Origin of the sequence: Streptococcus sp. 449_SSPC (assembly GCF_001073005.1) — a bacterium.
GTDB lineage: Bacteria > Bacillota > Bacilli > Lactobacillales > Streptococcaceae > Streptococcus > Streptococcus salivarius_F.
Genome location: NZ_JVGR01000002.1, coordinates 1 through 57,671 on the forward strand (window position 1 = coordinate 1; position 57,671 = coordinate 57,671).

A 57,671-nucleotide genomic window follows, 5' to 3' on the forward strand; every position below is an offset into this window, starting at 1 on the left:
TCGAACCAACGCATGAGGGAGTCAAAGTCCCTTGCCTTACCGCTTGGCTATACCCCAAAAGACTCTTATTATTCTACATAAAAACTAGTAGGCTGTCAACACTTTTTTAAACTTTTTTCAAAAAAAGCAACCGGAAGTACCGATTGCTAGGAGTTAGGAGATTTCATCATCTAAGCGAACTTAGATAGATGATATGAGGTCGCTTCAACCTCATATGAAAAAAGAAAAGTTTTAGGATGGTTTAATTATATGTTTTGCTAGAAATAAAGTCAAAAAATTTGACTCACAAAATCCGACTTAGGGTTAAGAGTTATGAAAACCCTCTCTAGCCCCTAGATAACAAGATTAGTTGATAACTTTATTCATCATCCTGCGAAACCAAATGATGTCTGAAGGCATAAACGACAGCCTGAGTACGGTCATCTACATTTAGTTTTCCAAGGATATTAGACACGTGAGTTTTAACGGTTTTCAATGAGATGAACAGTTCGTTAGCAATAGTTTGATTGTCATAGCCCTTAGCCAAAAGCGCCAAGATATCACGTTCACGCGCTGTCAAGTCATCATGGAGGTCGGGATGACTATCGTGGTATTTAATCTTATTGTCCACCTCAGTTTCGATGGCTTCTTCCCCACGGTAGACCTTACGAATACTATTAAGAATCTCTGCCGCACTGCTGGTTTTAAGCATATAGCCTTTCGCACCAGCTTCAATGACTGGATAGATTTTTTCATTGTCCAAATAGCTAGTCAAAACCAAAATCTTGGCTTCAGGCCATTCTTTGAGCAATTCCAAAGTCGCTTGAACCCCATCCAACTCAGGCATAACAAGGTCCATAACAACCACATCAGGACGCAGTTCCAAGGCAAGATCGACACCCTCTCGACCATTGCCTGCCTCTCCAACGACCTCTACATCTCCTTGGAGATTCAAGAAACTCTTAAGGCCCAAACGGACCATCTCATGGTCATCGACCAAAATCACATTAATCTTATTCGACATTGTCTTCTCCTCTTAATATCGGTACACGAACATCGATTGACGTTCCCTTACCTTTAGCAGATAGGAACTGTACAGTTCCTGCCATTTCATCGACACGCTCTTGGATATTTTTCAGGCCATAACTCATCTCGTCAGTCGAAGCATTTAAGTCATAACCAACACCATTATCCAACATTTTCAATTGAATTTCCTGACTATTTTGATAGAGGTAAACCTCTATCTGGCTAGCCTTGGCGTGTTTAAGGGTATTAGAGATAAACTCTTGGGCAATCCTAAAGAGATTATTTTCAATACGCTTGGGCACTTTCTTAACCATATCCTTGTAGACGACATGGATATTGGATTTATCGGTTAATTCCTTAAGAATCATCTGCAAACCTTCTTGCAAGGTCTTGTTCTCAAGCTCTGTCGGACGAAGATGCAAAAGCAAAACACGCATATCATTTTGAGCGTCCGTCAGCATGGCCTCAACCGCCTGGATCTGATTATGCAAATCTTCCTTACTTAGCTGGTCCGCCATCTGAGATACACCAGATAGGATCATACTAGCCGCAAAAAGCTCCTGACTAACGGTATCGTGAAGGTCACGAGCAATACGACCTCTCTCCTTCTTGATAATATCACGACTTTGTAGAGCTTGGGCATTCTCAGTTTTCTGCAAGTCCTTAGTCAATTTACGCATCTTATGAGACAGGCGCATCATATTCTTGTCTAACTCAATATCTCCCTGACGTTTGACTGGTTGATTATTGATAATGCGGCGCAAATCCTGATTGACTGAACGCATACTGTTATCATTGGCAATTGCCCAGAGAATATAAAGCAAAATGAGCAAACTCAGAACCACAAAAACCATGTTAAAAAGGAAGTGGAAGGCCTGAGACAGATTGCCGAAAACCAGTGAAAAGTTGAGGTTAAAGCTATCCATCACTACAAGGGTAACACCAACCAAAACTACAACCGAATAAATCAGGATTAAAAATAGGTACTGTTTCTTCATTTGCGACGTACCTCCACTGGTCCAGCTCCCACATTGAGAATCAATTTAACCGTCCGATGGGCATGCTCATACTCTGCCCCCTGCAAGGTCAAGCTTTCATAACGGAGATCGTATTCATCTTCATTAAAGAAGGTGACAGAGCTATAGATTGCCGATATGTTGAGTTTAACGGAAACATCAATTGGTACCAAGATAGTCGTCGGTCCATAGAGTTTCTGCAAAATCACGACATTATCTCGCCCCGAGATGATAACCTGGGTCAAATCAATCACATCTGTCCCAAAGAAACGGATGATATTGATATCATCAAAGTCATAACGATCACTGACAGGTTCCATTCGAGTCCCAATCCACTGGTTTCGCACAGCCCTAGGCTCCAAATTATCTTCTTTGAATTGGATGAGGGCGTAGCGATTCTTTTTCTTAACCTGTGAAAAATGGTTTATCATAACATAAGCCACACCCACTAGAATAGCAAGCACCACATAGATATTCCACATGGAAACCAGAAAGAGTGAAATCAAACAGATGGTCAAGACAAAGTCACTCTTGGACTCCTTGTTAAAGAAGCGAACAGCCAACAAGGTCAAGACCAGTATGAAAATGAAACTGGTAATATCATTATTAAAGATGGTGATCAGGCCCAAAGTCAAAAGCAGGGCTTCCACCACTAAGAAAAAATTAAATTTGGTCATAAGGACCTCTCAAATAAAAGTATACAGGGTTCATTCTATCAAATTTTAAGGCAATTGACAAAAAGACCCAGTTTGAGCACCGACTAAGCAAGATAGAAAAGGGGCAGCAGAATTCAAAAAAAGTGCCTCCATTATAGGAAACACTGTCTTTCATTCAAAAATCTTAATCGTCAGTTTTATCCATTTTGCTATTCATGAGTTGGACCGTCGTTCTGATTTCCTCCAGAATGACACGTTGCTCAGCCAGTTCCTTCTCAATCTCAGCTAATTTCCGTTCAGTCTGACGACCTGACCGCACAAAAATATTATTGAGAGAGCTAGTTAACAACCCCAGAGTGGCAATCCCACTAAACATAAGAACAACCGCAACGGCCTTACCTACCAATGTTCGAGGAACGATATCGCCATAACCTACCGTAGTAACTGTTGCTACAGACCACCAAATAGCATCTATAAAATTATGGTGCTCTACTCTAGCAATAATAGCACTACTGATAAGGATGATAATGCTATTAACCGAAAGCAGAAAATAAAAGCCATTTCTGCGATTAATGCGATTGGAAATGTGCTTGAGCTTACTACTCAAACCAATTAAGCGAGAGAGTTTGGCCAAACGAGCAAAGCGTCCCACCCTTGAAAAACGGAGGAAGGTAAAGACTTCATTGTAGGGAATAATAGCCAACAAGTCTAATACATGCGTTTTAACAAAAATTCGCTTACGAGGTGCCAGGGAGAAACGAATCGCATAATCAATGGCAAAGATGAGCGTTATAGACTGATCTATCACTCTGAAAGGTCGCCTTCCAATTGAAATTAATCCAACCAAATCAAAGATAACCAAGCCAATGGAAATCAGGGCCAGGACCGTCATGACGATATCGTAGGTAATGATATACCTTCTCAGTTTTCTACGGTTTCTCATAGCGTCTCTCCTATATGTGATGTCTTCATTATAAAAAAATCTCTGACCCCTGGCAAGCAGGCTTTTTAAGCTATCGACAAGAAGTCTAGATAACAAAAAAGAGAGGTGAAATAACCTCTCTTTTTTTGTTATCTTAGTTATTTAAAACTACTGTAGCTCTGTGTGAGTAGCCTCTGTCGAGGTTTCAGTGCTTGAAGTTGTACTGTCAGTACTTGAGCTCGTCGATGACGAATGTGTCGTACTGCTTGAGCTTGACTGTAGACTTGAACTTGCTGTTGCAACCGAAACATAGAGAATCACTGTACCATCAACGCTTGTACCAGCTTGTGGATCTTGATAAAGGACCTCTGTACTGCTAGGAACCTTATCCTTATCTAACTTGGCACCGGTATTATAGTCGTGGTACTCGATGTTGCTACTTGAGATACTCTTACGATTCAAGGTTTGAACCGCTGTTGAAACCGTCAAACCAGTCACATCAGGCATGGTAACTGTCTTAGGAGTTGCCACACGGAACTTAATCTTGGCCTTACTATCCTTAGGATTGAAAGACTTGTTTTTCCCTGGACTTTGAGATAGGATTTCTCCCTCTTCAGCACTGTCGTCTTCGACATGCTGAATATCAATTTGGTCCTCAGAAACGCCATAATTCGAAGTTAAGTCCTCAATGGCATCCTTATAGTTTTTACCTTTGTAGTCTTTCAAAGCGAAACCTTTACTACCAGAAGAAACATAGACATCAATACTTGATCCTTCTTTTCGTGTAGTTCCAGCTGTAGGATCAGTCTTGATGACCTTGCCTGTATCGACAGAGTCATCTTCCACTTCCTTAACGTCTCCTACCTTAAATCCAGCACCCTCAATGTTAGTCTGAGCTGTGGACAACTCTTGGCCGACCACATTAGGCACCTGGACATTATCAGGATTGGTAAATACCAAATAGGCAAAGATGATAATACCAATAAAGACAAGTCCTAGGAAAACCTTGAGTAAGGTTGAGAAGAAATTCTTCTTCTTTTTCTTCTTAGCTGGTGTCGTTTTCTTCCTCGGTTGTTTACTTGGAGCAGGTGTAGGCTCTGATGGCTCAGCAGCAACGGCCTTTTTCTCAAGGCTTGCTGATGGAACTGGATCAACCTTCGGTAAGGTCTTGGTATCCGTCATATCATCAAAGACTACCTTGGCATCGTGTCGATGACTAGGATGCAAACTCGTTACCAAGTCACGGCTCATTTCCAAAGTACTATTATAACGATTCTCTAGTTTTTTGGCTGTTGCTCGAATTACCACGTTTTCCAAGGCTTGGGGAACGTTACGGTTCTCTGCCAAAATCGATGGGAGTGGCTTTTGGAAATGTTGGAGTGCAATGGTTACCGCACTATCGCCATCGTAAGGAATATGACCTGTTAACATTTCAAAAAGCATAATACCCATAGCATAGATGTCGCTTTGGATAGTTGCTTTCGATCCACGAGCCTGCTCTGGTGAGAGGTAGTGGACAGACCCCAACATAGAGTTAGTTTGAGTTAGACTAGTCTCTGCAAAGGCAACCGCAATTCCGAAGTCTGTAACCTTGGCTGTACCGTCCTTAGTTAAAAGAACGTTTTGTGGCTTAAGGTCACGGTGGATAATGCCCTTTTGATGGGCAAGAGTCATGGCGGAAAGAACCTCCCCCATGATACGCACAACATCTTGGTTAGAAAGTGGCGCATGGTCTTGAATATATTTCTTCAAGTCCGAACCATCTACATACTCCATCACCAAAAACTGCTGGCCGTCTTCTTCGCCAATATCTCGGATAGCAACGATATTAGGATGACTGAGTTCTGCCATGGCACGCGCTTCACGCTGGAAACGCGCCACAGCCACCTGATCCGTTTGGTAATTGGTACGTAGCACCTTAATAGCTACTCTTTCATTATCCAGAATCAGGTCGTTAGCCAGATAAACATCCGCCATACCACCACGCCCGATAGACTTAAGGATTCGATAACGTCCAGCAAACAATTTGCCAACTTGGATCATTATCCTTCCTCACTTTCTATTTTGATGAGAGCAACGGTAATATTATCATGACCACCAGCCTCATTGGCTGCAGCTACCAAACGACTCGTTTTTTCTTCGACGAAACCAGGGCTGTTGACAATATGAACAATCTGTTCAACTGAAATCATATTGGTCAAACCATCTGAATTAGCCAAAATATAGTCTCCTGGTTCCAATTGTTGGACACCAAGGTCAGCCTCAATCGGAGCAGCTTGCCCAATAGATTGCGTAATGATATTACGTTGTGGGTGAACCGCTGCTTCTTCTTCAGTCAACTGACCAGCCTTGATAAGAGCATTGACCAAAGAGTGGTCGTTCGTCAATTGCTTATACTCACCATTACGGATAAGGGCAATACGTGAATCCCCGACATGGGCGAAAATCACAGCATTATCAACAAAGGCAAGAACCTCGATAGTTGTTCCCATTCCCTTATATTCTTCGTTTTGGCCAAGTTCATAGATTTTACGATTTTCTGCATCAATGGCAGCAATCATCCAATCACGAATTTGACTCAACTCACGAAAATCAGTGTTAATCCAATCACGACCAAGGTCAGTCACTGACATCTCACTGGCAATATTTCCAGCACGGTGTCCACCCATTCCATCTGCAACAACGACAAGGGTAACACCAGCTTGGTTGACAAATTTATTAACAAAATCTTGGTTGTTTGACCGTTTTTGGCCAATGTCCGTTAATAATGATATTTCCATAGTTTTCTTTCTGACTTGCGTCAGCATTTCCTCCTCTGTAACCCTAAGCTTTTTTACGCAACTGTGCGATGAAAAAACCATCAGTTAGATACTGTTCGGGGGTAATTGCCAAACAGCCATTGACCACGATGTCTTTACATGGATGGTCTAAGGCAACTTGCTCAAAATCAGGATGGCTCTCAAGAAAGGCTTGAATCACCTCTTGATTTTCTTCTGCTATGATGGTGCAAGTACTATATGTTATTATACCACCTTTTCGTAGGGTTTGACAAACGCTGGATAGGATATCCAACTGCACAGCCTTAAGAGACTCAAAGTCTTGGAGGTCCTTGTTATATTTGATATCAGGTTTCCGACGAATGAGGCCAATCCCTGAACAAGGAGCATCCACTAAAATCTTGTCAAAACTATCAGCCGGAAAGACTTGATGTACCTGACTAGCATCCAGTTTCTGTGTCTTAACCTTATCAGCTAGGCCAAGACGTTGGGCATTTTCTTCGATGAGGGCAAGCTTATGATCATAGAGGTCAAGCGCCGTCACATGTCCACTCGTCAAATAAGAGGCCATATGTACCGTCTTACCACCAGGTGCCGCACAGGCATCCAGGATTTCTTCCTCGCCTTGAATCCCTAAAGTTGGCGCAACCAGTTGACTGGTCTCATCCTGAATGGTCAACAAGCCCTCTTTAAAATAATCTGTTCCAGCAAAGTAACCGGAAGACTTAACAAGCCCGACTGGTGATAGGACTGAACGCTCAGCCCCAGTGGCCTCCTCTATCTCTTCCAAACGTGACGCATCCGTTACACGCACACTAGCCTTATTTCTCACAAAGAGGCTTTGGAAAATAGCAAGGGCACGGTCTTCCCCGTACTGGTCGATAAGTTTTTTAACCAACCATACAGGTAGAGAATACTGAACGGAATAGCGTTTATTGACACGTTTAATCTGGCTTGGATCTGGCAAAGGCTGGCTAGATAGTTTACGAAGAACCGCATTTACCAGCTTCTCAGCACCCTTTTTATTGCCACGATTTTTAGCAATAGAAACGGCATCATTAACCACCGCATGGGCTGGAATCTTATCTAAATAGGCCAACTGATAGAGGCTCAAAAGCAATAAGTCATAGACCCAAGGTTCAAGCTTGTCACGGTCCTCGATGACATGGGCTAGGACCCACTCCAACGTAATCTTACGAGCTACGGTCCCATAGACAATTTCCGTCACCAAGGCCTTGTCCTTATCTGTCAGATGCGACTTGCTCAGATGGGCATTGAGAGCAATATTTGAGTAAGCTCCTTCCTGGAAGACTTCTTCTAAGACTTCAAGTGCCTGTCCACGGGATGTTTTTTTCCAATCATTGGCCAAATGCATCACCTACTTCAAGATTGCGTCCGACCCCATTAAGGAAATCAGCAATAGCCATACGGGGTTTTCCTGCAGGCTGAACTGTCTTAAGTGAAATGGCTCCTTGACCAGTCGCAACTACCAAACTCTTCTTGGTCTTTTCAATGATATGACCAGCCTGTCCTTGACCTTCTACCAAGTCCGCTTCATAAATTTTGAAACGTTTGCTGTCAAGCAAGGTATGTGCCACAGGCCATGGGTACATACCACGGATTTGATTGAAGATGTCACGAGCCGATTTATTCCAATCAAGACGCTCCTCTTCTGGACTAATATTTGGCGAAAACGTTACCTGACTGGCATCTTGAGGAACAGGTTTGATTTCGCCAGCAAAATAGGCAGGCAAGGTCTCAAGCAAAAGGTCACGACCCAAGACGGCCAATTTTTCAAACATGGTACCAACATTATCCTCGTCAAGAATTGGCAAGGCCTTTTGGCTAACCATGTCACCAGCGTCCATCTCCTTGACCATTTCCATAATTGTCACACCTGCTTCTGCATCCCCATTGATAATGGCATAATGAATAGGTGCCCCACCACGGTATTTTGGCAAGAGAGAAGCGTGGACATTCACCGCAAAATCCATGCTATTAAGCAACTTGCTTGGTAAAAATTGTCCATAAGCTGCAGTAACAATCCCATCAGCACCAAGCGCCATCAATTGCGTCATTTCTTCTGACCCTGCCAATTTTTCCGGTTGATAAATTGGCAAGTCATGCGCCAAGGCTACTTCCTTGACCGGTGTCATGCGGATTTCTTTTTTACGGCCGACAGCACGGTCTGGTTGCGTCACCACAGCGACAATATCATAATGCTCATCGGTCAAAAGTCCTTCCAGCACTGTCGCTGAAAAGGCAGGCGTTCCCATAAATACTAATTTTGTCATATTCTTCCTTTTCTAGATTAGGTAAAATTCTGAGGTTCGTGATCAATAATCAAACGCAGGTCCTTGTTCTCAGGCTCCTGAGTCATGTCAAGGACCCTATTAAGCGTTTCTTCCAAGTTATCCTCAAAACGGTATTTGATAATAATCTGATAGTGATAAAGGTTATGTGTTCGGGCAATTGGCTTAGGTGTAGGCCCTAGGAAGGTCACCTTGTCTGACAGGTGCTCTCTTAAATAAGCCATAACCTCATAGCTCTTCCGAACCACAAACTCTTCATCCTTGTGAGAAAGCGTAATCCCTACCGTATAGAAATAAGGGGGATAGGCCAACTGACGTCGAATCCCCATTTCATAGGCGTAGAAACCTTCATAATCCTGTTGCTGTGCAAACCGAATGGCATAATGACTAGGATTATAGGTTTGAATAATAACTTCCCCTTCCTTGTCAGCACGACCAGCACGACCAGCCACCTGAGTCAAGAGTTGGAAGGTACGCTCAGCTGAACGAAAATCTGGTAAATTTAGCGACGTATCTGCATTCAAGACCCCTACCAAGGTAACATTTGGAAAATCCAAGCCCTTGGCAATCATCTGAGTTCCAAGCAAAATGTCGGCCTTACCACTTCCAAAGGCCTCCAAGAGTTTCTCGTGAGCCCCTTTCTTACGTGTCGTATCAACATCCATACGAATCACTTTGGCTTCTGGCAAAAGTTCCGTCAATTGGTCATAAGCCTTCTGTGTCCCAGTCCCATAATAGCGAATCTGACGACTCTGACAGTTAGGGCAGACATGTGGTATTGCTTTTTGAAAATCACAATAGTGGCAATTCATGGTCTTAGTATCCATGTGCAAGGTCAATGAAATATCACAGTTGGGACAATCATCCACATAGCCACAGTCACGACACATGACAAAAGAGGAATAGCCACGACGGTTCAACATTAGCACAACTTGTTCCTTACGTGCCAAACGTTCTCGGATTTTCTCTAAGAGAGGTGGCGTAAAATCACTCGCCTCTTGACGGCCCACAAAGTCCTTAAAGTCCACCACTTCCACCTGAGGAATTTTGGCATTAGGATTAGCCCTCTGAGTCAACTCAAGAAAATGGTAAACCCCTTTCTGAGCTCTCGCCCGTGTCTCAATAGAGGGTGTTGCTGAACCAAGAACAAGCACGGCTCCATGACTCTTAGCCCTAAGCAAGGCCACATCTCTAGCATGGTAGCGAGGATTAGACTCCTGCTTATAAGTAGCCTCATGTTCCTCATCGATAATGATAGCTCCGATATTGTCCAAGGGAGCAAAGATAGCCGAACGTGCTCCTACCACAACCTTGGCCTGGCCAGATCTAACCTTACGCCACTCGTCAAATTTCTCACCGTCTGACAAGCCTGAATGCATAATCGCCACCAAGTCCCCAAAACGCGAAATGAAACGATTGGTCATTTGGGGTGTCAAGGAAATCTCTGGTACCAAGACAATAGCCGTTTTCCCCATAGCCAAGGTCCTCTCGATAAGATGCAGATAGACCTCTGTCTTACCTGATCCCGTTACCCCTTCCAATAAGAATGGTTTGCCACCTTGGCCGATTTGGCGCGTCATTTCTTCAACCGCATGCGCCTGTTGAACATTAAGCTCAAGAAAATCCGTCTTCTCTACCTTTTCAAAGTAGCTGTCGGCACGATTGACCTCAACTTCAGTGATGACCAAGGCACCAGCTTCGATGAAAAACTTAACCACATCTCGTGAAAAAAGCTTGTGGAGGTCTGCCAACTTCCCTGCCTCACTCTTCTCTAACAAGAAGTCACGCATCTCCAAACGTCTCTTAGCCCGTTGTGAAATTGCCAAAGTCTCGAGAGTGCCCTTTTGAACACTATAGTGCTTCTCAGTCTTAATGTTCTGCTTATCCTTAGCAAGGTAATCAACCGTTACACGCCCAGACTGGACCAGACGAGGAATGGCTTGACGCTGCTCCTCTGACAACTGCGAGAAAAGAACATGATCCTGCCCCTGAAGAAAAGTCTGTTTATCTTCTTCACCTAGTTTATCAGTCGCCATGATAACCTTATCGTACTGAGAATTAAGGAGACCAGGTAGCATTGATTTCAAGATAGAAATCTTATAGGAAAAGACCGTATGTCGCATCTGATCAGCCAAGTCCAGTTGATCCTGATTAAGGACTGGCTCATAATCTAAAAGCTCAGCAATAGGTTTTAATTCAGGAAAGTCTCTTAAATCCTCCTGCTCCTCGAAGCCAATAACAAAGCCTTGCAATAGACGATTTCCTTTACCAAAAGGCACATGCACTCGCATACCAATGGCAATTTGACCTTGCATAGCTTCAGGGATAAGGTAACTATAAGGCCTGTCCGTCTGCATCAGAGGAACGTCTACAATAATTTGTGCTACTAAAACCATAAATTTCCTCCTGTCACTTCCTTAAGACCAGTATCTTTCAAGCTCAAGAAAAGCTGAGTTCTTGATTATCATCATAAAGAAGGAAGCTGAGACACTATGCCTCAGCTCCCCTCTCCTCATAAACCAAAGCATGACTTTGATTTTAGATTTTATCGCCTTCTTCTTTTTCTTTAGCGATTTGTTCTTTGATTTTACGTTCTTCTTCCTCAGCAGCAAGACGTGCTTGGATCACTTTCAAACGTGCTAATTCACGTTTAGATTCTGGATCTGGGTGAATAGTCACATTTCCAGTTTCAATTTCTTCAAGGGCTTGAAGGGTTGGTTTTACTGACGTAAACTCTTGAGTTGGTTCAGCACCAGCAGCCAATTCATGGGCACGTTTGGCTTGCAAAATAACCAATGAATATTTTGAAGGCACTTTATCCAAAAGTTTGTCAATAGAGGGTTTCAACATCATAATTCTATACCTATTTCTAATTTATTTGTCTGATAATTTCTTTTCTGAAATCATATTACGATAGCGGCCAATCACACGGTCAACGCGGAAGTGTTCTGCTTCAATAACACGTTTAACACGCTCAGCAGCTAGAGGCACTTCGTCATTAACAATGGCATAATCGTATTCGCTCATAAGAGCAATTTCTTCACGCGCACGCTCGATACGTTGAGCAATAACTTCCTCAGAATCTGTCCCACGACCAACCAAACGTTCTTGAAGCTCGTTTAAATCCGGTGGTGTCAAAAAGATGAAGACAGCATCTGGGACCTTTTTCTTAACCTGAAGGGCACCTTGAACCTCGATTTCAAGGAAAACATCAATACCTTTATCCAAGGTTTCATTGACATAAGTCAAAGGTGTTCCGTAGTAGTTACCTACATACTCAGCATATTCCAACATTTGACCATTACGAATAAGCTCTTCAAATTCCTCACGTGAACGGAAGAAATAATCCTTCCCATCAACTTCACCAGGACGCTGGGCACGTGTGGTCATTGACACTGAGTATTCAAATTTATGGTCAGGTGTTGAAAAAATTTCCTGACGAACAGTTCCTTTTCCGACACCAGAAGGTCCTGAAAAAACAATCAAAAGTCCACGTTCAGACATGTCTTCTCCTTAAACTAAGATTAAAAATCTTCTTATAACTCACCGTAAAAACAGGAACTAGGAGTTTCTTTCCACGGCTTAGGGGTTGTTCAGTGATTAAGTTACAGCTCACTTTTCAAAGCATGCGTTTTTCCTTACTATTTTACCAATAAAAGTGACTTTTTTCAAGGTGAGGACACCATTAAAAAGAGTGAATCCCTTTTCCCAGTACTCACTCTTTTTAAACACTCTTTTAAACCAAACCAGTCAAGAGACCTTGCATGAATTCTTCTGAATGGAACTCACCAATATCATCAATTTTCTCACCAAAACCAATTAACTTCACTGGAATATCCAACTCTTGGCGAATGGCTAGAACCACACCACCCTTGGCACTACCGTCCAACTTAGTCAAGACAAGGCCTGTAAGAGGTGTGATTTTTGAAAATTCCTTAGCCTGACTAAGGGCATTTTGACCTGTTGATGCATCCAAGGCCAAGAGGGTTTCATGAGGTGCTTCTGGAACCACACGTTTGATAATACGACCAATCTTTTCAAGCTCTGCCATAAGGTTGTCTTTATTTTGCAAACGACCCGCAGTATCAATCATAAGGACATCAACTCCTTCAGCAAGAGCCTTTTCCATACCGTCAAAGACCACTGAAGCTGGGTCAGCCTTCTCAGCACCAGTCACTACTGGCACATCAACACGACGTCCCCACTCAACCAACTGAGCGACAGCTCCCGCACGGAAGGTATCAGCAGCTACCAACATAACTTTTTTGCCTTCTTGTTTGTATTTATGCGCCAACTTACCGATAGACGTTGTCTTACCAACCCCGTTGACACCAACGAAAAGCATGACTGTCAAACCATCTTGGAAATTAATCTGCTCCTTGTAGACATCATCCTTCTCGTAGATGTCCACAAGTTTTTCGATAATCAAGCGTTGCAAATCTTCAGTCTTTTTGACATTTTCAAGGCGGGCTTCATAGCGCAAGTCTTCCGTTAATTGCGTTGCAACATTAACCCCAACATCGGAAAGAATCAGCATTTCTTCCAATTCTTCGAAGAACTCCTCATCAACTCGACGGAAATTCGCAAAGAATTCATTCAAGCGGGCAGCAAACCCTGTACGTGTCTTCTTAAGGGTACGATTATATTTCTCTTGTTCTGTTTCAGTTTTTGAGGCCTGAACTTCTTCAGGTTTTTCCTCAACTTTACGGGTTTGAACAGCCTCAAAAGTAACCGTTTCACCTTTTTCTGCAGCAGCAGCTACCTGAGCCTTTTTAGCATAGTAATCAGCCATGACATCTGCGAAGTGGTTATCCACAGCGACTTGGCTTTCTTCTGACTCTGATACGCCCTCTGCTTCACTTTCTTCTGTCACTGTAGATTCGCTTTCTTCAACAGATTCTGTAGACGAAATCTCTTCTACTTGATTCTCTGACTCACTGAGCTGTTCAGTTTGGCTTTCACTTGTCCCTTCACTTGTTGACAAGTCTTGATTATCAAGAGCCTCAGCTTCTGAAATCCCCTGATTTGCTACAGTTTCCTGTGACTGGTTTTCCTCTTGTCCAAATAATCGATCAAATAGACCCATTTGGTTCTCCTTATTTCTCTAGAATATATTTGTGGATGGCCTCAGCCACACCAGATTCCTCATTAGTTTTTGTCGTTACTGCCTTGGCAACAGCCTTAACCTTAGGAACAGCATTTGCCATAGCTACACCAAGACCAGCCCACTCCAACATGGTCAAGTCATTTTCCTCATCTCCCATAGCCATAACCTGACTTTTATCAAGGGCAAGATAATCAGACAAAAGTTTCAAGCCTACAGCTTTATGAACCCCTTTCGGCATGACTTCAAGGATAATCTCACGAGACTTAAAAACTTCAAAATTCTGGTATAGCTGTTTAGGTAGTTTTTGAATTTGGGCATTCAAAAATGCCTCCTCACAGACCGTAACTACCTTATTATAGACGATATTTTCAGGAATGTCATCAATACTCTCCACATCAACGAAGGTCAAGGTAGGGTTAGCCTGACGATAGAGAGAATGATTGCCTTTACTTGGCACACCATAGACAATGCCATCACTGATGACATCCATAGGGAGCCCTAGAGGTTCGAAGACAGCATAAATCTGCTTTAAATCTTCTCGACTCATCTCTTTCTTTATGAGAATATCCCCATTATTACGCTGAACCAAGCCACCATTGAAGGTCACACTATAGTGCTTATCATCCAACAAGCCCAAATCTTCCAAGATATGAGTAATAGCTGGCAGAGGACGACCAGTCGTAATGACCACATGAACTCCCTTAGCTTCTGCCGCCTTCAGAGCAGCTCTATTTTCAGCTGTTACTTGCTTATCCTTAGTAAAGAGGGTTCCATCTAGGTCCAAGGCTAGTAATTTAATCTCAGACATCTGAGCCCACCAATCCTTCCATGTAGTCAAAGACTGCACCATCTTTATGGTGACCAATCACCTCATCTGCTACTGCCTTAATCTCATCACGCGCATTTTCCGTAGCAACCGCACGACCCGCAAAGGTCAACATCTCCATATCATTGAGATTATCACCAAAGGCTACAACATCTGAAGCCTGACGCCCCAACTCTTGGCAAAGATGGTAAAGACCAAAGCCCTTGTCCACACCTTTAAGGATGATATCCATAGAATCAAAGCCAGTTGTCACAGCTGTCATATCCTCAAAAATCGTGTTGAGGTAGTCACCACGTTCCATGATGGTATCTCCTTGGAACTTAGCAGTTACCTTGAAAATATCATCTGTGACCGCTTCAAGGTCCGTTGCCATGACATTTTCATAGTAACGTTCCATGGCCTTAAGATAGGCTGGATCTGCATCATTTGGTGCATAGGCACCACGACGGCCTGACAAAAGAATTCCCTCACAAGTTGGCAGGGATAAAGTTGTATCTGCAATTTGCAAATAATCCTTAGGTTCTAGCTTGGACTCGAACAAGACCTCACCCTTGTACTGAACCAAGGCCCCATTTTCCGCAATAATCGCAATACGGTCCACAAACCCATCAAAAAGCTCCTCCAAGGCCAAGAGGGCTCGGCCAGAAGCTACGGTAAAAACATAATCTTTAGCTTCACAAGCATCCAAAAGGTTATCCAAACGTGCTTTGTCATAGGCACCAAGATGGTCTAGAAAGGTACCATCCATATCTGTTGCTAAAATTTTCAAAATAATCTCCCTTCAGGTCGAATATACTTGCCCCTATTGTACCAAAAATAGGAATATAAGTTTGGGAAAAGCCAAAGAAATTAGAGAAAATATGGTATTTTACTTGCAAATTCATCATTTTAGTTGTATCATTACGATAGTACAAGAATAATACTATTATACTTTTAGAAAGGAGTCTCTTATGGCTTGGACATTTGATGAAAAATCGCCAATCTATCTCCAAATCGCCTATCGCGTCAAACTGAAGATAGCTTCCAAGGAATTGAGTATGGGACAACAACTCCTACCTGTAAGGGAATTTGCTCAGGAAGCCGGGGTCAATCCCAACACCGTACAAAGAGCCTTCCAAGAACTTGAAAAAGAGGGGCTGGTCTATTCTGCCCGTACCTCTGGTCGCTTTGTTACTGAAGATGAAAAACTTATTGATCAAAAACGACATGAGATTGCCCAAAGTCTCATGAAAAACTTTGTCACTGAGATGGCAGCCATTGGTTTTAGCTCACCTGAAATCAAAGCCATCATTACTGACTACATCGAACAAACAGGAAAGGACTTATAGACCGATGACTGATATTGTAACTCTAACAAATCTCACCAAGACCTATAATGGTATTCCAGCCCTTAGAGATGTAACCATGTCCATCCCGTCTGGTAAAATCATTGGTCTCTTAGGACCAAACGGTAGTGGTAAAACAACTCTCATCAAGATTTTGAATGGCCTCCTTCAACCAACTTCTGGTTTAGTAACTATTAATGGATTTCAGCCATCACCTATCACCAAAGCTCAAGTAGCATATCTACCTGATACAACTTATTTGGATGAAAGTAAGACTATCCAATACTACTTGGACTTCTTCCAAGATTTCTATGCTGACTTCCGCTATCCTCTTGCCTTGCAACTCTTGCAAGATCTAAAGCTCCAGCCTGATTTGCGCCTTAAAGACCTTTCAAAAGGTAACAAAGAAAAAGTTCAGTTGATTTTGGTTATGAGTCGTGAAGCTAAACTCTATCTCCTCGATGAACCTATCGGTGGGGTCGATCCCGCGTCACGTGACTACATCCTTAAAACCATCATCAACCAATACTCTGAAGATGCTTCTGTTATCATTTCAACCCATTTGATTGCAGATATTGAATCCGTCCTAGATGAAGTTGTTTTCCTAAAATACGGTCAGATTGAACTTCAGGGTGATGCTGATAATATCCGTCAAGCCCATGGCAAATCTATCGACAAACTCTTTAGAGAGATGTTCCACAACTAGGAGGTATGAGCATGTTTTGGAAATTAGTTAAGTATGAATTACAATCAGTCCGCAAGTGGTATCTTGGCATATATGCTATTGCTATCCTACTCTCAATCCCCTTGGGTTTAATGCTTCAAAAATTTATTTTTGTAACTGAACAGAGCCACCAAGAACCTAGTCTACTCTTTTTTGCTTTCTTCACACTGATGGTTTTTGCTACCATTATTGTATGGGGAGCCATTTATATAGCAACAATAGTCCTCATTGTCAGACGCTTTGCAAAGACTGTCTTTGGGAGAGAAGGTTATCTAACCAATACGCTCCCAGTTTCTGCCCACCAATTAATCTTGTCTAAACTCTTGGTAGCCTTTATTTTAGATATCATTTCATCACTCGTTATACTTCTTTCGATTGGAATAATAGCTGCTTTCTGCCTTGATATGAAAGATATCCTCCTAGCTACCAGCTACTTTGGCCAAATCCTAAAAGAGATAGGCGCTTTCTACCTATTCATCCCTTCTACAATCTTGTCAATGATTGCTGGTATCCTTTTCTATTACCTCTGTATTAGTATCGGAAACCTCTTCAACACTAACAAAGTTCTTATGGGATTTGTCGCCTTTTTCGCCATTCAGGCTATCCTATTCTTTATTGGTTTCTTCTTTGGACTCGGTGCAGCCTTGACCGGAGATGCAACATATACTGCAAGTAATAACTCGTCATATATCATTAGTCTAGTTCAGTCTCTCATTCTCATCGCGGCAAGTTACTTTGGTACCTACTATATCATGACCAAACGCTTATATTTGGACTAAAGAAAAACCGTGTTCCTTTTGGAACACGATTTTTTTTGCATTGAAAAGACTTATTTACTTTGTTCTTTACGATAAGTCTCGATTTCGGCTTTGTTACCCCAAACGAAGTGTCCTGGACGTAGTTCAACCATTTCTGGTTTATCAACAGAATAGTCATGTTGGTTTGGATCATAAACCTTCAAGACTTTCTTACGTTCCAAGATTGGGTCTGGAATAGGAACAGCAGACAAGAGTGACTTGGTGTAAGGGTGGATAGGATTGTTGTAGAGTTCTTCTGTCTCAGCAACTTCCACGATTGTCCCCTTGTAAATAACAGCGATACGGTCAGAAATGAAACGGACCACTGACAAGTCGTGAGCGATAAAGAGATAGGTCAATCCCAACTCTTTTTGGAATTTCTTAAGCAGGTTCAAAACTTGGGCACGGACTGACACGTCAAGGGCTGAGATTGGTTCGTCAGCGATGACCAAGTCAGGTTGCATAACCAAGGAACGCGCAATACCGATACGTTGACGTTGTCCCCCAGAAAATTCGTGAGGGTAACGTGTTAAGTGCTCCTCAAGAAGTCCCACTTCTTTGATGATTTCCTTGATTTTAGCTTTACGATCTTCCTCATCCTTATAGAGATGGAAGTTATGCAAGCCCTCAGACAAGATATAATCAACTGTTGCACGTTCATTCAAACTAGCCGCAGGGTCTTGGAAAATCATCTGAATACGACGGATAAGGTCGTTTTTCTCAGAGTGAGATAAGTGTCCATTGATTTTCTTACCGTCAAAAATAATCTCACCATTACTTGTATCATTTAGACCAATAATGGCACGCCCGATAGTGGTTTTACCACTACCAGACTCACCAACGAGGGAAAAGGTTTCACCCTTGTTGATGAAAAAATTAGCATTGTGGACAGCAACGAATTTCTTGCTTCCTTCACCGAAGGAAATCTCCACATCTTTTACTTCAACTAACTTCTCAGGCATTGCCTTCCTCCTCATCTCCTAAATGTGCAAATCCCATATTAGCACGGATTTTTTCATGTAGATTTTGGATAACCGCAGGTTTTTCAACTTTTGGTGCATCCTCATGTAAGAGCCAGGTCTTAGCCCAATGAGTATCTGAAACTTGGAATTTTGGTGCTTTTTCCTCGAAGTCAATTTGCATAGCATAGTCTGAACGCAAGGCAAAGGCATCTCCAACAACAGGTGTATAAAGTGATGGTGGTGTCCCTGGAATTGAGAAAAGCTCACCCTTATCGTCAGCCAACTGTGGCAAGCTTGAAAGCAAGCTCCACGTGTATGGGTGACAAGGCTCATAGAAAATCTCCTCTACAGTTGCGTACTCAATGATTTCACCAGCATACATAACAGCAACCTTGTCAGCGATACTTGCTACCACACCAAGGTCATGGGTAATGAAAATCACTGAGAAACCATACTCCTCTTTGAGTGATTTCAAGAGGTCAATGATTTGAGCTTGAATGGTCACGTCAAGGGCAGTTGTTGGCTCGTCACAGATTAGGACATCAGGACGACAAGCCAAGGCAATGGCAATGACGATACGTTGACGCATCCCACCAGAGTATTGGAAAGGATATTCGTTGAAACGTTTTTCAGCATCAGGAATACCAACCTTGTCCATGTAGTCAATGGCCATTTTTTTAGCTTCTTTGGCTGATTTTCCTTGGTGTTTGACAATGACTTCAACAATTTGGCTACCGATAGTCTTAATTGGGTCAAGACTGGTCATAGGATCTTGGAAGATAGTCGCAATCTTAGCTCCACGAATTGGCGCCCAATCTTGGTGGCTCTTAAGCTTGGTCAAATCTTGGCCACGATAATCAATAGAACCGCTGGCTACACGACCATTTTCTTCAAGCATCCCTGTGAAAGTCTTGGTCAAAACTGATTTACCTGAACCAGACTCACCAACCAAGGCTAAAACTTCACCTTCAACCAAATCAAGGGAAACCCCTCGAATAGCTGTCAAAACACGGTCACGAACGTCAAATTCCACGACGATATCGCGAGCCGATAATATTACATTTTTATTTTCTGTCATATTGGACTCCTATCTATGCGTACGTGGGTCACTGGCATCCGCCAAGTTTTGACCGACAATAAAGAGAGAGAGGGAAACGAGGATCAAGGTAGTCAATGGAATCCAGAAGAGATAAGCATTGACTGTAACGTTCTGTGCATAGTCTGAAATCAAACGACCAAGACTAGGCGTCGTAACGGGAAGCCCCAAACCAAAGTAAGAAAGGAAAGCTTCGTAAGAGATAAATCCTGGCAAGAGCTGACTAGCCATAGTCACGATAACCGATACAAGTTGTGGCATGATATTTTTAACCACAATCTTAGGAGTTGGTGTTCCCAAAGTACGAGAAGCCAAGTTGTACTCCAAATCACGGTAACGCATGATTTGAATACGGATAGTATAGGCAATACCAATCCAACCTGTGACAGTCATGGCAAAGATCATGTTCCAGAAACCAGCACCCAATGAGTAAGTCAAGACGATAACGACAAGGAGGGCAGGAATGTTTGAGATGATGTTGTAGATTTCCATCATAATCATATCGAAGGTCTTAGAAATCCCCCAAACAGCACCAACGACTAAACCAATAGCAACGTTAAGGAAGGTAGCGATAACAGCAATAAGGATAGAATTACGAGCTCCAAACCAAACACTGTCAAAGAGAGACTTACCATTACTGTCTGTACCGAACCAGTATTGAGCATTTGGATGCACATAACGCACACTAAAGTCATTAACCTTAGACACGTCATTGAAGTCAAATTTTGAAAACATTGGGTAGATAAAGCTCATCAAAATGATAGCAATCAAGATACCCAACATAACAGTTGTTGACTTTTTCTTGAAGAACTGACGCATCACCGATTTCCAGTATGAATAGGCCGGCGCATCAATTGTTTCAGAGGCAAAATCATCGCGCTTTACAAATTGGAACTTACTTTTATCAATTGAAGCCATTATTTACCTCCTTTAGATGTCAATTTGATACGTGGGTCAATCATAGTCATAAGGATATCACCCACAAGCAATGAGAAGATGGTGAGGGCTGTGAAAATAAATACAAGACCCACAACCATAGCGTTATTTGAAGCACGGACAGAGTCAATCAACATTTTACCCATACCAGGGTAGGCAAAGATTGTTTCTGTCAAGGTTGCCCCTGTGATAACACTAACGATAGATGCTGGGATCCCTGAAACCAAGGAAACCATAGCATTTTTGAAAATGTGTTTATTCGAAATTTCTTGTTCTGACAACCCTTTGGCACGTGCAAAACGAACGAAGTCTTGTGACTGCAAGTCAATCATGTAACGACGAATCCAAATGGCAAGACCTGGTGTAGACAAAAGACCGAGAATAACAGATGGCAAGACGTATGAACGCCAGTCACCCGCACCCAAGATAGGGAAGGAATCTGGAAGACCAATCTCAGAACCAATCAAACGAATGATATAAACCAAGGCGATGGTTGGTAGTGAGAGCAAGAAAGTCAAGACACCAGTTGAAATACTATCAAAGAGTGTATTTTTAAAGCGTGCCATGTATGATCCCAATGGAATTGCCAAAGCATAAGACAAGACCAAACCAATCAAACCAGCAATGGCAGAACTTGTCACCATTGATGGGTATTGGTAGCGACTCTTAGTAGATGTGTATGGGTCATCACCATAGTAAGAACGATCCCTAGCATCAGCCTGACTTGGTGATTTATAAGTACGAGAGTAGATATCTACTGAAGATACTTTCTTACCAGTAGGGAAGTTGACCTCAGAGCTTTGTGTTTGCCCTTGACCTTGTGTAATAACATCAAGAACACCTTGCTCAGCATAAGTTGGGTAAGATGTACCAAGGTTCATCTTAACAAAGTTTTGGTGAACAAATGGGAACTGACTGTTAAAGTAAAGCAAATATTTATGCTTAGTCCCTGAACCGACAACTGACCAACCGATAGCTGGGTCATTTTCAATACGGATGTAACGCTTCAAGTTTGGATTTGTTTTATCTTTAACCCATCCGGTATTGTCAAATTCAAAGAGGTGTGCATAGAAGCCAAACACACGTTCAAGCACCGGCACATCACGTGTCGCATAGAATTGTTTACTTTGCTTGAATTGATGCAAACGCCAGCCACGTCCTAAACTATCCACATATTTTTGGTAAATAGCCTTATTTTCTTTTGTTGGCTTAGTGGTTACTGACTTATCGAGGGAGCTAGCTTTCTCCTGCAACTCCTTGGTGTCATAGTAATCAATATAACCCATACGTTCATAGATTGTATTTTCATAGTTAGTCTTAGAATCAGCTGTCTTAGCAATCTTATTGTAGTTAGGGTCCTGTCTGAAAATCAGACGCCTCGGCACCATGGTATAGATAATCGTGTAGGTCAAGGCCGTCACGACAAATATTGACAATAGAGAACGGAGGGTTCTCAATAAAATGTATTTTTTCATGTCTCTTCCTTTAATTCCAAAAGAACTTTCCCAATCGAATGAGAAAGTTCCATCGTCCTTTTATTTAACGTGTTTCTCAAGGTCTTTTTGAGCTTTTTCGTTGGACTTAGACTTTTCTTTAAGCCAGCTTTCGCGAGCTTTATCATAGTTTTTCTTAGTGACAACATCTTTTTGAGGTTCAAGGTACTTGAAGTATCTGTCAGAACCCTTAGGTCCTACTTGAGAGTAAGCACCTGAGAATGGTGTCAAACGAGCTACCATTGGCGCAGCCCCCTTATTGACCATAAGTGGCATAAAGAGCGAGCTGTCTTCCAACCAAGCTTGTGCCTCAGCATAACGTTCATAACGTACATTGAGGTCGCTTGTTTCCTTAGCTGCATTATCAACCAAAGCATCAAAGTCTTTAAGACCTACTTGAGCTGCTGCTGCATTGTTAGGGTCGTCAAATCCCATGTAAGTTTTAGTGTTCTCACTAGCTGTTGTTTTGAAGATATCGAGGAATGTTGATGGATCTTCATAGTCAGGAGCCCAAGCTACTGAGATATTGATATCCCAGTCTTCTGCCGCTGCATTAGCTGCATACAATGTGCTATTTAGAAGATCATCTTGAGACATTTGATGAACATCTACCACGACATTTTCTTTACCAAGTGTCTTTTCAACAGATTGTTTCAAAGATTGTGCACGTGCAACCGTTGTTTTAGCTGCTTGGTCAACTGGAAGGTCCAAGTGAATTGGGAATTGAACACCTTCTCCTTGAAGAGCTTCCTTAGCTTTGTTAAATTCAGCCTTAGCCTTATCAGCATTGAAGATACCGTCTTGACTGTCTTTAAAGTTAACACCTGACCACTCGTCACCATATGAAGCCATCTTTTCAGTTACCAAATCGCCAAATGACTTGTCACCAGCATAAACGAAGTCAGGTTTTACGAGTAGGTTACGAATCGCAAGAGCTGCACCTTTTTCACCATTAAGTTGTGCTGAATAAGCTGTACGGTCAATAGCGAAGTTAACTGATTGACGGAAGTCCTTGTTAAGAAGAGCCTTCTTAGTTGAGTCCTTCTCAGCATCTGTCTTCTTAGATGTATGGTTGTAAGACTGACGGTCAATGTTAACACCAGCACCAAGAACATCTGCAGAAGGTTGTGTATAGAAGATATTATCTTTATATTGTTTTTCTACTGAATCAAAGTTTGAGCTTGTTGGGTATAGACGTGCTTGACTATAAGCTCCGTCAGTGAAATTACGGACAAGCGATTCTTGGTCTGAAGCATCGTAGAAAGATAGTTTAACGCCGTCAAAGTGAACATTTTTCTTATCCCAATAGTTTTCATTTTTAGCCAACTCGATAGATGATTTAGCTGTCAATGACTTAAGGATATATGGACCATTATAAAGGATAGATGATGGATCTGTTGATTTACCAAAGCTATCCCCTTTTGACTTAAGAAACTCTTCATTTACAGGCCAGAAGAGAGAATAAGTCATCTTAGAATTCCAGTAAGGTTCTGGTTGTTTAAGTGTGTACTGAAGAGTGTAATCATCAAGAGCTTTAACGCCAACTTTAGAGAAGTCTTTATCAGTACCATTGAAATAATCAGCAAGACCTACTACAGAATCTTTTGCCAAGTAAATTGACTCTGTCTTTTTATCAGCAGCATGCTTAAGACCTGTTACGAAGTCTTTAGCTGTTACTTCTGCATACTCTTCACCATCTGAAGTGTACCATTTAACTCCCTTACGAAGTTTGTAAGTATAAGTCAAACCATCAGCTGAAACAGTCCAGTCCTTGGCAATAGAAGGTACCAAGTTACCATATTTATCGTTTTCCAAAAGGCCATCGACACCATTTGTCACAGCATCAGTCGTTGAACCTTTATTGGAAATAAGATAGTCCAATGTTTCAGGATCAGCAGTATAAACATAGTTATAAGTATTGCTTGAAGTGTTTGATTTTGATGAACAAGCCACTAAAACCCCAACACTTAGGAGGGAAACACCCGCAAGGGCCAACCATTTACTTTTTTTCATAAGCATTCTCCAAAAATCTTTTTTGATATGCCTACATTATACCATAAAAAATAAGATGAGTACAATTTTCAGAATATTTTGTCTTATGCTGACTTTCTCACAATTATACCCCTCATGAACACTAGGAATTAGCCCTTTTTTGACAAAAGAAAAAGGCAAACTGCCTTTTCCTCAAGATTATTATTTAACGTGTTTCTCAAGATCTTTTTGAGCTTTTTCGTTAGATGCTTTCTTTTCTTTAAGCCATTTTTCACGACTTTGTTCATATTCTTTCTTAGTAACTACTTTTTCCTGTGGTTTCACATATTTGAAGTAGTCTGATGAGTTCTTATCACCCACTTGCATGCTAGCACCCGTAAATGGTGTCAAGCGTGAGATAACTGGTGCTGCACCGTTACCAACAGTCAATGGAATGACAAGAGAGCTATCTTCCAACCAAGCTTGGGCTTGAGCATAACGGTCGTAACGAGCGTTGAGGTCTGTTGTTTCTGAAGCTGCTGAATCAAGCAAGGCGTCATAATCTTTAAGACCTACTTGAGCTGCGGCAGCATTGTTTGGATCATCATACCCCATGAAAGTCTTGGTATTTTCACTTGAAGTTGTCTTAAAGATATCAAGGTAAGTTGATGGGTCTTGATAGTCTGGACCCCAAATGACACCGTTTGAAATATCCCAGTCTTCTGCCGCTGCATTAGCCGCGTTAAGGGTTGCATTTTGTATGTCATCAGATGATAATTGGTTAACATCGATAACCACATTATCGCTACCCAATGATTGCTCAATGGTTTGTTTCAAAGATTGGGCCTGAGCAACATTGATTTTAGAACTTTGGTCAACAGGAAGGTCTAAGTGAATTGGGAATTGAACACCATCTGCTTGGAGAGTTTCCTTAGCTTTGGCAAACTCAGTCTTAGCTTTTTCAGCATTGTAGAGGCCATCTTGACCATCAGTAAAGTTTACACCTGACCATTCATCACCATAAGAGGACATTTTCTCTGTTACAAGATCTCCAAAGGTCTTATCACCTGCACTGACAAAATCAGAAGGAACAAAGAGGTTACGTAGAGCTAGAGCTGCACCATCTTTACCATTCATTTGTGATTGATAAGCCGTACGATCAATTGCGAAGTTGATTGATTGACGGAAGTCTTTGTTTAGAAGAGCCTTCTTAGTTGATGTCTTTTCAGCATCCGTCTTCTTGGCTGAGAATTTATAGCTTTGGCGGTCAATATTCACACCAATAGCCGATGTAGATGCACCTGGTGCTGTGTAATAAATATTATCTTTATAGTTTTTCTCAACTGAAGCATAGTTAGAACTCGTTGGGTAGACACGAGCCAAACTATAGGCACCATCCGTGAAACCACGTTCTAGAGCCTCTTGATCCGAACCGTCATAATATGACAATTTGATGGCATCAAAGTGTACATTCTTCTTGTCCCAATAATTTTCATTCTTAGTCAACTCAATAGATGATTTAGCTGTCAAAGATTTGAGAATGAAAGGACCATTATAGAGGATAGATGTTGGGTCTGTTGACTTACCAAAATCTTTCCCTTTGTTCTTAAGAAAGTCTTCGTTAACTGGGAAGAGCAAGCCATAAGTTGTTTTAGAGTTCCAGTATGGCTCCGGTTTTTTAAGGGTGTATTGCAATGTATAATCGTCGATTGCTTTAACGCCAACATTTGAGAAATCTTTATTGGCACCAGAAAGGTAGTCAGACAATCCAGCAATAGAATCTTGTACCAAATAGAGGGCTCCAGACTTGCCATCAGCCGCATGCTTAAGACCAGTCACAAAGTCCTTAGCAGTCACATCAGCATACTCTTCACCATCAGAAGTATACCATTTAACTCCCTTACGGATTTTATAAGTATAAGTCAGACCATCTTGAGACACAGACCAATCTTCAGCTACTGAAGGAACAAGGTTCCCATATTTATCTGCTTCCATAAGACCATCTACACCGTTTGTCACAGCTGTCTTAGTAGGTCCTGTATTTGAAGTGATGTAATCCAATGATTCTGGGTCTGAATTATAAACATAACCATAAGTCGTTCCACTAGTACTTGACTTAGAAGAACAAGCCGCTAAGGCACCTACACTGAGGAGTGCCACACCCGCGAGGGCTAACCATTTGCTTTTTTTCATAAGATTTCTCCAAAAAATAAAATTTTACCTTTTCATTATAGCATAAATAATCAAGAAAAACAGTCGTTGTCAGACAATTTTGCACAAGCATTTTACATGATAAAACACGATAAACTCAATAATCCCTTGTATTTCCTAGATTTCTAGCTACTTCAATCGATTTATTTTTAATCACCAGTCATGCATAAAACAAAAAGGCCTAACACCTAGGTTAAACCTCTGTTTCTAAGTTAAAATTAGCCATTAAGAGCTTGAGCAGCTGTGATAATCGCCAAATTGTAAATATCTTCAGCACTAGCCCCACGTGAAAGGTCGTTAACAGGTTTATTAAGACCTTGCAAGATTGGACCGATAGCTTCGAACATTCCCAAACGTTGGGCAATCTTATATCCAATGTTACCTGCTTGCAAACCTGGAAAGACAAAGACATTGGCATGTCCTGCTACGTTACTATCTGGAGCCTTAATGGCAGCTGTTGCTGGAACAAAGGCTGCATCAAACTGCAATTCACCATCAATAGCCAAGTCAGGACGCATTTCTTTGGCAATATTTGTTGCTTGAACAACCCTGTCAACTTTTGGCGATTTAGCAGAACCTTTTGTTGAGAAGCTAAGCATGGCCACTTTAGGATCAATACCAAAAACTTTAGCTGTTTCAGCAGTATTAATTGCAATTTCTGCCAATTCTTGAGCATTTGGTTCAATGTTGATGGCACAGTCGGCAAACACCAAACGATGATCGGTATTTTCACGGTTCATAAGGAAAACACCTGATGTACGTGAAATGCCTGGTTTTGTTTTGATAATTTGAAGGGCAGGACGTACTGTATCCGCTGTCGAGTGACTGGCACCTGAAACCATTCCATCAGCAAGACCAAGTTTAACTAGCATAACACCGAAATAGTTAACATCACGAAGCAACTTCTCTGCATCTTCGATCGTTGCTTTTCCTTTACGGATCTCAACAAATTTTTCCTTCATTTCCTCAAAACCTTCATAGGCTTCAGGATTAATAATCGTATAGTTAAAGTCTGCAAAGCCAAAATCACTCAAGATTTTGTGAACCTCAACTGGGTCTCCCAAAATAATAGGATCCACCAATCCTTCAAATTTCAAACGGGCAGCAGCACGAACCACACGGTCGTCGTTACCCTCAGGAAAAACAATCTTAACACCTTTCCCTAAAATACGTTCACGAAGTTCACCAAATAGACTACGCATAAAAAATCCTCAATCAATCTTTTTTAGTTTGTAAGTTCATGATAACGGTTTCAAAATCATCTGTCAAGGAAGATGCATGGACCATCTCTTTTTTGGTGAAAGGATCAATAAAGGCAAGGCGATGACAATGCAAGGCCTGGCGCTTAATACCATAATCTAGGGAACCGCCATAAAGGTCGTCTCCCAAAAGAGGCAAACCTAAGTGGGCAAAGTGCACACGAATCTGGTGCGTTCGTCCGGTATGAAGATTGATATCAACCAGTTTAACCCTACCATAATCACCAACCAAGCGATAGCTTGTATGGGCATATTTCCCTGATTTATGAACCCGACGTGTAATAATAGAATCCACATCACGCGCAATCGGTGCAATGATTTCACCCTGCTCCTCAAGTTTTGTATCACCTTCAACCAAGGCATAGTAATGTTTCTTAATAGACTTCTGCTGCAACTGTTTATCCATACGCGCGTGGGCATAACCATGCTTAGCAAACAACATGAGACCGGATGTATCCTTATCCAGACGTGTCACGATATGCACACGCTGATTAGGATAATTATTGCTAACGAAGTGATGTTTGACGAAATTAGCCATAGTATTGTCATGGTTGACACTTGGAATACTAGCATAGCCATAAGGTTTATTAATCACCAAGAAGTTGTCATCCTCATAGACAATATCCAAGTCAAAAGGAATAGGTTTCAAGGTCTCGTGCGGTGCCTCATCAGGGATTTCAATGGCAATCACGTCTCCTTCATGGACAGGATAAGTCGCAAACTGCTCCTCGCCATTGACCCAAATATGACCGCCCTCAAACTTAATCTTGGCCAGTAGTCCTTTAGAAATATCGTGCTCCTTCAAAAAGGTCTTAACCCGACAAGAACGCCCTACTGTAAACTCATATCTCATTCTTCCATGTCTCCGATAAAGGAATCACGTACACGTTCCCAGAAACTGGTGTGACTAGCACTAGCCACAAAGGAAATCTTACGTTGGTCAATTGAGAATTCTACCTTTTTCACATTGCGGTTGGTATAGGTTTTATTATCAACAGACAAAGTGTAGCTTCCCATTCGGGTAGGATAAACCGTAATCTTCTCATGCTTAGGCACAATAAGGGGACTACCTAGGGTACGATACACACGATTATTAAGACTAGCAATCTCAGTCAGTTGCAAGGCTTCAATAGTAGGGTGAAGGACAGCACCACCCAAAGATTTATTGTAGGCTGTTGATCCTGTAGGCGTTGACACCGACAGTCCATCACCACGAAAACTCTCAAACAAGACATCATTAAGGCAAACATCTGCTGCCATGGTTTTCTCATTACGCTTGATGGCTGCTTCATTAAGGGCAATCGACGTAAAAGAACGACTATCAGCCAGGGTCAATTTAACATTCAAAAGAGGGTAAGAAATCTTAGCACCACTGTCTTTTCGAAGCGTCTCAATTAATTGATCTACTTCACTGTCCAAATAATCCGTATAAAAGCCTAAGTGACCCGTGTGAATCCCTACAAAACGCACACGAGCAAGCTCTTTTTCATACATATGAAAGGCCGATAGCAACATGCCATCACCACCAATTGAGATGACCACATCTGGATTTTTCTTGGTCAAATAAAAATCAGGATCATCTCGAAAGGCATTAAAAAGTTTCGAGGCAACACGCCTACTTTGGGGTTTGCCATTGGCAATAATAGCTACCTTCATCTCATCCGAAGAGGTCTTCATCTGTGTCATCACTATTTCCTACACTATCCTTCAAAGTTCTATTAATTGGATCAAAGAGCAACTGGGCTTCTCTAATATCATCACGTATCTTCCGCATTTCTTCGTCAAGCTCATAAGCCATGCGGGCCGTAGTTTCCAAGCGAAGTTTAATCTCCTCAGGAAAATTCCCCTGATACTTGTAATTAAGGGAATGTTCAATGGTGGCCCAAAAGTTCATGGCCAAAGTCCTAATCTGAATCTCTGCAAGAATTTCCTTACGACCACCTATGGTATCAACGGGATAAGATATAATAACATGATAAGAGCGATAACCCGAATTTTTACGGTTTCTGATATAGTCTCGCTCTGAAACAATAGTCATATCACTACGATGACGAAGCAAGGCCAAAACCTCATCCACATCATCGACAAATTGGACCATGACTCGGAGACCAGCGATATCCTGCATATCTTGAGCCAAATTTTCAATCGAAAGGCCACGAAGGGCGATCTTCTCTTCAATGGAAGCCACTGACTTCACACGTCCCGTCACAAACTCAATGGGCGAGTGACGATTTTGCTTACGAAATTGTTTACGAATGCCTCGGAGCTTGATTTTGAGCTCACCTACGGCCTGAATATAGGGGTCTAAAAATTGTTCCCAATCCATGGTCAAGATAGGACTCCTCCTTGTCAAAAGCTTTAGTTTTTTATAAAATAAATACAATCTGTTATATTATACCACATTTGAAAGCACAAGGGAGGACACACATGAACCATTTAGAGATAGAGTACAAGACTCTACTCACCAAAGACGAGTACAATCGTTTAGCGATGCTTTTCTCCCATGTGACACCTGTTACGCAAACCAACTACTACATCGACACTCCTCAGAGTGACATGAGAAATAAAAAACTCTCCTTGCGTATCAGGACGCTTCCCACTCATGGTGAGCTGACCTTGAAGATCCCTGAAAAAGTCGGGAACATGGAGTACAACGTTACCATGGATTGTGCGGACGCTAAGGCTTTGACTAAGTCGCTGGACTTTCCTGATTGTCAGATCAAATCCATTCTTCTGGAACGTGGGGTTAAACTTGAGGACCTAACCATCCTCGGACATTTGACCACAACCCGTCGCGAGTACCAGACTAATATCGGCCTCATGGCCCTCGATGTCAATGTCTATGCTGATAAGAAAGACTACGAGCTTGAACTAGAAGTTTCGGATGCCGAGAAAGGTAAAGACGACTTTGATGCTTTCCTTAAAGAAAATAACATTGACTTTAAGTATGCCAAGAGTAAGGTTGCACGCTTTGTAGCTACCCTCAAACGAGACAAAGACTAAAAGTTAGACAAGGAGTTGGCTCCTTGTTTTTTTATGTTTAAACACATGCAGCGTTAAATACTACAAGCATTTTATCTCATAAATGACTTCCAGAGGTCTAAAAACGCATACAAAGGAATTTTATCTAACAAAGGTTCGGTATTTTTCACTAATATCATACTTTGATGGCTGAAATTTCTGCTTCTTTTTGCTAAAATAGAACCATCTGTAGTTTTATTACAATAGCCCTAACTGGGCTTAGCATCTTATTTTTTTAAAGGAGTCACCATCGTCATGGTACATCAAAAAGCAAACCCACAATTGAAATTGTTCTCGCTCAGCTCAAACCCAGAAATTGCTGAAAAAATTGCTGAGGCTACTGGATTGCCACTTGGTAAAGTATCTTCACGTCAATTTTCTGACGGTGAAATCATGATCAACATTGAAGAGTCTGTTCGTGGGGACGATATCTATATCATCCAATCTACTAGCAACCCTGTTAACGACCACCTTTGGGAATTGCTCATCATGATTGATGCCTGCAAACGTGCCAGTGCTAACTCTGTCAACGTTGTTATGCCTTACTTTGGTTATGCACGTCAAGACCGTATCGCTGCGTCACGTGAACCAATCACTGCTAAATTGATTGCCAATATGCTAGTTAAAGCTGGTGTCAATCGTCTCTTGACGCTTGACCTTCACGCTGTCCAAGTTCAAGGATTCTTCGATATCCCAGTAGATAACCTCTTCACAATGCCTTTGTTTGCTGAATACTACAACAAAAAAGGATTCACAGGAAGTGATGTTGTCGTTGTTAGCCCTAAAAACTCGGGTGTTAAACGTGCTCGTAGCTTGGCGGACTACCTTGATGCACCAATCGCTATCATTGACTACGCTCAAGATGATTCAGAACGTGAAGAAGGCTACATCATCGGTGAGGTTGAAGGAAAAACAGCAATCTTGGTTGATGATATCCTTAACACTGGTAAAACGTTTGCTGAAGCTGCTAAAATCCTTGAACGTGGTGGCGTTAAAGACATCTATGCAGTAGCTAGTCACGGTCTCTTTGCAGGAGGTGCTGCTGAAGTCCTCAACGCTGCTCCAATTAAAGAAATCTTGGTGACAGATTCAGTTGCAACTAAAGAAAATGTTCCTACAAATGTTAAATACATTTCAGCAAGTAAGCTAATCGCTAACGCTACTACTCGTATTTTCGAACGTCAACCACTTAGCCCACTCTTTGCTTACACTGCAAACGAGGACTAAGCTATGGTTTATTTGGACAACGCAGCAACAACTCCTTTAAATACTGCTGCTATTTCAGCTATGACACATGTCATGACTGAAACCTTTGGAAATCCATCCAGCCTCCATGCTTATGGTCGTCAAGCTTCCAAGGAACTTCGTGAAGCCCGTGAAGAAATGGCCAAACAATTTGAAGTCCCTGCTCGTAAGCTCATTTTCACTTCTGGGGGGACTGAAGGAAACAATACAGCTATCAAAGGTTACGCCCTAGCCAATCAAGCTAAGGGTAAGCACCTGATTACAACTGCTATTGAACACCACTCTGTCCTTCACACCATGGCCTACTTGGAAGAGCGTTTTGGTTTTGAAGTAACCTATATTCAACCAGAAAATCAAGTCATTACTTCCCAACAAATCGCTGATGCCTTACGTGACGATACCATTCTGGTTTCTGTTATGTATGCCAATAATGAGACTGGCCAATTACTTCCTATTAAGGAAATTGGTGACTTGCTTGCCAATCACCAAGCTGCCTTCCACGTCGATGCCGTTCAGGTAGCAGGAAAACTTCCTATTCACCCAGAGGAACTTGGAGCAGATTTTCTCTCTATTAGTGCCCATAAATTCCACGGACCTAAAGGTGTCGGCTTGCTCTATCATAACGATTTGCATTTTGACAACCTACTCCATGGTGGTGAGCAAGAAGAAAAACGCCGTGCCAGTACTGAAAATCTGGTCGGGATTGCAGGTATGACCGCTGCTTACAAGCATGCTAGTGACCACTACCAAGACAATTACCAGCATGTTGAAACGATTCGTCAGGCCTTTCTAGATTCCCTTACCATTCCTTATGAAATCAATGGTGGAGGACCTAGCCTACCTCACGTCATCAACATCAGTTTTACTGATAAGGAAAACGGCCCTCTCTTAACCTTGTTAGACCTAGCAGGCTTTGCTGTCTCAACGGGTTCTGCTTGTACTGCTGGAACTGTTGACCCTAGCCACGTCATCCAGGCTCTCTATGGCAAGGATTCTGACAAGCTAAAAACAGCCATTCGCATTAGTTTATCAGAGGAAAATACCGCTGAAGAACTCCAGGCCCTAGCAGAAAAACTTAATCAAATCATAGGAGACTAACATGGCATTTGAAAAAAGCATTCATTTGACTGACTGTAAGTACCGTTACAACATCAGTCCTAATGTCAAAAAATTCACTCTACGTGATACGACTTTTGTGCAAAATAAAATCGGAAACTACGAGTTGCACCGCCTTCTCGAAAAAGTGCCTAACTCAGGCGAAGGTTTCCCACTCAAAATCACTATTAACAAAGACTTGACAGGCTTCAAATTGTCTATCACAGACAAATCTGGCCTTCGTAACGTTAATATCTTTAAAAATGAAGATCATCACATCTTGCAAGAAAAATTCTACTTCTTGATGCAGAGTTTGGTTGATCGTAACGTTTTTGAGCAAGAAGAAGTCTAAATTTTTTCTTACTACATAGAAATAGCCTATCCATGTGATAGGTTTTTTATATCGCCTCATCTACACTATTTTGTTGCAATCTTCACAAACTTTTCTTAAAATATAAGAGAATCATACTAATTAAAGAAAGGAAAGCGATCAATGACATTTGAGAAAAACATCCCAAACGCCACTGCCAAACGTCTCTCTCTCTACTATCGTATTTTCAAACGATTCCATCGTGAAAATATCGACAAAGCAAGCTCTAAACAAATTGCTGAAGCGATTGGGATTGACCCTGCCACTGTTCGTCGGGACTTCTCCTACTTTGGCGAACTAGGTCGTCGTGGTTTTGGTTATGACGTGAACAAGCTAATGACATTTTTCGCTGAACTCCTTAATGACAATGCGACAACCAAGGTACTCCTCGTAGGTGTTGGTAATGTCGGGCGTGCCCTCCTCCACTACCGTTTTCAAGAGCGTAACCGCATGCAGCTAGTCATGGCTTTTGATACAGACGATAACGAACTGGTTGGAACTCAAACCGAAGACAAGATTCCTATCTATGGGATTTCCCAGATTAAGGACAAGATTGCCCAAGAAGATATCAAAACAGCCATCCTTACAGTGCCATCAGTTAAGGCCCAGGAGGTGGCTGATCTTTTGGTTGAGGCTGGAATTGAAGGCATTCTCTGCTTCTCTCCGGTCAACCTCAATCTTCCACGCCATGTGGTGGTCCAATATGTAGACTTGACTAGCGAACTACAAACCCTACTCTATTTCATGAAAGAAGAAGAAAAATCAAGGAGAAACAATGACTAAACCAATTATCGGAATCACTGCCAATGTAAGGCCTAATCCAGCCCATGAAGACATCAACTGGTCCTATGCCCCATCTGGCTTTGTAGAAGGAGTTCAAAGAGCCGGTGGCCTAGCAATCCTACTACCAGTATCCGATCCTTCGGAAGCCAAGACCTACATCTCCATGATTGACAAACTCATCCTGATCGGTGGACAAAACGTTGACCCTAAATTCTACAACGAAGAGAACCATGCCAGTGAAGATGACTTCTTCCTCGAACGGGATATCTTTGAAATGGCACTCATCGAGGAAGCTACTAAGCAAAAGAAACCCATCTTTTCAATCTGTCGTGGAACCCAACTCATGAATGTCGCACTAGGTGGTAGCCTCCATCAAGATATTGAGCATCACTGGCAGGACAAGCCTTCTGATTACCTCTACCATGAGATGATTGTTGATGAGAACAGTAAGTTGGCAGAAATCTACGGAAGTGAAACCTCTATCAACTCCTTCCACCATCAAAGTATCAAACACTTGGCCTCTGACCTTCGTGTCATTGCGCGTGATCCTGAGGACAACACAGTCGAAGCTGTTGAGTCTAATAGTCCAGACCTTCGCTTTCTTGGTGTACAGTGGCACCCAGAGCTTCTCCTAGACAAACGTGAAGAAGACCTCAAACTCTTTGAATACGTCGTTAACGAACTTTAAAAGCAACTGAGACTGCACTCAGTTGCTTTTTCTTGTCTTTATTCCATCGGCTCAATCTAAAGCTCAAAATCCTCCCTCTCCTCACGAAAGGAATAATAGGTCGATTTGCCAACAATCAGATGATCAAGCAGACAAATCCCTAAATCATCACAGGACCGCTTAATCTTTTGAGTAAAATCAATATCATTACGACTAGGATAGGCTTCCCCCGAAGGATGATTGTGAACCACAATCAAGGAAGTTGCCATCAGATGACAGGCATAATGTAAAATCTCACGTGGCTCAGCAATCGAACGACGGACCCCACCAATAAAAACCGTCTTTTGCTGAATAATACGATTCTGCGTATCAAGGTAGATGGCCACCAAATGCTCCTGAGGCTTGTCGCCAATATCTAACATCATGCGACGCGCCACCTGCTGACTAGACATAATCTGGTCAGAACGAGCCAACTCAGCCTTCTCAATCCGCTTAGCCAACTCCACCATAGCCTTCAGCTCAATAGACTTCACACGCCCAATACCAGGAATCTTCTGAAGCTCATTCAGGGACAAACGAGACAAATCCGCCAAACTCGTCATCCCTTTCAAAATACGATTGGCCATAGATAGAACCGACTCAGACCTAGTACCTGTCCGTAGCACTATCGCCAACAGCTCTTGGTCAGACAAGACCTCTGCTCCCTTCTGTAAGAGTCGCTCACGAGGCAAAAGTCCCGACTCCTCAGCTACAATACTATACATAAGAAAAACCTCCTACTTACCTATTCGTAAGTGGGAGGGGGATAATTACTATTTCATAGTATTTTTACTACTCTTGGATGTAAATCTACGTTTTATTCTTCTCAAAATATACTTCACAGCAGTTCCTGGACCTACAATAATATATTTGAGAGCACCTTTTATACCACCGATATTATCAAAATTAATATAGGTATTTGGTAAAGTATCAGGTCGGATATTTAACACAACATTATCTACAAAAGGCGTAATATAGATATCGTTTTTTGCAATCGCATAATCATAACGTCTTGCCCATGCAAGGTAAACTAGAATACGCTCAATTGAATGCAAAATGGTATGTTGAGGAATTGGTTCTGCTGGGATTTCTTCATCTTGCAAATCAAGGTCAAACAACGGTTTCAAAGCATCATACTTAAACCAAATAAATGTTCCATAACTCATGATAAAAGTATTCATCTTATCAAAGTCAATTTCTCGACCAAGATTCATACGCTCCCATAAATCATTCATTCCTTCAGCAAAACGATTCTCATTCCAAGGATCCACAATTTTAGTATAACGGAAGAAAGTTGGAATATCAGCAATTACAAGCCCTAACCTATCATCACGTTCTAGATTTGCAATAATATTATCAGCAGGTTGAATTAACATTGAGAAAAGTTCATTTCGCCATGAATCTCCAACCCAATAAGGATATTCTGGTGATTTTTTCGTATGGAAATGTCCAATATAATCATAAGCAGAAAGTTCATCTTTCAACTTAAGCATTGGAATAACATCACGTCCACGATTCCCAGTAATAAAGATTCGAGCTACTTTTCCATTCTTATCAAGGATAGACTGGATCTCTTCCTTCTTCTCTTCAGAATCCGTTGTTAAGAAGAGGTCATAAGTAAAGTGAAAATTCTCAAATTGCTTCAAAAAGTCTTCGAGTAAGTCGACATAGTAGGTGTGAAGATGTACAGCAATTTTTTTAGTGTCTGAATATGTCTCTGAGCTTTCCTCAATGACTTTGCGATCAAGTAAATAAGGTGGAGTCGGTAAACTCATATCCGACATGTGTGACAAAATGAATTCTACCGGATAGTCCGTTCTATTCTCAATTTCCTTAAGCAAATAAGGTGCAAGGTGCTGGGTTAAATCAAATGTCTTAACCTTAATAAATGGAACCCCTGCATCAAGCAAAACATGAGGATAATGAATTGTAAAATTACTATGGAAAAACTTATCATTTAGTGGAATCGTATTAAGAATCGATTCATACTTAAATCCAGCATCCATAAACTTCTTGGTATAAAGAGTTTCATAATTATCGATTACCTTTTGAACATCTTCGAAACTCTCAACTGACTTCCAGAACTTTTGGAAAATACTAGATTCAACTAAACGTTTTTTAAATGAAATAAAGTAAGATTGCAAATGTTCATGAATATAAATATCACCAGCCTTGATTCCTTGATGATTAGTCATACCCCAAAAATCTACATTTAGGTTTGATTCATATTTATCATAGATTGGTGCCATATCCCATAGAGGACCAAAACAGGTATCATTCATAACAGTGACAGAATCATACTGTTTCAAGTTATCAAATCCAACAAATTCCATACCATCATGCCAAGCAGCAAAATCGTAACCCTTATTCTCACGTTGGATAAAATCATCAATCAAGTGTTTATCACGAAGCTTTTGTACTTCACTTTCACTAAGACGACTATTTGAAATAAAAACCAATTTATCAAACAAGGGTCTCATATGTTCAAGTTGATAAAATACATGTCGACTAATATGATCATATTTATTGAAATGAACATAAAGCAATAGACGTTTCATTTACTTCTCCTAAAGAAATTAATAATTTTAGTTGGTATTGTCCATCTTCTCGAAGTAACAACACTGTTATATTGGATTTGTAAGTCATCATATAAACTCTGTATACGATTCAACTCACTTTGAAAATCTTGATTTTCTTTCTTCAAGATTTCAATATACTCATTTTGGTCATGAGAAATCTGTGATACCTGATTTAGTTTCAAATTCAAGTCTTCTATCTGACGGTCTTTTTTAAAAACTAAGATATCCAAATCACGATCCTTAACGAGGGCCAAGTGTGAAATTCTTTGAATATCCTGATCTGGATACTTGTTGAGATATTTAATTTGAGAATCTAAGATACCAGTGAACCGCCTTTCAGCAGTCTCCAATGTCATAGGTTTTGAATCAGATCCCAAATTCATACGATATACAGTAGTGGAATCACTCAAAAAAGAAATTTTAGTGCGTTTGAATAATTCAAGTTGCAACTCAAATGTATCGTCTGCGGCTGTATCGCTAATTTGAGCAGATACATCTTGCATAAGAGCGGTATCAACCAACCAGGTTGAAGCCATTGTCATTCCTTTCATGACAAGCATCTCTTCGTAAGATTCAATCAAAGGAAGTGCCTTATTAGCAAAGGCATCTTTTTGGATAAGATTTCCGTCTAGGTCTACCATGTCAAATTCGGTATTTGACCATAGTGAATCCGTTGAAGCATCTAGCAAATCAACTTGCTTTTGAAGTTTTAATGGGTCCGTCCAAAAATCATCACTATCACATCTCGCGATGTACTGACCCTTAGCTTCTTGGCAAACTTTTTTCCATGTTCTAGTAATGCCAAGATTCACTTCATTACGAAAAGTTCTAACTTTTTCAGGAAACTTTTTTTGATACTCTTGAATAATCTCATACGAATGATCTGTTGAAGCATCATCAATGATAATAATCTCAAAATCAAAATTTGTTTTCTGATTGAGAAAGCTATCCATAGCTTCTCGTACCCAATCCCCCTTATTATAATTGGTACAAATAATCGATACTTTCATTCAAACTTTCCTTTTTCTCTTAAGAAAAACTCCACTTCCCATTTCTTTGAATAATACCAGTTGCAGAATCTTTGGCTGACTCGTCATCTTCATCAATATCATCCCTATTTAGAACAATAACTGGAATCTCATCAGCCGGAAGAAAGGCTAGAACTTGGTTATTCGCATCCCTTACAGTAATTTCGAGTTTTAACTTAATATCGTTTAGCCCTGCTAGTGAACACTGATAGTTTACTTTAACATCACCCTTGCCACTTGTTAAATTGTCCATCGTATTATCATTATAAATCCAAATATTACGATCAATATCTGTAAATGAGATAGCAATATAAGTAGGCACATCTTCTAGCAGAGTATACGTCAAATCAAATGAAATTGGTTCATTTGGTGTCGCTCTCTTAGAAGACAATAGTGATAACTTCAGATTTTCCACAACTGAACCACTTCTTTCAATTCCTGATTGTTCTGAAGTGATTACTTGTTCTGTATTGTCAAAACTATATTGATTGGCAACGTCTCTAGGCTCGCCTTTGGCTTTAATGTATCCGTCCTCAATCAAAATAGCCTTGTTACAGTACTTCTTAACAGCCCCCATATCATGGGTTACAAGAATTGTTGTTTTCCCTGATTTCTTACGTTCCATAAAGTAGTCATTACACTTACGTTGGAAGGCTTCATCACCTACTGCAAGAACCTCGTCAAGGATAAGAACATCACCCTGTGCCTTGATAGCCACAGAGAAAGCCAAACGGACCTGCATACCAGACGAGTAGTTCTTGAGTTTCTGGTTCATGAAATCTTCAAGCTCTGCGAACTCAACAATCTCATCATACATGGCATCAACTTCTGCCGTCGTAAAGCCAAGCATGGCTCCATTCATATAAACATTCTCTCGTCCAGTTAATTCAGGGTTGAAACCGACACCAAGTTCAATAAATGAAACCATTTTGCCATTTACGGTAACAGTCCCTTGTTCAGGAACATAAATTTGAGAAATAATCTTCAATAATGTCGATTTCCCTGAACCATTTCGTCCCACAATTCCGAAGAAATCACCTTCCTCAACTTCGAAGTCAATATCCTTCAAAACATGTTGTTCTTTATAGCCTTTGATTCCTTTAAATCTATTTACTAAGGCAGTTCTAAGACTTTGAGTAGACTCAACCGGTAATTTGAAAAACTTACTTACATGGTCCACTTTAACTGCAATTTTCTTTTCTGTCATTAGAGAATCTCCGCAAATTTTTTAGCTTGATGATGGAAAATGTAGTAACCAATAGCAAAGATAACAAGTGGTAGGAAATACGGAATGATAGCAATAGCCTTATGACCAATTAAATCCCAACCACGTAAGCTACCTGAGAAGACAATAAAATGTCGCAAGTCCTGAATAATTTGTGCTAAAGGATTCAACATCATCAGTTTTGCAATCTTAACTTGTCCACGTTGCAAAATAAATGTCAATGAATAGATAATGGGTGTCGCATACATACCAGCTTGCATAACTACTTCCCAAATCGGACCAATATCACGGTACTTAACAAAGAGCGTTGCTAAGACAAAGGCAATACCAGCTGAGAAAAGAAAGAGTTCAGCAAACAATGGAATAACTGTCAACCAGCCTAATGAAAAATTAACACCATTTACCAAGGCAAAAACAAAGACAACAAGAAGGTTAATCACATAGTTAATTGAAGCTCCAACAACTGACGAAATAACAATAATTTCTTTTGAAAAATTTAGTTTTCGTAACAAGTCACCCCTTGATACAATTGACATCATCCCCATACTCGTCGCTTCCGAAAAGAAACTCCATGTAACCATACCGATTAAGAGGCCAATGGCATAGTGTGGTGTTCCATCATCAAAACGTAAGAAGCGAACAAATACCAGGTACATAATCGTAAAGAGCATAAGTGGTTTCAAAATAGACCACAAATGACCGATTAAACTACCTTGATAGCGCAATTTGAAATCGGTTTTAACCATTTCTCGTAACAAAATACGATTTTTCTGACTAAAAAAGTCTAACATCTTTCTCTCCTCTATATGCAAACTTTGTAAGAATCAATGTCGTAAACACAGTTGTGTGAAAAGCTCTATTTTTTCGATAACCGTATTTTCGGATACGTGCTAAACGTTCTCTAAATGGAGCATCCATAATTGTTACAAAGTTTTCAATGATTTCCTTATTCTGTGAACTTAACGGAAGTTCTAACAAATTTCTAGCCTGATCTTGACTAGCTTTGATAAGACTCCAATATTTGGCAAAAAGGATATGGGGTCTAACCCAATTTTTCATCCGCTTTCGCAAAGTTCGAGCTCCAAGGACATTACTGCTATGCTGACGATAAAGCTCAGTTGGTTCATCAATATAGACTAAGTTACCAAAGGCTGAAGCTAGCAAACCCAGATACCAGTCATGCATTAGCAAATCATGCTTTTCCTCACCAGTCCATAGTTCTGCTAAAGCATGGTTAATCATAGCAACGCCACCAGTAACTGTATTTTCAGTCAACTCTTGAATCAGCTCAGTATTCGCATGGTCAGACTGAGTACGAATCATACTCTCATGCAGGACAGATAAATTTTCATCCACTACCTTTAAATCTGTGTAAATGAGTAAAGGTTTATCCTGAGAATACTTTTTGGCTTCTGCCACTTGAAGTGAGATTTTTTCAGGAAGCCAAAAATCATCCTGGTCACTGAAACAGTATAGGTCTGCCTCCCCATGCTTAAGTAGGGCATGGAAACTTTTGATAACACCAACGTTTTCAACATGACTCTCATTGATAAAGTGAATACGTGAATCTCGTGCAGCCAGTTGTTTAATAATTTCAACTGTGCCATCAGATGAACCATCGTCACGTATGAGAAGTTCCCACTCCTGATAGGTTTGCTCTTGGATACTCTTCACTTGTTCTGCTAAATACTGCTCACCATTGTAGGTTGACAGTAAGATATTTACTTTCATGATAAAAATAGCTCCTCGTACTCACCTACAATTTTTTCCCAAGTAAAGTTCTGTTCCATGTTCTCCTTAGCTAACTTACCTAGTTCAGAGTAATCTAAAACACCATCTACTTGATCAATCAAATGCGACAGATTGCCCTCATCCTTTTTCCAATAACGAGCTGTATCTTGAGCTACTGACCGGTTAAATGAGACGCCTAATACTAAATTCAAATCAGTTTGTGCCATAGCTTCCAGTAAGCCAGGGTTGGTTCCTCCAACTTCATGACCATGAATATAAGCAAAAGCTTCTTTGCGAATATATTTTAATAGGTCTTGATCATAAACTGTTCCAACAAACTTCACACGCGGATCCTTATCAAACTGTGTTTTGGAACGCAATTCCTCAAAATAAGCATTGCCCTCATGATTACAAATAATAATTAAATCACGTTTTGTTGAGGAACTCATAAACTCACGAATGGCCGTTTCATAGTTATTTTCTGGGACAAAACGACCAAGAATCAAATAATAGTTTTTCTCATAAGTATTCCACATCTTGTAAATATCTCTAACTTTGGCATCCTGATGTGTCAGTGTTGTCGGTGATAAATCAGTTCCATAAGCTATGTAAGTTGTCTTAGACCACGGATAGGCTCCTTGAATATAGTTTTCAATTCCTGGATTATCCGAGATAACTAAGTCAGCATGTCTTGTCATTACTTTCTCAGAGTACTTTAGATAGGATTGTACTGGCTTGGGCCACTTAGCTCGTTTCCACTCCAAGCCATCTGGGTTAATGTAGAATTTACCACCAATTTTATGAATCTTAGTAGCAAAGGGAGCCACAAAAGCACCTATAGTATTTCCTAGAACATAGAAAATCGGTTCTTCTATATTTTCCTCATGGATTATCTTCAAAGCGTAATTTATAGCCATCATATCATAGGCAATAACGCGAGCCGGTCCTAATTTCGGTGCCTTAATCGTGAAACAATCTACACCCTTATATTCGAAATGCTCATAGGCCTTTTGATCAGAAAGGCAGGCAACATGGTATTTAATTTGGGACGAAACTTGGTTGGAGACTAATTGATCTACAAATGTCTCAAAACCACCGTATTTTGCTGGAAGGCCGCGACTTCCGATAATGAATACGTGTTGCATAAATCCCCTTTCTAACAAGTCTATAATTTAGTCAATTATACCATTTTACAAGGCTTTTGCCTAATGCAAACAGAAAAGCAGCCACTAAGGACTGCTTAAAAAACTATTTCTAAATTGCTAGAAATTCAGTTCTTCACACCGTAATACTGAAGAATTGTCAATACTACTGACATCAATATAAACAGATTGGCAATAACATAAACAAAGTATTCTCGTCTATCAATTGTCTCATCGAAGTCTATGTTATTTTGAGGGTAAAATACTCTTGAACAGTTAGCAAACAAGCCTAATAGGAGTAAAACACCTGTGAAATAACGACCTTGGACACCTGCAAAACTAATATCAGCAGTTTGTCCCCACATAAGGTAAGAAGTCATTAAAATACCAAATGAGATTCCAATAGCTACAAGTGCTGTACCAATTTTACTAATTTTTGGTAAAGGTAAAGGTTGAGGAAGCATTAAAATAATAAAACTTACAAAGATGAGATAATACCAAGAAATATTACCTAAACCATAGGTTAACCAACCGAAAGTAAATAATGAACCCATCTTATTGGGAATCAAGTCAATCCATTCCCGAAGGAAGGTCTTGAAAAAGACGTTAGCATGTGCAATAATGAATTTTATCTTGTCCACTGGGTTTGCACCATGAGTTACCTTACTTGCATTAATATCACTCGATTGCTTCAACCATAAGAAACTTAAAATTGCCGTAACAAAAATTAATAGAGCTGCATAAAGATAGTTCTTCTTAATGGTCATCTTTTCCTTTGGTATAAACAATAATAAGCCTACTAAAAGAACATATGGTAATTTCATCGTTGCTAAAACTAAGCTCAGTGCTGCAAAAATGATCATATCTCTTAAACTTACTTTTTGTTCTCTATTTATCAGATAACAGAACTGTGCTATCAAATAAAACGTTAATGCGTTAACCATTCCATCAGTACTGAAAGAAGCCGCTAAATAAACACACATTGGTAACAAAGCAATGGTACCAAAAAGAATTTCAAAACCTTTAGCTTTTTTTATAGCAAGACGAGTAATTAAAGCATAACACACTAAATTACAAAAACGACCCAAAATGACTAACCATAGGAGACTAAGTCCTAGAATCCTTGCTATCCAAATACCAATCACTTGAGGAATGTAAGGGATAAATGATGATGCATTGGTAACAATAAAGAGTGAAGAATGTACCTTTTTAAAAGATACCTTTATCTTATCTAAACCAGTTTGTTTTAAAGGAACTTTAAACTCTTTAGTAACCTTACTAACATCATCTGAGACTTTTAAATCCTTGTCTTTTTTCGGTAGATAAGCATGGAAATCTGCTACATATAAGGCACGAGCAAAATGTGCATTCTCATCTGGAATGTCAAGGTTAGGGGAAGAAACAACAAATAAACTTCCTGAAAGTACAATAGCAATGGCTATTTTGTTATAAAATTTCCCTGGTAATAAAATAATGATAGAAAAGAATATACCTGTTACTAATAATAAACTTTTAGGAAGATTTACAAGACTACCACCTAAATATATATATATTACTCCAATTGTAAGCCAAACCAGGATAACCTGCATCCAGTGCTTACGTAAATTTTTCAAAAAATCAGAAGAAACCTCCTGCATTTTTGAAGCAATTAAATCTGTCCGCATTATCACTCAACTACCTTTCACTTTTTTGATAACTGGCCAAACACTAAAACCACCGTATTTTAAGAATTTCAAAAATACAGGGACAACATATGATAGCGATGAATTAATATTTACTTTTTGAACTCCACGTTTGACATACTTATTTTTATCCCAATGTTTTCCAAAATACTTCTCCATAAAGATAATAATATCTTTAAAATCTTGTTTTGTAGCCTCAGGGTAATTTAACAAACGATAAGTATGTCCGACACATAGGTGCTCAATTGCTAAATATTGCAGCTCATCCTTATAGGTTTCGAATTTATCATTAAATAAATCAAATAAATACTTTAATGAATCGTAAATATCAAATATATTCGATTTATTAGAATTCATGATAGAGCCGGCAGTATTCACCGTATATTTATATATTGGTATTTGAATATAGCTCACGCTAGAACATAGAGAAGTTATATATGGCATCAAAGCAATATCTTCGTAAATTTTTCCTATAGGAAAACGAAATTTACTTAAGAATTCTGACCTATAAATTCTAGTCCAAGAAGCATGTTTTGTTAATAGGAAATAACGTAGATTCACTTCTTCAGATTCTAACTTCGAATAAAAAGGATTCACATTTAAGTGCTTAAGTAATTTCCCCTCTGAATCAACTAAATCAAAATCAAAGTAAATAACATCACTACCTTTATTCAAGATAAAGTTTTGAATATAATTTGGACAAATAGAATCGTCAGGATCAATAAAAGTGACATATTCACTATCACTTACCAAATCAAGCCCTGCATTTCTAGCAGAAGAAACTCCACCATTTTCTTTATTAAGGAGTTCAATAAATGAAAATCTATTTGAATACTCTTCTATGATTTTTTTAGAATTATCGGTACTTCCATCATTTACACATATTACTCTCAGTGAACATTCTTCAAGTTTATTTTGCTCTACAATACTGTCTAAGCAATTAGAAAGTAAGTTTTCCATATTATATACTGGAATAATTACAGTCAAATCGTAAGTCATTGTCTTCTCTCTTTAATTCTTTCTCTAAAATAAATAATTGAAATACCAAACACATACACAATCATAACTACTAAAAATGCTAACGAAGCACCAAGCATCCCCCACGAATAGATAAATGTCTTAGTAATTAATAAAGTAACAACCAACATTGCAACATAAATAGCAATCAGTAGGTGTTGCTTTCGCATAATGGTAAGGATGTTTTCAAAAATAATCGCGACAGCGTACAAAACTCCAGCTAAAATCAAAATTGTAAATGGTACCTGATAAGATACTAAATCTAATCCAAAGACTAGTCCTAATACTTGGACTCCTAGTAAATAAGCTAAACAAACTACTAGTAACCCACCACCTATGATATAAAGCAAAAGTTTTTTGATAATCGAATCAAACTTCTCGTATTCTTTATCCACATACAAAAAAGCAAGTTGTGTTATCAAAGGACGAACCATTAGAATAATAAGGCTCATGAAAAAGACAGGCATGAAGAGAATATTGAAATCTCTTTGCATTCCTGTTTGTAATACTCCCTCAGATAAACCTCGCTCAATGATTAATTTAGGCTCATTTAAAACATAAAGTAGTATGAAACCGTTCAAGAAAAGCGGGAAGCACTCCTTAAGGATATCCAGAGACTCATGAATCTTCCTTAGGTCAAATACTCCTCTCCAATTAATTGATTCGAAGTGATGAACAAACCTAAACTCATATAATAAAATAAAAAGTCCATTCCAAATGGTCAAAGCTAGCAAGGAGGTAATAAGAGATCTTGAAATAAGCAAGGCAAGAAACAAGACCACCGTACTAGTCGAATAACGATAGAACATGGTCTTTCCTGCAATATCCATACGCTCACGTTGTTGAAACAACCCCTGAAAAAGATCAGAAACTGAATCCCAAGCTCGATATAAAATCATCAGAAACGCCATTAAAATAACAGACGAGGTATATCTATTTCCTCCTATTATCTTTAAATAAGGTAACAGTGTTACTATCATGGCAAGTATCGTCAGAATACGGGCTTGAAAGTACGCTCTAAACGAATGCTTCTGCCTTACATCTGTTCCATGATAATTTCGAACTTGAAAAAGACCGATAACTACCCAAAGAGTCCCGATAGACCATACCAAACTAAATTGGTCAGCTAGAGACGCCGAAGTCAATCGAGTAACGATTAAGAGATATAAAACCGATACACCTGAAGCTGCTAAATTTCCCAGCAAATTCCAAAAATATATCGTTTTTGCATCTGGAAGCTGACTTTTCTTACTCATCTTTTCCTCTCAAGGCAATTGTTTGAACTAAGTTTTTAAACTTTGTATCAAGTTTAGATAAGCGAACTGTTAATTGATATTGATTAATCAGTAGAAGGAAAATGATAAAAAGGAAAATAAAGTTTACCGCCGAAACAATTCCTAATGCTCTCGCAATGATCTCAGCTAATTTTGGAAAGACACTAAATACAAGTAATACCAGTGAGAAGAAAATCCAAAATAGTGAATCGTTGATTTGTACTTGAGATTTTCGAATCCCTCTAAGAATGAAGGTAACTGTCGCTAGAGATACAAAAATTAGAACAATTTGAAACCAAATAGTCATGGAGTCTAGCCTCGCTTTCTAAAGTTTTGAATGAGTAGAATTGACACAAACATATGTGTCATATATTTAATCGAACGAGAAAGAGTCAAATAACTTTCACCCGCTTGTCTATCTTCCATTCTAACTTGTGCTTCCGCAACTTTTACACCATTACGGATTAGATAAGACACCGTATCTGGCTCTGGACCATAGTTAATATTGAGTGCAAACTCTTTAATTAAATCTTCTGAGAACATTCTCATTCCTGAAGTTGGGTCCTTGATTGTCTTACCAGTGGTAAGTTTAATAGCTGAACTAATTAAGATATTACCTAACATTCGTAAAGAATTTGGTCGTTTCTCTGTAACAAATCGAGAACCAATAACTAAATCAAAGCCATCATTGATTTTTTCTTCCAGACCTTGAATATATTCTGGTAAGTGTTGACCATCTGCATCAAATTGCACCGCTTTTTTATAACCATGCTCATATGCATATCTTAAACCTGTTTGAAAAGCTCCCGCAAGACCGAGATTCACTGGCAAATCAACAATATTGTAATGGTTCTCATGACAAATTTGTGAAGTCTTATCACGAGAGCCATCATTGATAATGACGTAGTCATATTGAGGATAATTTTGAATGATGTTGTTAACAACATTTTCAATCGAGCCTTCTTCGTTATAGGCTGGAATAATAATGAGTAAATCTGACATTTTTATACGTAGTTTCTCCTGAAAACTCTATTAAAAAGGTCAGTCAAATATATTCAAATCTATTTAACTGACCTTGATTCTTACTTCACTTCTTGTTTGTAAAACTCTTTCAAAGCATCTTGCCATGTTGGGATGACAAACCCTGTTGCCTTAGCCTTAGCCAAACTCATTGTTGAGTTAAGTGGTCGTTTAGCTTTAGCTGGGAATTGGCTTGAATCAACAGGTTTCACTTCAACATCAGTATCTTTGAGAATTTCGACCGCAAAGTCATACCAAGTTGTATCTTCTGCTGCATCATTTGACAAGTGATAGTAACCATATTCCTTACGGTTTTCAGCCAAATAAGTCATAAATTCTGCCAAAGTACGTGTCCAGGTTGGGCGGCCATGTTGGTCATTAACAACTGTAAGTGTCTTGTGAGTCTTAGCAAGGTTTTGCATAGTGAAGACAAAGTTCTTACCATAGTTACCGAACACCCATGCAGTACGGATAATGTAGTAGTTAGTCACATGTTTTTCAACTAGTTCTTCACCCATACGTTTTGTACGACCGTACTCTGTCTGTGGATCTGGTTTGTCATCAACTTCCCACTCTTGACCAACTGGTTTTTCACCATCGAAAACGTAGTCCGTTGAAATATAAACCAGCGTTGCACCATGTTTTTCAGCAGCCTTAGCCACATTTTCAGTACCTGTCACGTTGATAGCATAGTCAAGCTCTTTACCTTCATCTTCAGCAGCATCAACAGCTGTGTAGGCAGCACAGTGATAAACCAAGGTTGGTTTTACTTCCGCAAAAACTTCGTCTACTTTTTCAGCATCAGTGATGTCCATCTCTGCCACATCTACTGCTACATATTCTTCGTTACGTTCGTCAAGAAGGTGACGAAGTTCAGTTCCGAGTTGGCCATTTGCACCTGTTACTAGAATCATATTTTTCTCCTTGTAATTTCATTAATAGCACTTTAATTTTATCAAAAAAAGCAGAAAAAATCTGCTTTTACTCAATATTATTCTGTACTTTCGATACTATCAATACCAAAATATACCGCCATCCATCTATTAAACCATGCATCTCTTGACTCTCCTAAATTATTCGTACCATTATATGCATTAAATAAAGTTTTGGGTTTGGGATAACGCTTCAAAACAATAGTGGATTGTCCGTTCTCTTTAGCTTGATAAATCTCACGATATTGCATACTCACAACTTTGTAAGTACTGTTTATATCACTAAACGCCTTAGTATAAGAAAATCCAAATTTGATCACTAGTAGCAATAAAAATACCAAGGCCAATTTCTTGAGAAATAATACTTCTTCCAAAATTAAACGTAACAAAATTAGTAAGGCTAAACATAGTAATACACTTGCTCCAAAAAATACTCTGTCAGGAAGATCATTTGTTGCTACTAAACTGTATATACAAGCGAAGTGAGCACACATTATAAACAAGAAATAAAAAAATTGCTTTCTATTCAAATAAGATTTAACAAGAGAATAAATTAAAAGTACTAATATAGCAATATACAACATCGAATATTTTTGCCAACTCATTTGAAATAAATTAGCTAATTTATTGCTTAAGTCATAAAACAAGGAAATATCACCTGCTCTCTTTTGAGACCCAGGAGATGCTAGCATTAAAAGAAAACCAATACAAGCCGCTACAATTTCTAAAACTCTCGAAACACTTACTCTCTTTTCAGAAACAGCATCATACAATATTATTAAACTAATCAACAGAATAAATGCAGGAGAGGTATTTTCATTCCCTGCACCTGAGAAAAAAGCCAATGGAATTGTCCATAATATATTATATGGTGATTGGTTTCGTTTCAATATAACCTTCAACCATAGTAAGTCTAGGACAGCTGTCCATAAATAGTTGCCTGATCCTGAAATCCATAGTACAGTTTTTCCAATTTCTGGAAGGAACCACCATAAAACCAAAAATATAATCGCTAAATATAAAACCTGGTGTTTTCTATGCTTATTTGAAACTATTTCAAAGCTTAAACTATCTATTAATAATCCCAATGACAAAAATATAAAGGAATTAAATACATTGAAAACTTCCTTATTATATTGCATAAATATCTGAACAATAGAATGTCCAGTAAACCTACCATTCCAAACTTTCCAATGATTTATTTGAGAAGTAATCAAATCAAATAATGATCTTACTGGTTGTTCATTAGCTGATGGGAATGGTTCCTTATAAATAAATCTATATACAAAATCATCAGATGTATAGAGAGTAAAGTGATTTAATAAATAAATTAAAGTGACTACAACGATGCATACAAGGAGATACACTATCTTTTTGTTGTTTTTTTCTTTCATTTTTTCTCCCAAATATAGATTTTGGATTCATTCTAACAAAAAAAGCAGGAAAAATCTGCTTTCATTAATAATTCTATACAACAAATTTATTTGTATAAATAGCTGGTTATCTTCACCCTTTTTCTTTAATAACATACACCGGTCGTTTCTTGGTTTCTAGGAAAATCTTTGAAATATAGTTCCCGATGATACCCAATGCTAAGAGTTGGATTCCTCCGATAAAGAGGATGATTGAGACAAGGCTTGCCCAGCCTGCAACACTCCCACCTATAGTTAGTTTTCGGATAACGACAAAGACAATTCCAACCAAGGAGATTAAGAATGAGAAGGTTCCTGCCCATGTGGCAAGCTTCAAGGGTACTTCTGAGAAGTTGATAAAGCCATCAAGTGAGTAACTCAATAGGCTCCAGAAAGACCATGAAGTCTCTCCCGCCACACGTTCACGATTTTCATAAGAGACATAGGCCACGTCAAAGCCGACCCAAGAAAAGAGGCCTTTTGAAAAGCGATTGACTTCCTTGAGCTCAAGGATAGCATCAACAACCTGACGAGTCATCAAGCGAAAATCACGTGCCCCATCCACCATTTCAGTATCAGAAACTTTATTAATCAACCAATAGAAGGCCTTAGCAAAGAGTGAACGAATAGGTGGCTCACCCTTGCGGTCAGCACGTCGTGTCCCGACAACGTCGTAACCTTCTTGGATTTTGGCATACATCTCGATGAGCAGCTCAGGTGGATCTTGAAGATCGGCATCCATAACTGTGACGTAGTCACCTTGGGCCACTTCAAGTCCTGCAAGTAAGCCTGCTTCCTTCCCAAAATTACGAGAGAAAGAGAGATAGTGAACATTATCAAATTGTTTTGAAACCTGTCTCAAAACTTCCAAGGTGCGATCTTTTGAACCATCATTGACAAAGTAATAGTTGAAAGCCAACTGATTGGTCATTTGTCGCTCAACTGCCTGACAAGCCTCTAAAAAAGGATGAATAGTCTCTTCCTCGTTATAACAAGGAACAACGATAGCCAGTGTTTTCATAAGATTTCTCCTAACGAATACCTAGGGCGATACGGGCATAACGACTCATCTTTTCGATAGTCCATGCTGGTGACCAGACCAATTTAACCTCTGTCTTAGTGACTTCTGGCACTTCTTTCATAGCGTCATAAATTTGGTCTGTCAAAAGGTCTGCCAGTGGGCATCCCATAGTCGTCAAGGTCATATCGATTTCAGTATAGCCATCTTGCTGGAAACGGATATCGTAAATAAGGCCAAGGTTGACAATATCAATCCCCAACTCAGGGTCAATAACCATTTCTAAGGCTTCCAAGATACGATCCTTGATTTTTTCAATTTCTGCTTCAGTGTATTTTACTTCAGACATAGCTTTTCCTCCAAAATCAGGGCCTAATAATCAGGCCCCTTCCATTTACTATCTTAGTCTTCAATAAAGTCTTTAAGTTGTTTACTACGGCTTGGGTGGCGCAATTTACGAAGGGCTTTAGCTTCAATCTGACGAATACGTTCACGAGTGACGTTGAAGACTTTACCAACATCTTCCAAAGTACGCATCTTGCCATCATCAAGACCGAAACGGAGACGAAGAACATTTTCTTCACGGTCTGTAAGGGTATCAAGCACTTCGTCCAATTGTTCACGAAGAACCACACGAGTTGTGTAATCTACTGGATTTTCGATAACTTCATCCTCGATAAAGTCACCCAAATGGCTATCATCTTCTTCACCGATAGGTGTTTCTAGAGAAACTGGCTCTTGAGCAATCTTAAGGATTTCACGAACCTTATCTGGAGTCATATCCATACGTTCAGCGATTTGCTCAGGAGTTGGATCTTGTCCCAACTCTTGCAAGAGGTTACGTTGCTCACGCACCAATTTATTAATAGTTTCAACCATGTGAACTGGGATACGGATGGTACGTGCTTGGTCTGCGATAGCACGAGTGATTGCTTGACGGATCCACCATGTCGCATAAGTTGAGAATTTGAAACCTTTAGAGTAGTCAAATTTATCAACGGCTTTCATAAGCCCCATGTTACCTTCTTGAATCAAGTCCAAGAACTGCATACCACGTCCCACATAACGTTTAGCGATTGAGACTACCAAACGAAGGTTGGCTTCTGCCAAACGTTGTTTAGCTTCCAAGTCACCATTTTCAACAGCGATAGCCAATTCTTTTTCCTCTTCGTTACTCAAGAGAGGCACTACCCCAATCTCTTTGAGGTACATACGAACAGGGTCATTGACCTTAGCTGAGTTTGAACCAAGAAGCTCCTCGTCTGTCAACTCTTCTGGTTTTGGGGCTTCAACAACATATTTAGATGAAGGATTTCCGTCCTTATCAGTGATAGAGATACCACCGTCTGTCAAACGTTCCAAAAGGTCATCAATCCCATCAGCATCAAGAACAAATGGGATAACTAGTTTTTCTGTGACTTCATCATCAATTGCTGTACCAGCTTTTTTGTGGTTACGAATGAAATCAGCGACTTGAACGTTAAATGCTGTATTTTGTTTTTTCTTTGCCATGTGTTACTCCATATCTCGTTTTTGGGCGATGAGCATCTGCAGGGCTTCCACCGCTGCATCCACATCACCGTGGTTACTTGATTCTCTTATTTGTTTACTTTGCTTACGAAAGTCCTGTTCCCTCAAAAAATGATTTCTACGCTCTTCGATAGCCTGAACTTCTTCAAGACTAGTTTCAGGTGGTAAAATCTCCTCTAAAACCTGATAATAGGCTGTTTGCACCTCTTGAGAAAGTAGAGACAAAGCTACGGTATCAATCTGACCATCTTGTTTCAGAATATGATAAAGCTCCTCTAACTCAGGTGTTTGGAAGAAAAACTCCTCTCTCATGCGATAGTCATTCAAAATCATAGGATGATTAAGCATACGATGGAAGAGTTGATTTTCCGCCCGACGAAGACCTGTAATCTTAGGTGTAGAAGGTAGTTTGACCGTTCCTCTGAATCCTGACGCTGAAGACTCATAAGCACTATTACTAGCAGCCGATAATTGAGCCGTCTGCTGATTCCTCATGGTCAACCGTTCATTATTGACCGCTTGCTCGACTTGAAAAAAATCAAAGTCTGGCAAAAGGTCAGCCACCTTAGAAATGTAGGAATTTTGTGCCGTCACAGAAGGTGACTTGGCAATAATCTTAGCAATCTGCTCAACATAGGCAATCTCTGCTTGAAGATTGTCTACATTAGCAGGTTTTAGCTGCCCAATCCAAAATTCCACATCTGAAATGCGGGACTCGACCAAAAGTTTCCCCAAAGCCTCTTCGGATGTTTTCTGTAGATATTCATCAGGGTCCATATTGTCTGGAATTTTAACAATATCGACTTGAAAATCCGATAAAAGCTCAAGAGACTTGGCGATTGCATTTTGCCCAGCCTTATCACCATCATAGGTCAGAACAATTTTCTTGGTTAACTTACGAAGACGATTAACATGCTCAGGGGTCAACGCCGTCCCCATAGAAGCCACAGCATTAACATGCCCAGCCCTATAGGCAGCAATGACATCCATAAATCCCTCCATCAGATAGACCTCATGGGTCTTCTGAATCACCGGTTTAGCCTGATCGAGGTGATAAAGTTCATAAGACTTATTGAAAATACGGGTAGCCCTTGTATTTTTGTACTTGGCTTGTCCTTTTTCAATATCGTCCTTAGTCCAAACACGCCCTGAAAAACCGATAGTCTTTCCAAACTCATTTTTAAGCGGAAACATGATTCGATTTTTAAAAGTATCGAAAAGACGATTACTTTCAGAAAGATTAAAAAGACCTGATTCTGTCAGCACCTCTTCATCATATTTTTTTGATACAGACTGATAGAGATAATCTGGTTCGTCAGGGGCTAGACCAATCTGGAAGGTCTTAAGTAAATCGTCAGTCATACCACGCTCATAGAGGTAGGCACGTGCTGCTTCTCCTATCTTGGTCGTCATCAGAACAGCGTGATAAAACTTAAGCGCATCCTCATGAAGATCATAGAAGGCTTGATTAGGAGAATTCTGCTGCTGAGCCTGTCTTGGTGCGTCTATCGTAACTGCGATACCTAGCCGATCTGCCAGAACCTTGACACTTTCTTGAAAAGAAATCTGACGATATTCTTCTAAAAATTTGAAGACATCGCCAGACTTGCCACAACCAAAGCAATGGTAAAACTGTCTGTCCTCAATAACATTAAAAGAGGGGGTTTTCTCCTTATGGAAGGGGCAGAGACCCAGGTAATTGCGGCCAGCACGATGAAGACTGACAACTTCACCAATCACGTCGACGATGTTGGTGCTGCTCTTAATATCTTCTATTAAAGCTTTATCAATCACCATCTAATCGCCCCCTATCTTACCATAATTGCATTACCCCTAATTATAACACGATGAAAAATGAAAGTAAAATAAAATTGATTTTTCATGAGCAAATCTCTTGTCAAGATTTACAAAATCAGATAAAATATTAAAAGTAAATAAAAGAAAGGATTCATTGTCAAAATGATTAAAGAACTTAAAGACTTTTTGTTCAAGGGTAATGTCCTTGATCTTGCTGTAGCCGTTGTTATGGGGGCTGCTTTCAACGCTATCATCACTTCACTTGTTGGTGATATCATCACACCACTTATCCTTAACCCAGTTGTTAAGGCTGCTAACGTTGAAAACCTTTCTAAATTGTCATGGAACGGTATCGCATACGGTAGCTTCTTAAGCGCAGTTATCAACTTCATCATCGTTGGTACTACTCTCTTCTTCGTTGTTAAAGCTGCTAGCAAAGCAACAGCTCTTAGCAAAAAAGAAGCTGAGGATGCTGCTGAAGCAGCAGGTCCATCACAAGAAGAATTGCTTGCTGAAATCCGCGATCTTCTTGCAAACAAATAATTTTTATTTGTTCAACTAAAGACATATGAAACTCAAGACGTCTGAAATCTCAGTCGTCTTATTTTTTTGTATCTCAGGACTACTAACTGACTTGTTTATTCGATAAAAAGAAAAAAACTTGAGAAGACTCAAGCTTTTTTCTGTTAATTTCATTCTTAATTAGAATTTTTTACGTTTGCGAGCTGCCTCTGATTTACGTTTACGTTTTACAGAAGGTTTTTCGTAATGTTCACGTTTACGAGCCTCTTGAAGAGTACCAGCTTTAGTCACAGAACGTTTGAAACGACGAAGAGCGTCGTCAAGTGATTCGTTTTTACGTACTACTGTTTTTGACATTGAATTCACCTCCTCAAGATAATGTAACATTTTACACGTTCTATTCAAGTATACAAGACTCGTCTTTTTCTGTCAAGAAATATATTTTAAGTTTGAGTATTTTTGATATCAAGGCTATTTTCTAAATCTTATTGGAGACTATCTGAGGCTTTGCCATACAAAAAAACTAGAGGAATCATCCTCTAGTCTCTCTTTTATTCAACTGCTGTATATTTAGAAGCATCCTTGATGTACTCGTCGTAAGTACCATTGTCTTTCAATTTCTTGATAACCTTGTTTACTGCTTCTTTCAATTTGTCATTGCCTTTAGCCATAGCGACTGCTTTAGCATCACCATCATCAACTTTGAGGGCAACACTTGCCAAAGCCAAATCTGGATTTTGTGCCACGTAACCTTCTGCTACTGGTTTTTCAAGGTCAACAGCATCAACTTGGCCAGACTTAACCTCGTTAATAGCTTCACCCATCGCTGTAAGTGATACGACTGTTGAGTCTTTCAACTGTTTCTTAGCAAGTCCTTCTTCGATAGTACCTTTTTGAACGGCTACTTTTTTACCTTTGAAAGCATCTAGGCTTGAGTAGGTAGATTCTTGATCTTTACGAACGATAATAGCATTTTGTGTTTCGTAGTAAGGATCTGAGAAGTCAAAGGTTTTCTTACGTTCATCAGTCACTGAGATACCAGAGATGGCAATATCAGCCTTACCAGCTTGAAGGCTAGAAAGGACATTGTCAAAGCTCATTGTTGTCACTTCAAGTTTAACCCCAAGTTCATCAGCAATAGCTTGTGCCAACTTGATGTCTGAACCGACAACTTGGTCTTTACCGTCGACTAAAGTTTTGAACTCAAATGGTGCATAGTCTGGACTGACAGCTACGACAAGTTTTTTATTTTCTTTAATAGATTCGTAAGCGTCTTTTTTTGACCCACATGCCACCAAAGTAACAGCAGCAAGGAGAGCCATAGCTCCGAGGAATAGTTTTTTCATAAGAAACTCCTGTATAAATATAATTTTTGCTCGTTTATTTTACTTAAAATTAGTGGTATTGTCAACATTTATTAAGAAATTGCGACAGTTTTTCTAAGCCCATTTGAAGGACTTCCTTATCACAACAATAACCGATGCGGACATGGGACTCCTTGTCAAAACGGTTCCCCGGAACCACAAGCACACCGTAGTCCTGAAGAAGCTCTAAGGCAAAATCTTCGATAGGACGATTCACATCTAATTTGACGAAAGAGGTGGAAACACTAGCAGGCCTAACCCAAGACGCCTTAGGTTCTTTAGCAATCCAGGCATCCATAAGGGCTAGATTTTCCTCTACAATCTGACGGTTACGTTTCAAGATGGCCTCTTTATTTTCCAAGACAAGGGTAGCCACCATATCATCAAAGACACCCGCACAAATCATCGTGTAGTCGCGGTAGTCACGCAGAATGTCCGCTACCTCAGTGTTAGAAGCTACCCAACCCACACGAATACCAGGAATGGAATAGGTCTTTGACAGACTATTAACGGCAATACCCTTTTCATACAAATCCACAATAGAAGGCGCAGGCTGATCAAAACTGCGATAGACCTCATCTGAGAAGATATAGGCGTCTACTTCTTTAGCGATAGCCACTAGCTCCTCGAGGTATGCAGCGTCCATAAGGGCACCGGTAGGATTGTTGGCGTTGTTAATACAGATCATCTTGGTATTAGGGCGAATCAGACGACGGAGTTGATCCAAATCAGGCAACCAGCCCTTGTCCTCCTCAACCTCCCAGAGATCCACGTCTGCTCCTAGCGACTTAGGAATGTCATAGAGCTGTTGATAAGTTGGATACATGGAGATGACATGGTCCCCAGGCTCAATCAGAGCGTAAAGGGCTAGCATCGTCGCTCCCGTTGCCCCATTGGTTTGGAGGATATTATCAACCGGCATGTTCTTGTATAAGCTAGCCACCTGAGTCTTGAAATCTGGTGACCCTTCAATCCAGCCGTAATCCATCTTTTTCTTTAGTAGTTGGGCAAAAAAGGCGTCCTTATCAAGGCTTGATAGGTCAAATAATTCTTCCATTGTGAGGGCCTTAATTGAAACTCCTGCGATATCATATATGGCAGATTTTTCATGGACATTAAGCCATTCTTCAACACCAAAACGTGGTAGCTCCATAGTTTCTCCTTGCTTTTCTTAAGCACTCTATACGATGTCATTTGTCTATTTGAACAGACTTACCTACTTTGATAATAACTGTTTTTAGCAGAGAATTCAATAAAAAATGGGGTATTGCCCCATTTTAGATTTAAGAATTTTTAGAGACTCCCCTTAAGTGAATAAAGCGAGCACCAAACAAGACTTTTCACTGTTGATGAAAGCACCTGAAATTGACTCGTTTCAGGTGCTTGGGAGTTTTAAATTTACTTACTTTGTTTGTAGGTTGATGCTTCTTTCAACCATTGGTCAAATTTTCCAGAGTCCTTAGTCTCTTTGATGACGGCATTGATTTCTTTAAGCAAGTCATCCGAACCTTTACGTGTTGCGACGGCATAAGCATCTGTGCCATCTGACTTGAGATTAAAGTTGGCAAGGGTTAAATCATCATTTTGAGCGATATAACCTTCTGCAATGGCCTTCTCAAGTACAACTGCTTGAAGCTGCCCTGATTTGAGTTCGTTAATCATTTCACCATTTGAAGCCAGTGATACGACACTTGCCTTAGGGATTTGTTTCTTAGCAACTGTTTCTTGGACAGACCCTTTTTGAGTACCGACAGTTTGTTTTGCGAGACTATCAGTGCTTGTG

The 57,671-nt window shown here is 40.0% G+C and carries 56 protein-coding genes (1 of these 56 running past the window's edge); 10 read left to right on the forward strand and 46 right to left on the reverse strand.

Features of this window, described 5'->3' with window-relative positions:
• Positions 1–358: 358 nt before the first annotated feature.
• The 14 genes from ADH51_RS00010 to ADH51_RS00075 form a co-directional block, all read right to left on the reverse strand.
• A complete protein-coding gene (locus ADH51_RS00010) occupies positions 359–1,003 on the reverse strand; it encodes a response regulator transcription factor (protein WP_002884791.1) in 645 nt (214 codons plus the stop codon).
• Positions 993–2,003, reverse strand: coding sequence for a sensor histidine kinase (locus ADH51_RS00015; RefSeq protein ID WP_013990239.1), 1,011 nt, complete (start codon positions 2,001–2,003; stop codon positions 993–995). The genes ADH51_RS00010 and ADH51_RS00015 overlap by 11 nt, the downstream gene beginning before the upstream one ends.
• The gene (gene liaF / locus ADH51_RS00020) at positions 2,000–2,698 is read right to left on the reverse strand and encodes a cell wall-active antibiotics response protein LiaF (protein ID WP_048673682.1); all 699 of its coding nucleotides are present in this window, start codon (positions 2,696–2,698) and stop codon (positions 2,000–2,002) included. Before liaF ends, ADH51_RS00015 begins: the two co-directional genes overlap by 4 nt.
• Before the next feature lie 163 nt (positions 2,699–2,861).
• Positions 2,862–3,620: a potassium channel family protein gene (locus tag ADH51_RS00025; protein ID WP_048673684.1), complete on the reverse strand. Its 759-nt coding sequence runs from the start codon at positions 3,618–3,620 to the stop codon at positions 2,862–2,864.
• A gap of 147 nt (positions 3,621–3,767) precedes the next feature.
• Positions 3,768–5,642 carry a Stk1 family PASTA domain-containing Ser/Thr kinase gene (gene pknB / locus ADH51_RS00030; RefSeq protein ID WP_048673686.1) on the reverse strand — a complete coding sequence of 625 codons (1,875 nt, stop codon included), beginning with the start codon at positions 5,640–5,642 and terminating at the stop codon, positions 3,768–3,770.
• A complete protein-coding gene (locus ADH51_RS00035) occupies positions 5,642–6,379 on the reverse strand; it encodes a Stp1/IreP family PP2C-type Ser/Thr phosphatase (RefSeq protein WP_037604753.1) in 738 nt (245 codons plus the stop codon). The genes pknB and ADH51_RS00035 overlap by 1 nt, the downstream gene beginning before the upstream one ends.
• A 43-nt stretch (positions 6,380–6,422) precedes the next feature.
• A complete protein-coding gene (rsmB, locus tag ADH51_RS00040) occupies positions 6,423–7,745 on the reverse strand; it encodes a 16S rRNA (cytosine(967)-C(5))-methyltransferase RsmB (protein ID WP_048673845.1) in 1,323 nt (440 codons plus the stop codon).
• Positions 7,735–8,670 (reverse strand): methionyl-tRNA formyltransferase, encoded by a 936-nt coding sequence (fmt, locus tag ADH51_RS00045; protein WP_048673688.1) that lies wholly within the window; start codon positions 8,668–8,670, stop codon positions 7,735–7,737. The genes rsmB and fmt overlap by 11 nt, the downstream gene beginning before the upstream one ends.
• Before the next feature lie 17 nt (positions 8,671–8,687).
• On the reverse strand, positions 8,688–11,084 hold the full coding sequence (locus tag ADH51_RS00050; protein ID WP_048673690.1) for a primosomal protein N': 2,397 nt from the start codon (positions 11,082–11,084) through the stop codon (positions 8,688–8,690).
• 142 nt (positions 11,085–11,226) lie between these two features.
• Positions 11,227–11,541 (reverse strand): DNA-directed RNA polymerase subunit omega, encoded by a 315-nt coding sequence (gene rpoZ / locus ADH51_RS00055; RefSeq protein ID WP_013990232.1) that lies wholly within the window; start codon positions 11,539–11,541, stop codon positions 11,227–11,229.
• A 21-nt stretch (positions 11,542–11,562) separates the two neighbouring features.
• Positions 11,563–12,192, reverse strand: a complete 630-nt coding sequence (gene gmk / locus ADH51_RS00060; protein WP_002884259.1) for a guanylate kinase — start codon at positions 12,190–12,192, stop codon at positions 11,563–11,565.
• Positions 12,193–12,424: 232 nt separating this feature from the next.
• Complete coding sequence (ftsY, locus tag ADH51_RS00065) at positions 12,425–13,774, reverse strand: signal recognition particle-docking protein FtsY (RefSeq protein ID WP_048673692.1); 1,350 nt, start codon at positions 13,772–13,774, stop codon at positions 12,425–12,427.
• A 10-nt stretch (positions 13,775–13,784) separates the two neighbouring features.
• A complete protein-coding gene (locus tag ADH51_RS00070; protein ID WP_002884514.1) occupies positions 13,785–14,603 on the reverse strand; it encodes a Cof-type HAD-IIB family hydrolase in 819 nt (272 codons plus the stop codon).
• Positions 14,596–15,390, reverse strand: a complete 795-nt coding sequence (locus tag ADH51_RS00075) for an HAD-IIB family hydrolase (protein WP_002884689.1) — start codon at positions 15,388–15,390, stop codon at positions 14,596–14,598. The genes ADH51_RS00070 and ADH51_RS00075 overlap by 8 nt, the downstream gene beginning before the upstream one ends.
• A 181-nt stretch (positions 15,391–15,571) precedes the next feature.
• Here ADH51_RS00075 and ADH51_RS00080 point away from each other — a divergent pair, with 181 nt between their 5' ends.
• Genes ADH51_RS00080 through ADH51_RS00090 form a run of 3 tightly spaced genes read left to right on the forward strand, consistent with a single transcriptional unit; the run spans position 15,572 to position 17,449 of the window.
• The gene (locus tag ADH51_RS00080; RefSeq protein ID WP_002884206.1) at positions 15,572–15,949 is read left to right on the forward strand and encodes a GntR family transcriptional regulator; all 378 of its coding nucleotides are present in this window, start codon (positions 15,572–15,574) and stop codon (positions 15,947–15,949) included.
• Positions 15,950–15,953: 4 nt separating this feature from the next.
• A complete protein-coding gene (locus ADH51_RS00085) occupies positions 15,954–16,652 on the forward strand; it encodes an ABC transporter ATP-binding protein (protein WP_002884466.1) in 699 nt (232 codons plus the stop codon).
• Positions 16,653–16,663: 11 nt separating this feature from the next.
• On the forward strand, positions 16,664–17,449 hold the full coding sequence (locus tag ADH51_RS00090; protein ID WP_048673694.1) for a hypothetical protein: 786 nt from the start codon (positions 16,664–16,666) through the stop codon (positions 17,447–17,449).
• 50 nt (positions 17,450–17,499) lie between these two features.
• On the opposite strand, the gene ADH51_RS00095 is transcribed toward ADH51_RS00090, so the two are convergent.
• From ADH51_RS00095 to ADH51_RS00140, 10 genes are all read right to left on the reverse strand, one after another.
• Positions 17,500–18,429 (reverse strand): ATP-binding cassette domain-containing protein, encoded by a 930-nt coding sequence (locus ADH51_RS00095; RefSeq protein ID WP_002884751.1) that lies wholly within the window; start codon positions 18,427–18,429, stop codon positions 17,500–17,502.
• Positions 18,422–19,507: an ABC transporter ATP-binding protein gene (locus ADH51_RS00100; protein WP_048673696.1), complete on the reverse strand. Its 1,086-nt coding sequence runs from the start codon at positions 19,505–19,507 to the stop codon at positions 18,422–18,424. Before ADH51_RS00100 ends, ADH51_RS00095 begins: the two co-directional genes overlap by 8 nt.
• Before the next feature lie 9 nt (positions 19,508–19,516).
• Positions 19,517–20,443 carry an oligopeptide ABC transporter permease OppC gene (gene oppC / locus ADH51_RS00105; protein ID WP_002884564.1) on the reverse strand — a complete coding sequence of 309 codons (927 nt, stop codon included), beginning with the start codon at positions 20,441–20,443 and terminating at the stop codon, positions 19,517–19,519.
• Positions 20,443–21,936: an ABC transporter permease gene (locus ADH51_RS00110; RefSeq protein WP_048673698.1), complete on the reverse strand. Its 1,494-nt coding sequence runs from the start codon at positions 21,934–21,936 to the stop codon at positions 20,443–20,445. The genes oppC and ADH51_RS00110 overlap by 1 nt, the downstream gene beginning before the upstream one ends.
• Positions 21,937–21,996: 60 nt before the next feature.
• Positions 21,997–23,967, reverse strand: a complete 1,971-nt coding sequence (locus tag ADH51_RS00115) for a peptide ABC transporter substrate-binding protein (RefSeq protein WP_048673699.1) — start codon at positions 23,965–23,967, stop codon at positions 21,997–21,999.
• A 180-nt stretch (positions 23,968–24,147) separates the two neighbouring features.
• Positions 24,148–26,118, reverse strand: a complete 1,971-nt coding sequence (locus ADH51_RS00120) for a peptide ABC transporter substrate-binding protein (RefSeq protein ID WP_048673701.1) — start codon at positions 26,116–26,118, stop codon at positions 24,148–24,150.
• Positions 26,119–26,354: 236 nt separating this feature from the next.
• A complete protein-coding gene (gene pta / locus ADH51_RS00125) occupies positions 26,355–27,338 on the reverse strand; it encodes a phosphate acetyltransferase (protein ID WP_048673702.1) in 984 nt (327 codons plus the stop codon).
• Positions 27,339–27,351: 13 nt separating this feature from the next.
• Positions 27,352–28,248: an RluA family pseudouridine synthase gene (locus ADH51_RS00130; protein WP_048673704.1), complete on the reverse strand. Its 897-nt coding sequence runs from the start codon at positions 28,246–28,248 to the stop codon at positions 27,352–27,354.
• On the reverse strand, positions 28,245–29,081 hold the full coding sequence (locus ADH51_RS00135; RefSeq protein ID WP_048673705.1) for an NAD kinase: 837 nt from the start codon (positions 29,079–29,081) through the stop codon (positions 28,245–28,247). Before ADH51_RS00135 ends, ADH51_RS00130 begins: the two co-directional genes overlap by 4 nt.
• Positions 29,053–29,727: a GTP pyrophosphokinase gene (locus tag ADH51_RS00140; protein ID WP_048673707.1), complete on the reverse strand. Its 675-nt coding sequence runs from the start codon at positions 29,725–29,727 to the stop codon at positions 29,053–29,055. Before ADH51_RS00140 ends, ADH51_RS00135 begins: the two co-directional genes overlap by 29 nt.
• Positions 29,728–29,822: 95 nt before the next feature.
• Between ADH51_RS00140 and ADH51_RS00145 the strand changes: the two genes are divergently transcribed.
• The 6 genes from ADH51_RS00145 (at position 29,823) to ADH51_RS00170 (ending at position 34,597) form a co-directional block, all read left to right on the forward strand.
• Entirely contained in the window at positions 29,823–30,398 is a 576-nt protein-coding gene (locus ADH51_RS00145; RefSeq protein ID WP_002886838.1) for a CYTH domain-containing protein, read from the forward strand.
• Positions 30,399–30,671: 273 nt separating this feature from the next.
• Positions 30,672–31,643 carry a ribose-phosphate diphosphokinase gene (locus ADH51_RS00150; RefSeq protein WP_048673708.1) on the forward strand — a complete coding sequence of 324 codons (972 nt, stop codon included), beginning with the start codon at positions 30,672–30,674 and terminating at the stop codon, positions 31,641–31,643.
• 3 nt (positions 31,644–31,646) lie between these two features.
• The gene (locus ADH51_RS00155) at positions 31,647–32,759 is read left to right on the forward strand and encodes a cysteine desulfurase family protein (RefSeq protein WP_048673710.1); all 1,113 of its coding nucleotides are present in this window, start codon (positions 31,647–31,649) and stop codon (positions 32,757–32,759) included.
• Position 32,760: 1 nt separating this feature from the next.
• A complete protein-coding gene (locus ADH51_RS00160; RefSeq protein WP_037603045.1) occupies positions 32,761–33,108 on the forward strand; it encodes a DUF1831 domain-containing protein in 348 nt (115 codons plus the stop codon).
• Positions 33,109–33,249: 141 nt separating this feature from the next.
• A complete protein-coding gene (locus ADH51_RS00165; protein ID WP_037611833.1) occupies positions 33,250–33,909 on the forward strand; it encodes a redox-sensing transcriptional repressor Rex in 660 nt (219 codons plus the stop codon).
• Positions 33,902–34,597 (forward strand): gamma-glutamyl-gamma-aminobutyrate hydrolase family protein, encoded by a 696-nt coding sequence (locus ADH51_RS00170; RefSeq protein ID WP_014634832.1) that lies wholly within the window; start codon positions 33,902–33,904, stop codon positions 34,595–34,597. The genes ADH51_RS00165 and ADH51_RS00170 overlap by 8 nt, the downstream gene beginning before the upstream one ends.
• A 56-nt stretch (positions 34,598–34,653) precedes the next feature.
• Here ADH51_RS00170 and radC read toward each other — a convergent pair whose 3' ends face one another.
• The 18 genes from radC to dnaG all read right to left on the reverse strand — a co-directional run bounded on the left by radC (position 34,654) and on the right by dnaG (position 54,002).
• Positions 34,654–35,340 (reverse strand): RadC family protein, encoded by a 687-nt coding sequence (radC, locus tag ADH51_RS00175; protein WP_048673720.1) that lies wholly within the window; start codon positions 35,338–35,340, stop codon positions 34,654–34,656.
• Between the two features lie 48 nt (positions 35,341–35,388).
• Positions 35,389–37,173 (reverse strand): rhamnan synthesis F family protein, encoded by a 1,785-nt coding sequence (locus tag ADH51_RS00180; protein ID WP_048673722.1) that lies wholly within the window; start codon positions 37,171–37,173, stop codon positions 35,389–35,391.
• Positions 37,170–38,204: a glycosyltransferase family 2 protein gene (locus tag ADH51_RS00185; protein ID WP_048673724.1), complete on the reverse strand. Its 1,035-nt coding sequence runs from the start codon at positions 38,202–38,204 to the stop codon at positions 37,170–37,172. The genes ADH51_RS00180 and ADH51_RS00185 overlap by 4 nt, the downstream gene beginning before the upstream one ends.
• A gap of 19 nt (positions 38,205–38,223) precedes the next feature.
• Positions 38,224–39,429: an ABC transporter ATP-binding protein gene (locus ADH51_RS00190; RefSeq protein ID WP_048673726.1), complete on the reverse strand. Its 1,206-nt coding sequence runs from the start codon at positions 39,427–39,429 to the stop codon at positions 38,224–38,226.
• Complete coding sequence (locus ADH51_RS00195) at positions 39,429–40,238, reverse strand: ABC transporter permease (protein WP_014634840.1); 810 nt, start codon at positions 40,236–40,238, stop codon at positions 39,429–39,431. The genes ADH51_RS00190 and ADH51_RS00195 overlap by 1 nt, the downstream gene beginning before the upstream one ends.
• Positions 40,222–41,178 (reverse strand): glycosyltransferase family 2 protein, encoded by a 957-nt coding sequence (locus tag ADH51_RS00200; protein WP_048673728.1) that lies wholly within the window; start codon positions 41,176–41,178, stop codon positions 40,222–40,224. The genes ADH51_RS00195 and ADH51_RS00200 overlap by 17 nt, the downstream gene beginning before the upstream one ends.
• Positions 41,175–42,323: a beta 1-4 rhamnosyltransferase Cps2T gene (gene cps2T, locus ADH51_RS00205; RefSeq protein WP_048673730.1), complete on the reverse strand. Its 1,149-nt coding sequence runs from the start codon at positions 42,321–42,323 to the stop codon at positions 41,175–41,177. Before cps2T ends, ADH51_RS00200 begins: the two co-directional genes overlap by 4 nt.
• Before the next feature lie 125 nt (positions 42,324–42,448).
• The gene (locus ADH51_RS00210; protein ID WP_048673847.1) at positions 42,449–43,984 is read right to left on the reverse strand and encodes a DUF2142 domain-containing protein; all 1,536 of its coding nucleotides are present in this window, start codon (positions 43,982–43,984) and stop codon (positions 42,449–42,451) included.
• Positions 43,985–43,990: 6 nt separating this feature from the next.
• On the reverse strand, positions 43,991–45,001 hold the full coding sequence (locus ADH51_RS00215) for a glycosyltransferase (RefSeq protein ID WP_021143797.1): 1,011 nt from the start codon (positions 44,999–45,001) through the stop codon (positions 43,991–43,993).
• Positions 44,998–46,275, reverse strand: coding sequence for a lipopolysaccharide biosynthesis protein (locus tag ADH51_RS00220; protein WP_048673733.1), 1,278 nt, complete (start codon positions 46,273–46,275; stop codon positions 44,998–45,000). Before ADH51_RS00220 ends, ADH51_RS00215 begins: the two co-directional genes overlap by 4 nt.
• Entirely contained in the window at positions 46,268–46,600 is a 333-nt protein-coding gene (locus ADH51_RS00225) for a DUF2304 domain-containing protein (RefSeq protein ID WP_011226332.1), read from the reverse strand. The genes ADH51_RS00220 and ADH51_RS00225 overlap by 8 nt, the downstream gene beginning before the upstream one ends.
• 5 nt (positions 46,601–46,605) lie before the next feature.
• Positions 46,606–47,301 (reverse strand): glycosyltransferase family 2 protein, encoded by a 696-nt coding sequence (locus ADH51_RS00230; RefSeq protein WP_173018418.1) that lies wholly within the window; start codon positions 47,299–47,301, stop codon positions 46,606–46,608.
• Between the two features lie 74 nt (positions 47,302–47,375).
• Positions 47,376–48,227: a dTDP-4-dehydrorhamnose reductase gene (gene rfbD, locus ADH51_RS00235; protein WP_048673738.1), complete on the reverse strand. Its 852-nt coding sequence runs from the start codon at positions 48,225–48,227 to the stop codon at positions 47,376–47,378.
• 77 nt (positions 48,228–48,304) lie between these two features.
• Positions 48,305–49,639 carry a DUF3329 domain-containing protein gene (locus ADH51_RS00240; protein ID WP_021143793.1) on the reverse strand — a complete coding sequence of 445 codons (1,335 nt, stop codon included), beginning with the start codon at positions 49,637–49,639 and terminating at the stop codon, positions 48,305–48,307.
• Between the two features lie 112 nt (positions 49,640–49,751).
• Positions 49,752–50,678 (reverse strand): glycosyltransferase family 2 protein, encoded by a 927-nt coding sequence (locus ADH51_RS00245; RefSeq protein ID WP_048673740.1) that lies wholly within the window; start codon positions 50,676–50,678, stop codon positions 49,752–49,754.
• Positions 50,679–50,688: 10 nt separating this feature from the next.
• A complete protein-coding gene (locus ADH51_RS00250; RefSeq protein ID WP_037602920.1) occupies positions 50,689–51,024 on the reverse strand; it encodes a metal-sulfur cluster assembly factor in 336 nt (111 codons plus the stop codon).
• A 53-nt stretch (positions 51,025–51,077) separates the two neighbouring features.
• A complete protein-coding gene (gene rpoD / locus ADH51_RS09975; RefSeq protein WP_002884252.1) occupies positions 51,078–52,187 on the reverse strand; it encodes an RNA polymerase sigma factor RpoD in 1,110 nt (369 codons plus the stop codon).
• A gap of 3 nt (positions 52,188–52,190) precedes the next feature.
• Positions 52,191–54,002, reverse strand: coding sequence for a DNA primase (gene dnaG, locus ADH51_RS09980; RefSeq protein WP_048673742.1), 1,812 nt, complete (start codon positions 54,000–54,002; stop codon positions 52,191–52,193).
• Between the two features lie 162 nt (positions 54,003–54,164).
• Between dnaG and mscL the strand changes: the two genes are divergently transcribed.
• Positions 54,165–54,545: a large conductance mechanosensitive channel protein MscL gene (gene mscL, locus ADH51_RS00265; RefSeq protein ID WP_002884705.1), complete on the forward strand. Its 381-nt coding sequence runs from the start codon at positions 54,165–54,167 to the stop codon at positions 54,543–54,545.
• Between the two features lie 159 nt (positions 54,546–54,704).
• Here the strand turns inward: mscL and rpsU are convergent, their stop codons facing one another.
• The 4 genes from rpsU to ADH51_RS00285 all read right to left on the reverse strand — a co-directional run.
• Positions 54,705–54,881 (reverse strand): 30S ribosomal protein S21, encoded by a 177-nt coding sequence (gene rpsU / locus ADH51_RS00270; protein ID WP_002884573.1) that lies wholly within the window; start codon positions 54,879–54,881, stop codon positions 54,705–54,707.
• Between the two features lie 194 nt (positions 54,882–55,075).
• A complete protein-coding gene (locus tag ADH51_RS00275) occupies positions 55,076–55,870 on the reverse strand; it encodes an ABC transporter substrate-binding protein (RefSeq protein WP_002886806.1) in 795 nt (264 codons plus the stop codon).
• A gap of 61 nt (positions 55,871–55,931) precedes the next feature.
• Positions 55,932–57,041 (reverse strand): aminotransferase, encoded by a 1,110-nt coding sequence (locus ADH51_RS00280; RefSeq protein WP_048673744.1) that lies wholly within the window; start codon positions 57,039–57,041, stop codon positions 55,932–55,934.
• Positions 57,042–57,286: 245 nt separating this feature from the next.
• Positions 57,287–57,671, reverse strand: partial view of a transporter substrate-binding domain-containing protein gene (locus ADH51_RS00285; protein ID WP_038676552.1) — the 3' end only. It continues 413 nt past the right edge of the window; only the last 385 of its 798 coding nucleotides appear in the window; its start codon lies beyond the right edge, outside the window — the gene reads right to left on this strand; it ends in the stop codon at positions 57,287–57,289.

Coding starts and splice junctions, on each gene's coding strand:
- ADH51_RS00225 (WP_011226332.1), bottom strand. CDS start 46,600: ATGACTATTTGGTTTCAAATTGTTCTAATTTTTGTATCTCTAGCGACA.
- pknB (WP_048673686.1), bottom strand. CDS start 5,642: ATGATCCAAGTTGGCAAATTGTTTGCTGGACGTTATCGAATCCTTAAG.
- ADH51_RS00110 (WP_048673698.1), bottom strand. CDS start 21,936: ATGAAAAAATACATTTTATTGAGAACCCTCCGTTCTCTATTGTCAATA.
- mscL (WP_002884705.1), top strand. CDS start 54,165: ATGATTAAAGAACTTAAAGACTTTTTGTTCAAGGGTAATGTCCTTGAT.
- radC (WP_048673720.1), bottom strand. CDS start 35,340: ATGTATAGTATTGTAGCTGAGGAGTCGGGACTTTTGCCTCGTGAGCGA.
- ADH51_RS00100 (WP_048673696.1), bottom strand. CDS start 19,507: ATGACAGAAAATAAAAATGTAATATTATCGGCTCGCGATATCGTCGTG.
- ADH51_RS00080 (WP_002884206.1), top strand. CDS start 15,572: ATGGCTTGGACATTTGATGAAAAATCGCCAATCTATCTCCAAATCGCC.
- ADH51_RS00035 (WP_037604753.1), bottom strand. CDS start 6,379: ATGGAAATATCATTATTAACGGACATTGGCCAAAAACGGTCAAACAAC.
- ADH51_RS00190 (WP_048673726.1), bottom strand. CDS start 39,429: ATGACAGAAAAGAAAATTGCAGTTAAAGTGGACCATGTAAGTAAGTTT.
- pta (WP_048673702.1), bottom strand. CDS start 27,338: ATGCGTAGTCTATTTGGTGAACTTCGTGAACGTATTTTAGGGAAAGGT.
- ADH51_RS00070 (WP_002884514.1), bottom strand. CDS start 14,603: ATGTCTGAGATTAAATTACTAGCCTTGGACCTAGATGGAACCCTCTTT.
- dnaG (WP_048673742.1), bottom strand. CDS start 54,002: ATGGTGATTGATAAAGCTTTAATAGAAGATATTAAGAGCAGCACCAAC.
- ADH51_RS00010 (WP_002884791.1), bottom strand. CDS start 1,003: ATGTCGAATAAGATTAATGTGATTTTGGTCGATGACCATGAGATGGTC.
- ADH51_RS00090 (WP_048673694.1), top strand. CDS start 16,664: ATGTTTTGGAAATTAGTTAAGTATGAATTACAATCAGTCCGCAAGTGG.
- ADH51_RS00280 (WP_048673744.1), bottom strand. CDS start 57,041: ATGGAGCTACCACGTTTTGGTGTTGAAGAATGGCTTAATGTCCATGAA.
- ADH51_RS00180 (WP_048673722.1), bottom strand. CDS start 37,173: ATGAAACGTCTATTGCTTTATGTTCATTTCAATAAATATGATCATATT.
- ADH51_RS00095 (WP_002884751.1), bottom strand. CDS start 18,429: ATGCCTGAGAAGTTAGTTGAAGTAAAAGATGTGGAGATTTCCTTCGGT.
- liaF (WP_048673682.1), bottom strand. CDS start 2,698: ATGACCAAATTTAATTTTTTCTTAGTGGTGGAAGCCCTGCTTTTGACT.
- ADH51_RS00210 (WP_048673847.1), bottom strand. CDS start 43,984: ATGCGGACAGATTTAATTGCTTCAAAAATGCAGGAGGTTTCTTCTGAT.
- gmk (WP_002884259.1), bottom strand. CDS start 12,192: ATGTCTGAACGTGGACTTTTGATTGTTTTTTCAGGACCTTCTGGTGTC.
- ADH51_RS00150 (WP_048673708.1), top strand. CDS start 30,672: ATGGTACATCAAAAAGCAAACCCACAATTGAAATTGTTCTCGCTCAGC.
- ADH51_RS00115 (WP_048673699.1), bottom strand. CDS start 23,967: ATGAAAAAAAGTAAATGGTTGGCCCTTGCGGGTGTTTCCCTCCTAAGT.
- ADH51_RS00215 (WP_021143797.1), bottom strand. CDS start 45,001: ATGACTTACGATTTGACTGTAATTATTCCAGTATATAATATGGAAAAC.
- ADH51_RS00025 (WP_048673684.1), bottom strand. CDS start 3,620: ATGAGAAACCGTAGAAAACTGAGAAGGTATATCATTACCTACGATATC.
- ftsY (WP_048673692.1), bottom strand. CDS start 13,774: ATGGGTCTATTTGATCGATTATTTGGACAAGAGGAAAACCAGTCACAG.
- rfbD (WP_048673738.1), bottom strand. CDS start 48,227: ATGATTCTAGTAACAGGTGCAAATGGCCAACTCGGAACTGAACTTCGT.
- ADH51_RS00130 (WP_048673704.1), bottom strand. CDS start 28,248: ATGAGATATGAGTTTACAGTAGGGCGTTCTTGTCGGGTTAAGACCTTT.
- ADH51_RS00195 (WP_014634840.1), bottom strand. CDS start 40,238: ATGTTAGACTTTTTTAGTCAGAAAAATCGTATTTTGTTACGAGAAATG.
- ADH51_RS00170 (WP_014634832.1), top strand. CDS start 33,902: ATGACTAAACCAATTATCGGAATCACTGCCAATGTAAGGCCTAATCCA.
- ADH51_RS00160 (WP_037603045.1), top strand. CDS start 32,761: ATGGCATTTGAAAAAAGCATTCATTTGACTGACTGTAAGTACCGTTAC.
- ADH51_RS00050 (WP_048673690.1), bottom strand. CDS start 11,084: ATGGTTTTAGTAGCACAAATTATTGTAGACGTTCCTCTGATGCAGACG.
- ADH51_RS00145 (WP_002886838.1), top strand. CDS start 29,823: ATGAACCATTTAGAGATAGAGTACAAGACTCTACTCACCAAAGACGAG.
- ADH51_RS00165 (WP_037611833.1), top strand. CDS start 33,250: ATGACATTTGAGAAAAACATCCCAAACGCCACTGCCAAACGTCTCTCT.
- rpsU (WP_002884573.1), bottom strand. CDS start 54,881: ATGTCAAAAACAGTAGTACGTAAAAACGAATCACTTGACGACGCTCTT.
- cps2T (WP_048673730.1), bottom strand. CDS start 42,323: ATGCAACACGTATTCATTATCGGAAGTCGCGGCCTTCCAGCAAAATAC.
- ADH51_RS00240 (WP_021143793.1), bottom strand. CDS start 49,639: ATGAAAGAAAAAAACAACAAAAAGATAGTGTATCTCCTTGTATGCATC.
- ADH51_RS00155 (WP_048673710.1), top strand. CDS start 31,647: ATGGTTTATTTGGACAACGCAGCAACAACTCCTTTAAATACTGCTGCT.
- rpoZ (WP_013990232.1), bottom strand. CDS start 11,541: ATGATGTTGAAACCCTCTATTGACAAACTTTTGGATAAAGTGCCTTCA.
- fmt (WP_048673688.1), bottom strand. CDS start 8,670: ATGACAAAATTAGTATTTATGGGAACGCCTGCCTTTTCAGCGACAGTG.
- ADH51_RS00220 (WP_048673733.1), bottom strand. CDS start 46,275: ATGAGTAAGAAAAGTCAGCTTCCAGATGCAAAAACGATATATTTTTGG.
- ADH51_RS00200 (WP_048673728.1), bottom strand. CDS start 41,178: ATGAAAGTAAATATCTTACTGTCAACCTACAATGGTGAGCAGTATTTA.
- ADH51_RS00135 (WP_048673705.1), bottom strand. CDS start 29,081: ATGACACAGATGAAGACCTCTTCGGATGAGATGAAGGTAGCTATTATT.
- rpoD (WP_002884252.1), bottom strand. CDS start 52,187: ATGGCAAAGAAAAAACAAAATACAGCATTTAACGTTCAAGTCGCTGAT.
- ADH51_RS00245 (WP_048673740.1), bottom strand. CDS start 50,678: ATGAAAACACTGGCTATCGTTGTTCCTTGTTATAACGAGGAAGAGACT.
- ADH51_RS00185 (WP_048673724.1), bottom strand. CDS start 38,204: ATGAAAGTATCGATTATTTGTACCAATTATAATAAGGGGGATTGGGTA.
- ADH51_RS00250 (WP_037602920.1), bottom strand. CDS start 51,024: ATGTCTGAAGTAAAATACACTGAAGCAGAAATTGAAAAAATCAAGGAT.
- ADH51_RS00120 (WP_048673701.1), bottom strand. CDS start 26,118: ATGAAAAAAAGCAAATGGTTAGCCCTCGCGGGTGTGGCACTCCTCAGT.
- oppC (WP_002884564.1), bottom strand. CDS start 20,443: ATGGCTTCAATTGATAAAAGTAAGTTCCAATTTGTAAAGCGCGATGAT.
- ADH51_RS00015 (WP_013990239.1), bottom strand. CDS start 2,003: ATGAAGAAACAGTACCTATTTTTAATCCTGATTTATTCGGTTGTAGTT.
- ADH51_RS00275 (WP_002886806.1), bottom strand. CDS start 55,870: ATGAAAAAACTATTCCTCGGAGCTATGGCTCTCCTTGCTGCTGTTACT.
- ADH51_RS00085 (WP_002884466.1), top strand. CDS start 15,954: ATGACTGATATTGTAACTCTAACAAATCTCACCAAGACCTATAATGGT.